The following is a 57,671-nucleotide window of genomic DNA, read 5'->3' as shown; positions in this document are numbered from 1 at the left end:
GTTTCAGGGCGGATTAAGTGCAAAGGGAGAGTAAGAGCTAATGACACTGTTTACGCTGTTGCTGGTGCTGGCATGGGAGCGCTTGTTTAAACTGGGCGAACATTGGCAGTTAGATCATCGCCTTGAAGTGGTATTTACACGTTTACGCCACTTTTCGTTGGTACAAACAATTTTACTCACTGCGGTGTGGATGCTGCTGGTATGGCTGATTTTGCGGTTAGTACAAAATATCTTGTTTGGCCTCCCCCTTTTATTGGTCTGGATACTTATTTGCCTGCTGTGCATTGGTGCGGGGGGAATACGCAAACATTATCGGGCCTACCTGAAAGCTGCGCGTCAGGGTGATGTCCATGCCACCGATAAAATGGCTGAGGAATTAGCGCTCATCCATGGTTTACCGATGGATAGTGGTGAAAAAACCAGGTTGGAGTCGCTGCAAAATGCATTGTTATGGATAAACTTCCGTTACTATTTAGCGCCGATCTTTTGGTTTATTGTCTGTGTTAATTATGGCCCTGTGGCATTGGCGGGGTATGCGATGTTACGTGGATACCAAACATGGCTAGCGCGACATCATACTCCGTTACAACGTTCTCAATCTGGTATTGACCGTATCTTGCATTGGTTGGACTGGATACCTGTGCGGTTAGTGGGTGTTGCCTACGCATTATTAGGACATGGTGAAAGAGCGTTGCCAGCTTGGTTTGCTTCATTGGGTGATTTCCGTTCTTCGCAATACCAAGTGTTGACGCAACTAGCACAATATTCACTGGCGCGAGAACCTCATTTAGACCCAGTACAGACGCCAAGATCCGCAGTATCTTTAGCGCGAAAAGTGACACTGACGGTAATTGTAGTAGTTGCTTTACTGACTATTTATGGTGCATTGGTATAACGCCTTGATTTATAGCTCAGACAGCGGGCCCACTTCTGGCCAGGGCTCCCCCAATAACTCAGCTTCAATAAAATAAAATAAACGGGCCAGCACTGATGGCTGGCCCGTAGCGACAATATCGTCAGATATCTCAAGATAACACGATACTTTCTGCTATCAGGATTTTGCTCTTTGGTTACGGTTTTTCAGGATATAACCAACAGCCAATAGCACTAACCAACCTGGAATCAACAGCACTGAAATTTGGATGCCTGGTGTCAGATACATGATGACCAGAATGCCGGCCAAGAATAGCAAACACAGGTAGTTACTGAACGGATACCAGAAAGCTTTGAATTGTGGGATGACGCCCTGACGATTTTTAGCTGCCCGGAATTTCAGGTGTGCCAGGCTAATCATCGCCCAGTTGATGACCAGTGCCGACACCACTAATGCCATTAACAATTCAAAAGCGCGGCCGGGTATCAGATAGTTAATCAGCACACAGAAAGCGGTAGCAAATGCAGAGACGGCGATTGCAAGAACCGGCACTCCGCGGCCATCGACTTTCAGCAGTATTTTGGGGCCATTACCTTGTTTGGCTAAACCGAATAACATACGACTGTTACAGTAAACACAGCTGTTGTAGACCGACAATGCCGCCGTCAGAACCACAATATTCAATACCGTGGCGACCACATTACTGTTCAAAGCATGGAAGATCAGTACAAATGGGCTGCCGCCTTCCACCACTTTGTCCCACGGATAAAGTGACAGCAAAATTGCCAGAGAACCGATATAGAACAGCAAGATACGATAGATAACCTGATTGGTTGCTTTCGGGATGCTTTTGGCCGGGTTTTCTGCTTCTGCTGCGGTGATACCGACTAATTCAAGCCCACCAAAAGAGAACATAATGACCGCCATGGCCATCACCAACCCCATGATACCATTGGGGAAGAATCCGCCCTGCGCCCATAAGTTAGTGACAGTGGCTTCCGGGCCACCTTGCCCGCTCAGTAATAACCAGCCGCCGAATAGAATCATGGCAATGATAGCGACGACTTTAATGATGGCAAACCAGAACTCCATCTCGCCGTACACTTTGACATTCGCCAGATTGATGGCATTGATGGCGAGGAAGAACACTGCAGCAGAGACCCAGGTCGGGATCTCCGGCCACCAATACTGTACATAAATACCCACGGCGGTGAGTTCTGCCATCGCGACCAACACGTAGAGTACCCAGTAATTCCAGCCGGAAGCAAAACCGGCAAAATTGCCCCAGTATTTATATGCAAAGTGACTGAAAGAACCCGCTACTGGCTCCTCGACCACCATTTCCCCTAACTGGCGCATAATCAGAAATGCGATAAAACCACCGATAGCATACCCCAGTAACACTGAAGGCCCCGCCATTTGAATGGTCTGCGCGATACCCAGAAACAGTCCGGTACCAATAGCGCCACCTAAGGCAATAAGCTGGATGTGGCGGTTTTTAAGCCCCCGCTTTAGCTCCGCACCTTCCTGTTGAACACTCATTATTGCATCCTCTGTCGTTGTCACTTCTAGCGGGCAAACCTGTTGTCTTTCAATAAATTTATTGGGTATAAACGGGTGCCACATGCTATGCGTAAGATTTTGATTACATTATTTGTATTATTTTGTTTACGGTTGCTTTCTATGGAATTTACCCCATTGGCTACCGTTTAAAAGAGAATAGTGCTAGGCGATAATTATTGCATCTGCTTTTTATTTTATCCGCTTAATTTTTAGGCAAAATGCCAATAAAAATGTTGATGCGTGATCAAGCTGTTGTTTTCAGAAAAAGTAGTAATAGGTGTTTACTGCACAAAAAGTCACCAGTTGACTGTTTTTATTGTGGTCAAACTCGTATTTGGGTGGGAGAAGAGGAATTGACAGACTTTTCTTGTTTTGCATTGAATTTAAATTCATAAAAATAGGATTTAAATTCACTAATAAAATAACTATAACGCTTCAGCTTGCCTAAATACGCGTTTCATAAAAGTTAAAACTCACTGGCATCAAGTAATGGTATTACCACCACTAGGTTATCACTTTGCATTGCTATATCAGTGAAGTTGTTAAAATGTGCTGGGTTTCATGATTTTGGTCAAGGTCCGTATGGACAGGTAGTGAATACTTTGTTACTTTATCGTCACGTTTTTGAAATTGGTATTACCAATTGACTTCGAGCTACTCGCAGAGACGATTCACTCAATACGGCACAGCGCAACTTACAACACGACTTATAATAAAAAATATGGCCTACAACAAAATACGTCAGCCCAAATTGTCAGATGTTATCGAGCAGCAGCTCGAGTACCTGATCTTGGAAGGGACGCTGCGTCCGGGAGAGAAATTACTGCCTGAGCGCGAGTTGGCGAAGCAATTTGATGTTTCCCGACCTTCTCTGCGAGAAGCAATCCAGCGGTTAGAGGCTAAGGGGCTGCTGTTGCGCCGTCAGGGCGGTGGTACTTTCGTGCAAACCAATCTGTGGCAAAGCTTTAGCGATCCGCTGGCTGAACTGCTGGCCGACCATCCAGAATCACAATTCGATCTATTAGAAACCCGTCATGCCCTCGAAGGTGTCGCAGCCTATTATGCAGCCCTGCGCGGTACTGATGAAGATCTACAACGCATTCGTGAATGCCATACTGTTATTCAGCAAGCACAAGATAGCGGCGATTTGGATGCCGAGGCCGATGCTGTCATGCAGTATCAAGTTGCTGTCACAGAGGCTGCGCATAATGTGGTTTTACTGCATTTACTGCGCTGCATGGGGCCAATGCTGGAACAAAATGTTAAACAAAACTTTGAATTGCTTTACTCGCGCCGCGAAATGCTGGCAACGGTGAGCAGTCACCGCGCCGGGATTTTTGAGGCGATTGTGGCACGTGAGCCAGAGAAAGCTCGCGAAGCCTCACACCGTCACTTGGCGTTTATCGAGGAAATTCTGTTGGACCTCAGTCGGGAGCACAGTCGCCGTGAGCGATCTTTGCGTCGGCTCCAGCAGCGCAAGGATTAGAAACGAATCATTCAGGTTGCGCCTTAGCAAAACCTCAATAATTTTTTCTGAATTCTCATTTGAGAATGATTAGCGGCAACTAAACTGATGGGCCTATCTTCCGGTGTTTTCACCAGGGCACGTGCTTTAGCCTGGGGTTAAAGCACAGGAAGATAGGCTCCAAATAAACCATTAGAAACAGATAAGGAATACCACCATGTCAGAACGTTTAAATAATGACGTGGATCCGATCGAAACCCGCGACTGGCTACAGGCGATCGAATCGGTCATCCGTGAAGAGGGTGTTGAGCGTGCTCAGTATCTGATTGATCAGGTCTTGGGCGAAGCCCGTAAAGGTGGTGTGAGTGTTGCAGCTGGTTCAGCCAGTCGTGATTACATCAACACTATCCCGGTAGAAGACGAACCCGCTTACCCTGGCAACCTGGAGCTGGAGCGTCGTATTCGTTCTGCTATCCGTTGGAATGCCGTGATGACCGTGTTGCGTGCGTCGAAGAAAGATCTGGATTTGGGCGGCCACATGGCATCCTTCCAATCTTCCGCTACTTTCTACGAGGTTTGCTTCAACCACTTCTTCCGTGCTCGTAACCAAAAAGACGGCGGCGATCTGGTTTACTTCCAGGGCCACATCTCTCCAGGCGTTTACGCGCGTGCTTTCCTTGAAGGTCGCCTGACGCAAGAACAGATGGATAACTTCCGTCAGGAAGTTGACGGTAAAGGTTTATCTTCTTACCCGCACCCGAAACTGATGCCTGAGTTCTGGCAGTTCCCGACTGTATCTATGGGCCTGGGCCCAATCAGCGCAATCTATCAGGCTAAGTTCCTGAAATACCTGTCTCACCGTGGTCTGAAAGATACTTCAGCACAGACCGTGTACGCCTTCTTAGGCGATGGCGAGATGGATGAGCCAGAATCCAAAGGTGCGATCACCATCGCGACCCGTGAAAAACTGGATAACCTGGTCTTCGTTATCAACTGTAACTTGCAGCGTCTTGATGGCCCGGTTACAGGTAACGGCAAAATCATTAACGAACTGGAAGGCATCTTCAGTGGTGCTGGCTGGCAGGTTCTGAAAGTTATTTGGGGGAGTCGTTGGGATGAGCTGCTGCGTAAAGATACCAGCGGTAAACTGATCCAACTGATGAACGAAACTCTGGATGGTGACTACCAGACCTTCAAATCCAAAGACGGCGCTTATGTACGCGAACACTTCTTTGGTCGTTTCCCAGAAACTGCTGCATTAGTGAAAGACATGAGCGACGACGAGATCTGGTCTCTGAATCGTGGCGGTCATGATCCGAAGAAAGTCTTTGCTGCACTGAAAAAAGCACAAGAAACCACTGGCAAACCAACTGTTATCCTGGCCCACACCATTAAAGGTTACGGCATGGGTGAGACAGCTGAAGGTAAAAACATCGCCCACCAGGTGAAGAAAATGAACATGGAAGGGGTTCACCACTTCCGCGATCGTTTCAATGTGCCGGTTGCTGATGCTGATATCGAAAAACTGCCATACATCACTTTTGATAAAGATTCTGAAGAGTCTAAGTATCTGCACGAACGCCGCCAGGCGCTGGAAGGCTACCTGCCAACCCGCTTGCCTAAGTTCACTGAAAAGCTGGAAATCCCAGCATTGTCAGATTTCAGCTCCTTGCTGGAAGAGCAGAACAAAGAAATCTCTACCACTATCGCCTTCGTGCGTGTGCTGAACGTGATGTTGAAGAACAAGTCCATCAAAGACAGAATTGTTCCAATCATCGCCGACGAAGCCCGTACTTTCGGTATGGAAGGTCTGTTCCGTCAGATTGGTATTTACAGCCCGAATGGTCAGCAGTACACCCCGCAAGACCGTGAACAGGTTGCTTATTACAAAGAAGACGAAAAAGGCCAGATCCTGCAAGAAGGGATCAACGAACTGGGTGCCGCTTCTTCTTGGCTGGCTGCTGCGACTTCCTACAGCACCAACGATCTGCCAATGATTCCGTTCTACATCTACTACTCCATGTTCGGTTTCCAGCGTATCGGCGATCTGTGCTGGGCAGCGGGTGACCAACAGGCGCGCGGCTTCTTGATCGGCGGGACTTCTGGGCGCACAACACTGAACGGCGAAGGTCTGCAACATGAAGATGGTCACAGCCATATTCAATCACTGACTATCCCGAACTGTATTTCTTACGATCCCGCTTATGCTTATGAAGTGGCTGTCATCATGCATGACGGTCTGGAGCGTATGTACGGCGACGCGCAGGAAAACGTTTATTACTACCTGACTACGCTGAACGAAAACTATCACATGCCAGCAATGCCACAGGGCGCAGAAGAAGGTATCCGTAAAGGTATCTATAAACTGGAAACTGTTGCAGGTAGCAAAGGCAAAGTGCAGTTGATGAGTTCAGGGGCAATTCTGCGTCACGTTCGTGAAGCGGCTCAGATTTTGGCTAACGACTACGGCGTAGGCTCTGATGTGTACAGCGTAACTTCATTCACTGAACTGGCGCGTGATGGCCAGGATTGTGAACGTTGGAACATGCTGCATCCAACAGAAACTCCACGTGTACCTTATGTTGCTCAGGTGATGAACGACGCGCCAGCGGTTGCTTCTACTGACTACATGAAGTTGTTCGCTGAACAGATTCGTAACTTTATTCCTGCCAGCGAGTTCCGCGTTCTGGGTACAGATGGTTTCGGCCGCTCTGACAGCCGTGAGAACCTGCGTCACCACTTCGAAGTTGATGCTTCTTACGTTGTGGTTGCAGCTCTGGGTGAATTGGCTAAACGCGGTGATATCGACACCAGCGTAGTTGCAGAAGCAATTACTAAGTTTGGTATCGACGCCGATAAAGTTAACCCGCGTCTGGCATAAGAGGTAAAGAACAAATGTCTATCGAAATCAATGTACCTGACATCGGTGCGGATGAAGTTGAAGTCACCGAAATTATGGTGAAAGTGGGCGATACTGTTGAAGTTGAACAATCGCTGATCACCGTTGAAGGTGATAAAGCTTCTATGGAAGTCCCTTCACCGCAGGCGGGTGTGGTTAAAGAAATTAAAATTGCGGTCGGCGATACTGTCGCGACTGGCAAGCTGATGATGATCTTCGAAGCGACCGGTGCCGCTGCGGCGCCGGCTAAAGCTGAAGAGAAACCAGCGGCTCCTGCTCAGGCAGCGGCTCCTGCGGCATCAGCGGCGAAAAATGTTGAAGTGCCAGACATCGGTGATGATGAAGTTGAAGTGACCGAAGTGATGGTGAAAGTGGGTGATAAAGTTGAAGCTGAACAGTCTCTTATCACTGTAGAGGGCGACAAAGCCTCTATGGAAGTGCCAGCACCATTCGCTGGTATCGTGAAAGAGATCAAAATTAGCACCGGCGACAAAGTGAAAACCGGTTCTTTGATCATGGTCTTTGAAGTTGAAGGCGCAGCACCTGCGGCAGCTTCAGCGCCAGCACCGCAAGCCGAAGCTCCAGCCCAGCAAGCGGCTCCGGCTGCTGCACCGGCCAAAGCCGCTGCGGCCCCAGTGGCAAGCAAAGGTGAGTTTGCTGAGAATGATGCCTATGTGCATGCCACGCCGGTGATCCGTCGTCTGGCCCGTGAGTTTGGCGTTAACCTGGCGAAAGTGAAAGGAACGGGTCGTAAGGGCCGTATCCTGCGCGAAGACGTTCAGAGCTACGTGAAAGACGCGGTTAAACGTGCTGAAACGGCTCCTGCTGCTGGCGGCGGTCTGCCAGGCATGCTGCCGTGGCCGAAAGTTGATTTCAGCAAGTTCGGTGAAATCGAAGAAGTGGAATTGGGCCGTATCCAGAAAATCTCTGGCGCTAACCTGAGCCGCAACTGGGTCATGATCCCGCATGTGACACACTTCGACAAAACCGATATCACCGATCTGGAAGCGTTCCGTAAGCTACAGAATGACGAAGCTGCCAAGCGTAAGCTGGATGTGAAGTTCACCCCGGTGGTGTTCATCATGAAAGCTGTTGCTGCTGCTCTCGAGCAGATGCCACGTTTCAACAGCTCACTGTCAGAAGATGGTCAGAAGCTGACGCTGAAAAAGTACATCAACATCGGTGTCGCGGTAGATACGCCAAATGGTCTGGTAGTTCCGGTATTCAAGGATGTGAATAAGAAAAGCATCACTGAACTGTCCCGTGAACTGATGGCTATCTCCAAGAAAGCTCGTGATGGCAAGCTGACCGCTGGCGAAATGCAGGGCGGTTGCTTCACCATCTCCAGCTTGGGTGGTATCGGGACAACTCACTTCGCACCTATTGTTAATGCGCCGGAAGTGGCTATCTTGGGTGTCTCCAAGTCTGCGATAGAACCAGTCTGGAACGGTAAAGAGTTCCAACCGCGTCTGATGATGCCGATGTCACTCTCCTTCGACCACCGTGTGATTGACGGTGCTGATGGTGCACGCTTTATCACCATCATCAATAACATGCTGGCTGATATTCGCCGTTTGGTGATGTAATTGCTAAGGCTGGCTTCGCGCCGGCCTTGTTTTTACATAAGTCGACAAGGTTGTTGAGACCCTCGTCACGCGATGCGGCTTTTCAGGTTATTAACAATTCTGTAAACTGCACGCGGTGCAAGCGTCACGGTGGATGTGGGCGTTATGAGATTAATTAGCCTAAAAAATGGTGTCTGATCCGCCGGACAAACAATTAAGAGGTCATGATGAGTACTGAAATTAAAACTCAGGTCGTGGTACTTGGGGCAGGCCCAGCAGGGTACTCTGCTGCTTTTCGTTGCGCGGATTTAGGTTTAGAAACCATTCTGGTTGAGCGTTATGCCACTCTGGGTGGTGTTTGCCTGAATGTCGGTTGTATCCCTTCCAAGGCGTTGTTGCACGTCGCTAAAGTTATCGAAGAAGCCAAAGCATTGGCTGAACACGGTATTGTGTTTGGCGAGCCTAAAACTGACATTGATAAAGTACGTGTTTGGAAAGAGAAAGTTATCAATCAGTTAACCGGTGGTTTGGCAGGTATGGCTAAAGGCCGTAAAGTCAAAGTGGTTAACGGTCTGGGTAAATTTACTGGCGCGAACACTCTGGTTGTTGAGGGTGAGAACGGCCCAACCACGATTACTTTCGATAACGCGATTATCGCCGCAGGTTCTCGTCCCATCCAACTGCCATTTATTCCTCATGAAGACCCACGTGTTTGGGACTCAACTGATGCGCTGGCACTGAAAACCGTTCCTGAGCGTTTGCTGGTGATGGGCGGCGGTATTATCGGTCTGGAAATGGGGACTGTTTACCATGCTCTGGGCTCGAAGATTGATGTGGTCGAAATGGCTGATCAAGTTATTCCGGCGGCCGACAAAGATGTGGTGAAAGTATTCACCAAGCGCATCAGCAAGCAATTCAACCTGATGCTTGAAACCAAAGTGACTGCGGTAGAAGCCAAAGAAGACGGCATCTATGTCACCATGGAAGGCAAAAAAGCCCCAGCAGAACCACAGCGCTATGATGCAGTTCTGGTCGCTATCGGTCGTGTGCCTAACGGTAAGTTGCTGGATGCAGGTCAGGCTGGCGTTGAAGTTGACGAGCGTGGTTTTATCCATGTAGATAAACAACTGCGTACCAACGTGCCGCACATTTTTGCTATCGGTGACATCGTGGGTCAGCCAATGCTGGCACACAAAGGTGTTCACGAAGGCCATGTTGCTGCTGAAGTTATCTCCGGCATGAAACATTACTTCGATCCAAAAGTCATTCCATCTATTGCATATACTGAACCAGAAGTTGCATGGGTGGGTCTGACGGAGAAAGAAGCGAAAGAAAAAGGCATCAGCTACGAAACCTCCACTTTCCCGTGGGCGGCATCTGGCCGTGCTATTGCTTCCGATTGTGCAGATGGTATGACCAAGCTTATCTTCGACAAAGAAACTCACCGTATTATTGGTGGTGCAATTGTCGGGACTAACGGTGGTGAACTGTTAGGTGAGATCGGTCTGGCAATTGAGATGGGTTGTGATGCTGAAGATATCGCCCTGACAATCCATGCTCACCCAACGCTGCATGAATCTGTTGGTCTGGCTGCGGAAATCTACGAAGGTAGCATTACTGACTTGCCTAACCCGAAAGCGAAAAAGAAATAATTTTCTGCTGACGCGGTATTTACAGATGCAACACTGAAGCGGCCCTTTTATCAGGGCCGTTTTTTATGGAAACAATAATTTTAATTAATTTGGATCGGTGGGGGAGTGAATTTTGATCCTAGCCCTCTGAGAGCCCGCATTTCTACTTCAATTGTTTCATTATCAATAACATTGATTTTAGTAATCAAAAAAATGCTATGAGGAAGAAATATTCTGGTACCTTCGGCATTATCTAATAGGGCTGAGACATCAGTGCTGTAGGTTAATCCCCTGGGATAATGAATGGTGTACCTTACATTGACTTCTCCGTCATCGAGATCTTCAGTATTAAAGTTTGTGATATATTCTTCGTCTGACGTTGTACTAAAAAAAGTGTCATTGCTATAGGTTTCCTCTTCTTCCATTTCAGTTTCAAATTCCACTCTGTTTCTGACTTCACCGCGATAAACGATATCTGTATTATCGGAACTTAAATATTTGAATGATTTATTTCTAAATGAAATACTCACATCTGAATGACGTTTTAGTGCATTGGTTAATTGTTCTATTTCAATTTTAAGTCTTGGGCTGATATTATTACTGCGTATGGCATTATTAATTCTGATATAACTGTCTTCGGTATACTCTCTTAAAGCAAAGTAATCCTGAAAGCTGATTTTTTCATTAGTGGTTAATTTATTATATTCTGCTATTTCATCATTTATATCGAGCTGAGTATCAAGCCAAAATTCATTTCCGTAGATACTTTCTATTTCCTCAATAGCTGTCGCTACTTCGCTTTCCTGTATAGGGCCTCTGCGGTGTATTATAGTGAACTTGTTGGTGTCAGATTTTTGATTATCACTCTCTTCCATATCAGATTCTTTGATACTGGATGAGTCGGATTCGTTGGCATTGGATGACGTTGATTCTGATTCTGATTCTGAGCTGTTTACTCTTACCCGTTTAATGGGGGGTTCCTCACCTAACGTAGGGGCACTGGGGTCACCCAAAAGATAACCGGTTCTGCCATTGACTCTTCTTAGTACACCTTTGGCTTTTGGTTTGGCCATCGCAGGTAATAATGGTGTCCGCTCTGTAGTGGTGCTGAGTTTGGGCGTTGTTGGCACTTTTGCTGTCGGCTTAATAGGTAGCTTTCCTACCGAAAATTTAAATCCTTTCGGCTGTGGGGTCGGGCCGCCGGTTAATATACCCAGACCAATATCCAGCGCAATTTCTTCACCTGTAGGTGGTGGTGCTATCCCCTGATTTTCAGGAACCTCTCTACAGGGCACGCCGTTTTCCCATTTGCAATGCCTGGCTTGATATTGACTAAAGCTCTCTTTATTTGATTGATATTTAGGTTCTACTGGGCGGGAGTGTGCTATTTTAATAGATATAATAATATAAATAAGTATTAATAGGCTGAGGTTTCCTTTCATAAGAACTCCATATTAACATTCGTTATTGTAGTTAATTACATTTTTTTAAATCGGGAGTGCGGCTAAATATTTAGCTAAAGTGGATGTTAAATCAAGATGAAAAGTCTTATTGACGGTTTTATTTATATTTATGTTGTGACGATTAATAAATACCACTATTTTTTATATTAGTCGGAGTGAAATCTTATTGGCTGGATTAGTTAAAAAAACTGTCCAGTGCGTAATTGACTGGGAGAAATATTAAATATCCGCCGCAATGCGGTAGCGAAATTTGCCGGGCTAGTATAACCCGCAATAGTGGCGGCTTGATCAATACTGATCCCTTCTTTCTGAATAGCCAACATCGCGCGTTTTAAACGGCAATGGCGCAGATATTCAAACACCGTAATGTTGTAGCTTTCACGAAAACGCCGCTGCAAAGTACTTTGGCTCATATTCACCCGTTGGGCCAATTCACTCATTGAAAGATGGTCGGCTTCACCACTTTCCAGCCAGTCACGGACCTGTTGCACTCGGTTCATACCGCGTAATGATATTTTATTTTGCTGTAGCGCCTGCTGTTCCAGTGAACTGAATGCTTCAATAATCAGACCAATACATTGCGTTTCGCAGTGCAGGCGCTCCAATGGCGTTGAAAAGGGCGGCGCACTTGCTATTTTCTGAGCGATTGCTTGGGCATGAATTGATGGTCGCCATAAATGAATCGCCAAATGCTGCTGAGTGAAGTTGTATAAAGTATCCCAGGTGCCAGTCTGCGGCAGTAAATCGCCATATAACCATTCCCGATCAAATGTGAGGGTCAGAGTACGCTCATGGCTATTATTTTTACCGTGGCGAGTAAATAGCGTGTTTTCAGTGAGTGAAATCAGTGATGCATCGCTTTTCTCCTGCAAATGCAGGTGCTTACCACCAAATGAAATATGTGCGCTGCCACTGACCACAATCGCTAGCTTCAACGCTGGGTTGAGCTGATTCTGTGTCTTGATATCGGAAAGGTTGGTGACATTCGCGGTATGCAGGATCAGATGTGGATTCAGCCGCAATACCTGAAAATCGCCATACAATACAGGGTCGGTGGGCGCTAACTTAGTGCCGCTCAACTGATAATCACTGGCCACCAGATTTGACTGTTGCACAATTTGGTCGCGATAAATTGGTTTAGACGAGGGGGAGACATTGCGCAACTTGTTTTTCTTCACCACCGACATAATGAACTCTCCACTGATATTGACTTTATAACAAAGAGTTTTGCTGTTTACACAAACCTTTTTTCTGATTGCAAATGTAACAATTAGCCGCATGAATTGATAATGAAAATAATTATCAATCTTGTTCGTTTTTGTTGCCCCATGAATAGATTGGTAGAGACTTTCCTCTGCTGACATTCGCTGTGGGCTTTTGCATCGGGGAAAGTGTAATGAAAGTAAAATGGCAGCGGCGCTCTCTGACGACCTTAGCGAGCTTGATTGGTCTCTGTATTTCGACTCCGCTTTGGGCGCAGACACAAGATACCACTCAGGCAGGGTCTGATACCGACACGACACAACAACAAAAAACAACCACCGCAGAAAGCACAGCGGCAACTGGCGATACCTTGGTGGTCACGGCTCAGCAGCAAGTCCGCCAGGCACTGGGCGCATCGACTATCACCGCAGAAGATATCCGCAAGCGCCCGCCAGCGAATGATCTATCCGAAATTATCCGTACCATGCCCGGTGTTAACCTTTCCGGTAACTCTGCCAGCGGCCAGCGCGGGAATAACCGCCAGATCGATATTCGCGGCATGGGGCCGGAAAATACCTTAATTATGATTGATGGTATTCCGGTATCGAGCCGCAATGCGGTGCGTTATGGTTGGCGTGGCGAGCGCGATACCCGTGGTGATACCAACTGGGTACCAGCGAATATGGTTGAGAAAATCGAAGTCTTGCGCGGCCCTGCGGCTGCGCGTTATGGTAATGGTGCCGCGGGTGGTGTGGTGAATATCATCACCAAGCAGCCGGATAAAGAGTTGCATGGTAGCTGGAATGCCTACATGAACCTGCCGCAGCACAGCGAAGAAGGCGCGACCCATCGCACCGACTTCAGCCTGTTGGGGCCATTAAGTGATACCGTCAGTTTCCGCTTATACGGTGGATACAATAAAACTGATGCTGATGATTGGAATATAAACCAAGGCCATGAATCAGCACGAACCGGTAATCAGGTGGGTACCTTGCCAGCCGGTCGTGAAGGGGTTCGTAATAAAGATATCAATGGCTTACTGCGTTGGGAGTTTGCTCAAGGCCAATCCCTGGAGTTTGAGGCGGGTTATAGCCGCCAGGGGAATATTTATGCTGGTGATACACAAAACACTAACAGCAATGCCATTGTTCGCAGTTTATATGGTGCGGAAACCAACATAATGTACCGCGATAATTTCTCGCTGACACATCGCGGTTTTTGGGATAACGGCGTCAGCACCACCTCCTATGTCCAATATGAAAATACCCGTAACTCACGTATTAATGAGGGGCTGGCGGGTGGCACCGAGGGTATCTTCTCCAGTAACAAATTCAGCACGATCAAGCTGGACAACTATCTAGCCCATTCCGAGGTTAACCTGCCCTTTGAGTTAGGGGTTAATCAAGTGCTGACTGTCGGTGCGGAATGGAATAACCAGAAAATGAATGACCCGACCTCTAATACTCAGACCACAACTGAGGGCGGCAATGTCGGTGGTTTGACGGGCGTAGGGCGAGATACGCGCACTTCAGCACAGATAGCCTCGGTGTTTGTGGAAGATAATATCGAGTTGACGGATACCACCATGCTCACTCCAGCGCTGCGTTTTGATCATCACAGCACCGCGGGAAGCAACTGGAGTCCGGGGCTAAACCTGTCACAAGAACTGGGCGATTATTTCACCATGAAAATGGGGATAGCCCGCGCCTATAAAGCGCCAAATCTCTATCAAACCAACCCTAACTATCTGTTATATAGCCGTGGTCAGGGGTGCTATGGCGCAGGGGGCAGTTGTTACCTCATGGGTAATGACAATCTGTCGGCTGAAACCAGCATCAACAAAGAGATCGGTTTTGAATTCCACAATGACGGCATCATTGCCGGTATCACTTACTTCCGTAATGATTACCGCGATAAAATTGAGCCGGGTATGGTATCCCAAGGCAAAGCCAATGGCGGCACCGGAAATTATACTAATTCCGATATCTTCAAGTGGGAAAACGTACCGAAAGCGCTGGTTGAAGGGCTAGAAGGTAACTTGACCGTGCCATTCACCGACGCGGTGCAATGGAGCAGCAATCTGACCTACATGCTGGAATCTAAGAACAAAACGACCGGTGACTACTTATCAATCACGCCGAAATATACCTTGAACAGCTCATTGAGTTGGCAGGCAACAGATGATTTGTCCTTACTGTCGACGGTGACTTGGTATGGCCGTCAGAAGCCGAAAAAATATGATTATCAAGGTCTGCCGGTCACGGGCACCGCGCGTAATGAAGTTAGCCCGTATGCTATCTTCGGCCTGAGCGGTAGCTATACAGTGACCAAAAATGTCAGTGTCACCACCGGGATTGAAAATCTGTTCGATAAACGCCAGTTCCGCGCGGGCAATGCCCAGAGTGTGGCGGGGATCGCCGGGGCAGGGGCTGCCACTTACAATGAGTCAGGGCGGACATATTTTGTTAGCTTGAATACCCAGTTTTAAATGTCCCTTCATACTTGGGGCCGCAGGGGTGTTAGCTACGCGCACTAACCCGAATCACTTACTCATGTAAGCTCATCGGGGTTAGTTTGCTTGCTGCCTACCTGCAACCCCAATTATTTTGGGCATTGGTTTTTTGTTAATGCAGAAACAGGCGTTATCGGCTGTTTCTGCTTCATTTATCGCCACAATATCGTCCATTTGTTATTCCTCGCCCTAAAAATCCTACCGGCAGCACGAGATTCTCATTGCAAGATGGTATCCATTCATTTAATAAGGTTATTATGTCGAGGTATTTTACAGATATTACCCTACCGCAAGGGGCTAATTGAGAGCCGCTATCAATACGTCAGATGATTACACTGCGCTCAACGATTCAGCAAAAATTTAATGTTGCTTTTATGTGAACGAATTAACACTGAGTTCAAATACTGATATGCTGGCTGAGCGAAGCTGGGCATCTTACCTTACACCTACTGCATCAATGATGATGGCTGGTGGCTTACTGATAGCCTAGAAAATAAATGACAATAAAAGCGAGGAGAGAGTCGTGCTAGAAGAATACCGTAAGCACGTAGCCGAGCGTGCTGCTGAGGGTATCGTCCCTAAGCCATTAGATGCGTCACAAATGGCCGCGCTGGTTGAATCATTAAAAAATCCGCCTGCGGGCGAAGAAGAATTCCTGTTAGATCTGCTGATTAACCGCGTCCCCCCCGGTGTTGATGAAGCAGCCTATGTTAAAGCCGGTTTCCTGGCGGCCATTGCCAAGGGCGAAGCCCACTCTCCCCTGATTAACGCCGAAAAAGCGATTGAACTGCTTGGTACCATGCAGGGTGGCTATAACATTCATCCACTGATTGATGCATTAGATAATGAAAAGCTGGCACCGATTGCGGGCAAAGCGTTATCTCATACCTTGCTGATGTTTGATAACTTCTACGATGTGGAAGAAAAAGCCAAAGCGGGCAACCCCCACGCCAAGAAAGTCATGCAATCTTGGGCAGATGCCGAATGGTATCTTTCCCGCCCGGCGTTGGCAGAAAAAATCACTGTCACCGTGTTTAAAGTGACCGGTGAAACCAACACCGATGACTTGTCTCCGGCTCAAGATGCTTGGTCTCGCCCTGATATCCCATTGCATGCTTTGGCGATGCTGAAAAATGCTCGCGAAGGTATTCATCCGGATCAACCGGGCAGTATTGGCCCGATCAAACAGATTGAAGAACTGAACAAAAAAGGTTTTCCACTGGCCTATGTTGGCGATGTAGTCGGTACCGGTTCGTCCCGTAAATCTGCCACTAACTCCGTACTGTGGTTTATGGGCGACGACATCCCTTACGTGCCAAACAAGCGCGGCGGCGGTGTGGTGCTGGGCAGTAAAATTGCGCCCATCTTCTTTAACACCATGGAAGATGCCGGTGCTTTGCCTATCGAAGTGGATGTCAGCAACCTGAATATGGGCGATGTCATTGATATTTATCCATATCTGGGTGAGGTTCGTCATCATGATAGCGGCGAAATACTCGCAACTTTCGAGCTGAAAACTGACGTACTGCTGGATGAAGTTCGTGCTGGTGGGCGTATCCCGTTGATCGTCGGTCGTGGCTTGACCACTAAAGCTCGCGAATCTCTGGGCCTGCCGGTCAGTGAAGTCTTCCGTATCGCGAAACCGGTTGCCAAAAGCAACAAAGGTTTCTCGCTGGCGCAGAAAATGGTGGGTCGTGCATGCGGTGTTGCCGGTGTACGCCCAGGTGAATACTGCGAACCTAAAATGACCTCGGTCGGTTCGCAAGATACCACCGGCCCGATGACCCGTGATGAGCTGAAAGACTTAGCCTGTCTGGGGTTCTCGGCTGACTTAGTGATGCAGTCATTCTGTCATACAGCGGCGTATCCGAAGCCAGTTGACGTGACCACTCACCACACGCTGCCGGACTTTATTATGAACCGTGGCGGTGTGTCGCTGCGGCCAGGTGATGGCATCATTCACTCATGGCTTAACCGTATGCTGCTGCCAGATACTGTCGGCACTGGCGGTGACTCCCACACCCGTTTCCCTATCGGGATTTCTTTCCCTGCGGGTTCTGGTCTGGTGGCTTTTGCGGCTGCAACAGGCGTAATGCCTTTGGACATGCCTGAATCGGTGTTGGTGCGTTTTAAAGGTAAAATGCAGCCGGGTATCACTCTACGTGATCTGGTGCATGCAATCCCTTACTACGCGATTCAGGAAGGCCTGCTGACGGTTGAGAAGCAAGGTAAGAAGAACATCTTCTCTGGCCGAATTCTGGAAATTGAAGGTCTGCCAGAGCTGAAAGTTGAACAGGCATTCGAGCTGGCGGATGCTTCCGCTGAGCGCTCTGCTGCTGGTTGCACCATCAAGCTGGATAAAGCGCCGATCATTGAATATCTGCAATCCAACATTGTGTTGTTGAAGTGGATGATAGCTGAAGGTTACGGCGACCGCCGTACGCTGGAGCGCCGTGTCAATGGCATGGAAAGCTGGTTGGCGAACCCGAATCTGCTGGAAGGTGATGCGGATGCGGAATATGCCGCAGTGATCGAAATCGATCTGGCGGAAATCACTCAGCCGATTCTGTGTGCGCCAAACGATCCTGATGATGCCCGCTTGTTATCTGATGTGGCTAACAGCAAAATCGATGAAGTCTTTATCGGTTCCTGTATGACCAACATTGGTCACTTCCGTGCTGCCGGTAAGTTACTGGATCAACATAAAGGTCAGTTGCCAACCCGCTTGTGGGTTGCACCACCGACTAAAATGGATGCTGCGCAGCTGACTGAAGAGGGCTACTACAGCGTCTTTGGTAAGAGTGGTGCTCGTATTGAGATCCCAGGCTGCTCTCTGTGCATGGGGAACCAGGCGCGCGTGGCAGATGGCGCTACAGTGGTTTCTACTTCCACCCGTAACTTCCCGAACCGCTTGGGCAATGGGGCGAATGTTTATCTGGCTTCGGCTGAACTGGCGGCGATTGCATCACTGCTGGGGCGTCTGCCAACTCCTGATGAATATCAAACTTACATGGCCCAGGTTGATAAGACCGCAGAAGATACTTACCGCTATCTGAATTTTGATCAGTTAAGCCAATATACGGATAAAGCTGATGGTGTGATCTTCCAAACCGCGGTGTAAGTCGCTATATTTCGCACCCGACGGGAGGCCAATGGCCTCCCGTATTTATTTTAAAAAACCGCGTCTAAGTGAATTTTTGCTGGCTTTGCGAGTTTGCGCCAAGTCAGGCAGATAAATACGGTTACACTCATTAAAAGAGCATCAGGAGGGCATGCTATGGACTATGAATTCTTGCGTGATTTAAGCGGGCAAGTGCTGGTCAGATTCTCCATGGGGCATGAAGTGATCGGCCACTGGCTCAATGAAGAAATTAAAGGTGATTTGGCAAAGCTGGATCAAATTGAAGCGGCTGCCGCCGAAGTCAAAGGCAGTGAGCGCCAGTGGCAACTGGACGGGCATGAATATACCTTGTGGCTGGACGGCGAAGAAGTGATGGTGCGCGCCAATCAATTAGACATTGAAGGCGACGAGATGGAAGAGGGCATGAATTATTATGATGAAGAAAGCCTCTGCCTGTGCGGTTTGGAAGACTTTCTTTTAGTATTGAAAGGCTATCGTAACTTCATCATTTCTAAATGATTTATACCCAAAGAACTTGGCGTTGTAGACCGACGGTAAGTCAGTGATTTGGGTAAGAGAACGTCGCTAACAACCCTACAGCTTCAAGGGCGAAGGGGAGTGCGGCTGGCAGACCAGCAGAGTAATGAACCGGCAACCACCATCGCCACACCCGGCCAGAAAGCGGCTGACGGCAAGGTATTGAGCCACAAACTGGCAATCAGTATCGAGAGCAAAGGTGTGAAGTAAGAGAGGGCAGCGACCAGTGTGGCGTTGCCTTTTTTCATGGCGATATCCCAGCACAAATAGGCCAGCGCAGTATTGGCTCCCATCAGTAGCAGCTCAAAAGTGGCGCGCTGAGTGAAATGCAACTTACCGGGTGTCAGCATAAAAAACATCACCCACAGACACAGGGCGCAGGCGAGCAAAAAGAGCGGCAAGGCCCCCGGCCCGTGGCTATATACACGCACCAGATTGGAATAAGCCGCCCAAGTAAAGGCCGCAATCAGCGCCAGACTGTAAGCCAGTGGGTTACTGCTGATATTGGTTTTCAGAATACTAACATCCAACCCCTCTCCGCCACTCACCACCCAAATAACGCCAAACAGCGCCAAAGCGGCTCCCGGCCACAGCCACCAACGCGCCCGCAGTTTGAGTAAGGGCACCGCTAATAGCAGAGTTAAGCTGGGCCAGAGATAGTTAATCAGGCCAATTTCGAGTGTTTGTTGGCGGTCATTTGCCATCCCGATGGCTAAGGCAAAAGCCACCATATACACCACAAACAGTGCTCCACAACCATACAGATAAGCCGGATGCTGCCCGCGCAAAGTCGGTTTCCCGGCGACCAGCCACACCAATATTCCACTGACGGTATAAATAGCTGCTCCGGCCCCAAATGGCCCCAATGTTTCAGAAAGCCCGCGTGTCAGGGCGACACTCATGCTCCAAAGCAGGATCGCAATAATGCCATACAGGGTAGGGAGGCGGTTCATGGGGCGGCATCATCCTTATGCAACGTCAGACAAAAAAACGGATCTCCTTATACATCGTCAATCAGGATGATGGGAATAGCTGCAACCAATTATTTGCTCAATGGGTAAGGGGTTAAAATAGCAAATCAGCCAAACTGCCATAATATTTGCACCGAAAATTACATAGGCTAACCCGTGAGTTGTTCTCTCAGGCTGGCTTGCCGATTTCCTCTTATCAATGCAAATCAGCCGCGTATCCCCCACAGCACCAGGAAGGTGATTTATGGCCGGATTTGCTTATCGACGCGTGCGTATACTGAGCTGGATACTGATTTATTTGACGGCGGTGTACCCTTTGCACCCGGCCATGGCTGCCGGTATTCAAGCCGTGGATCGCCAAACAACAGTGAAACTTTACGGCGAGACTCCGGTGGTTAATATCGCCACACCCAATGCCGCCGGTGTCTCTCATAACCGCTATCGTGATTTTAATGTTCCCCCCAAGGGGGCGGTGTTAAATAACAGTCAAGTGGATCTCAATTCGAAATTAACCGGTCATTTGGCCGCCAATCCACATTTAACTGGCGATAATGCTGCCCGATTGATTATCAACGAAGTGACGAGCCGTCAGCCGTCATCACTAGAAGGAATGCTGGCAGTTTTTGGCCCCAAGGCCAGTGTGATTATCGCCAATCTCAATGGGCTGATTGCCAATGACAGCTGGTTTAGCAATATAGACACAATGACGTTAACCACCGGGACGCCGATATTGAACCCGCAAGGGGCGCTGGAGCGGCTAAATGTTGTGGGCGGTGCTATCACTATAGGTGATAAAGGACTAAATACTCGTCATCAGGATGATACCGCCATCATCAGCCGCACGCTCAAGCTTGACGGTAAAATCTATGCAAATCAGCTTGATATTATTCTGGGTGTTAATCAGGTTGATTATCAGAATGGGAGTATTCAACCTTTACCCGCAGCGGGAGCCACCCCCGCACTGGCGATAGATACCCACGTTCTCGGTGGGATGTATGCTGATCGTATCCGCCTGGTATCAACGGAAAAAGGTGTGGCTGCTAACCTTAAAAATATTTTCATTATCGAGGGCGATGCAAATATTGATGTCGCGGGCAATGTGACATTAGGTAATCTTTTCGCGAAAAAAGATCTGAATATTGTCAGTAAAAAAGCCACTATTTCTGCGGGCAGTAAATTACTTAGCGGCCGTGATATTTCGCTAGTCAATAGCGAGTTTAATAATTTCGGCCGGGTAGCGGCAGAGGGCGATCTGCGTATTTTTAGTGATCAAGTAAAAAATGCCGGCCAACAAGCGCTGCTTATTGCTAATAACAATATATGGATACAAAAAGATGCCGCAGGGAATAAAAATACGCGGGTTGAAAATAAATCCGGCACCATTAAAACCAATAGTGGTGATTTAATTATCCGTACTGAAAAACTGGAAAATAGTCGCCCGATAGTGACTGCCGGGTGGCAGAAATTAATTCCGGATTCGCGCCAACTTAATGATTATGATGACGATAGCGATTCACCGGGCAAAGTTATCATCACATTAGAATACGACTGGCCCACCCGAGAATTGCCCGAAAAATGGTTTGGTGCCATCGAAACCGGTGAATGGCAAAGTGGTGTCTGGCGGATCAACACTGAAAAAAGTGTTTGGCAACTAAATGCATTATCACCGGCTGCCACCCTGTATTCAGGGAATGATTTGTATATTAATGCCAGCCAGTTAGAGAATAAAAACAGCCACATCAGTGCCACGAAAGATATTTTCCTGACCGGTAATGATTTTTTAAACGGCAGCTCCAGTCATTGGGTAAAAGATGAATTTCGTTATTATAAAGTGGATTATCACTGGCCGGATTATTATGTTTTCCATGACAGTCGATTGTTTTACCAGTTAACTGAGGCTGAAAAACACAGTGCGACAATCACGGCGGGTGGAAATATCGTGCTGGACTTTAACAACAATATTCAGTTACAGCGCCCGGTGCCGGAGTTAGATAAAGCTGCTCCCTTATCATTATCCGAGTTCACACCGCCGGTATTAAAAGGCCATAATATTTTACTGCATGGTAAGACTATTTCCAGCAGTGATTTAATACAGGCCAGTGGCGACATTACCTTTATTGCAGAAGACAGCATTGCATTAGCCAATAGCAGTTTGCGTGGTCAGGATATTTCACTGACGGCACTGAATGATATTTACTCATCATCAAGTGAATTTTTGGGGAGCAACATTTTATTTCTGAGCCGTGAGGGGAATATTAAAACAAATTCACCTGACATGTCTTCGCGTCAGCCAGATGATGCGCGGGTATTTAATCTCATTAAAGCCAGACACGATTTTACTGCCATTGCAGGTAAAGATATTAACTTAACCGACACCATTATCCATCCGGCAGCTAATATTAGCTTATCGGCCGGCCATGATATTAATATTTCACATATACTCAAGCCAGAAGAAATCCTAATTACCGATGGATTTTTGGATCCAGACAAGTATATGGAAAATATTAACCAACTATTATCGCTATCCAATCGATTAACCAGTAATGGCGATAATATACTGAATGCCGGTAATAACCTGACGTTACAGGGGATCCAGCTAAACGCCGGACAGGATATTAACTTGCACGCTGCTCGTGATATTGAACTGGAACCCTATAATATAACTGTTTGGTCAGATCTTATGGAGCGTTATAATAACAACCATTCAGGCTCTACATATTATAATATATTCCCTCGCGCCCAAACCCCTGATTATACAGTTCAGATAAATGCCAAAGGCAATACCTTAATTAATGCCGGTCGCGATATTCTGACCCGGGGCAGCAATATTAATGCGGACAATAATCTCACCTTATTAGCGGGACAACATATTCAACTGGCGGTGCTGCCATACACTGGTATTGATTGGGCTGATGACTCACGCTACACCCGCCACGCCGCTACTCGCTTGAAAGCCGGCAACACTCTGAATGTGGTGGCCAATCATGATTTTATCACCCAGGGCGCAGAACTGACCTCCGGTGGTGACATGACACTGACTTCCGGCGGCAATATGCGCTTTGAATCGGTGTTGAACGAAGATCATTACGGCGGTGGCGATAATTCCAGCTACAGAAAACTCCAGCAATCCACCCAGCTCAACAGCGGCGGTGCACTGACGTTAATTTCAAACGGCAGCATCTTGTTTCAGGCTACTCAGTTGGTAGCTAAAAAAGTGATGGATATTGCTGCCGAGGGTGGCTATTTATTCGCCCAGGCAATGGAAGAAACCAGCCATGCCGAAGAACGCTGGAGTACCCGCAAATGGTGGGGGCGAAAAAAATCGCACCATAATGTCCATCATGTGGCGACCAATAAAGTGACGGAATTCACGGCTGATGGTGATATCAGCTTGCTAAGCCGCGATGACAGTACCTATCAGGCGAGCAAAATTGCTGCTGGCCAGAATGCCAAACTGACCAGCACCCACGGCAAAGTGATTTTCGAAGCGGTCAAAAACACCACATTTGAGCAAAAAACCAGCTTATCGAAAGGTTTCTACATCAAAAACACCGATAAAGGATACCAGAAAGATAAATGGGTGCTGCCCAGCGTACAAACGGGGGGCGAGTTTAGGGTAAATGCTGCTGATGGGATTAGCGCAGATGTTAAAGCGCAAAATAACCAATCGGTACAGGCGGCGGTTAATGAACTGGCCACCATCCCCGGCAATGAATGGTTAAAAGATCTGCATTTGCGCGATGACGTGCAGTGGCAAAAAGTGATGGATGCCTATCATAGCTGGGATCACAAAAGTGAACACCTGAACCCGGTGGTGGCGGCATTGATTGCCATTGGTGTGGCTGTTGCCACCTCGGGTTCAAGCCTGGTTGCCCATGCCAACATTGCTGTCGGTAGCGGGGTAGCTGGTGGGGCGGTCACGGCGGGTATGTCATCGTTGGCCGCACAGGCGGCGGTGGCGTTAGTTGAACATAAAGGCGATTTATCTAAAACATTCAGTACCTTGGGCAGTAACGAGTCGGTGAAATCCCTGGCCACCTCAATGGCGGTGGGGGGCGCATTGAGCGGGTTTGATTCGCTGATGGGCTTTAATACTGCCGCCGATGGTGCCAGTGCGGCTAAATTACCGCGCCTGAGTAACGGCGATTGGAGCAAGGTCGCGCAGCGAGTTGCTGGCCAATCACTTATCAGTTCCAGCCTAAATACCGGCATTAATGGTGGCAGTTTTAAAGATAATCTGACCACGGCACTACTCACCAATATTGGCGGCCAGTTACATGCCGAGGGGGCGCATTTAATTGGCAATAACGGCAGTGTATTGGGCGTGCAGGGCAAAGCGCTGAGTCATGCACTGGTGGCGGGTGTTGCCGCTGAAATTGGTGGCGGCGATGGTAAAGGCGCGGCAGCAGGGGCACTGGCCGCCGAGCTTGCCGGTGTGGTGATGGGTGAGAATTTTATCGGCTCACAAAACTGGCAGGAAAAATCTGAACGTCAGGCTCAGTTCGTTCGGTTCTTGGGCGGTGTGACCGGTGCGGTGTTTACCGGAAAAGCGGAGGGGGCATACAGCGGTGCTAATGCCGCTGAAATGACATTCCGTTATAACTATCTTAGCCACCATCAGCAAAAACTGATGGAGGCTGAGATGAATGCGGCTAACACACTGGCCGATAAAGGTAATGTTTTCATTCGTTGGGGAATAACCAGCGCGACACAAGACGGCGCTTTTGCAGCAGGTATTGTTGCTGGTGTGCCGGAGGGTTTGCATGACAGTGCAATAGGGCTGCTTGGGGTGCTGAAAGAGCCTAAACAAACCTTTATGGCACTGAAAGAGCTGATTAACAGCGATGATGTGTTGGGCAAGGTGGCGCAAAGTGTCAAGCAAGACTGGCTATCACGAATTGACAGAATGGAAGCACATTACCAGCAAGCCGGAGCCAGAGGCGCATATGATTCCGGTGTTGAAGCGGGTAAACTGCTGGTTGAATATGGCGGTTATGCCGTAGGCGCTGGCGGTGTAGCAACGGGTAGCGCGCGCTTTGCCGCCGGGCAGGTGAAAAAGTTTAGGGGGGAAGGGCCAACGGTACATCCTGCTTTGCTTGATGAGTTAGCTACCAATGGTGTGAAATTTACGCCTGAAAATGTTCTAGCGATAGCTCGTACCCCAAGTGGACAGATTGTTTTCCTTGAAAAAGGCAGTGCTACAGCAGGATTGAGACATATTGTAGAGGAGCATGGTAGTCAATTTGCTAAAATTGGCGTTTCTGAAGTACAAATACCTAGAGTAGTAATGAAAGCTGTTGCTGATGGAAAAATTGTTGGCTACCAAGGCTCTGGTATTGGCCGCCCAATTTACGAAACTGTTATAAATGGACAAAAATATAACATTGCAATTACTGTCGGAAATAATGGTTACATTGTTGGCGCTAATTTGAGAGGGACAGTGAAGTGAAAACGATAAAATTAATGGCTGATTATGGATGCCATCCATTATGGGGAACAACGCCTAATGATTTTGGTGATATTTCACCTAATGAGTTGCCTATATCTACTGAACTTCAAGATAGCCTCAAACGTTGGGCAGATCGGTTCGAAGCGATACTTAATATGGATGATCCAGCATCGTCGGGATTTAAGAGTACCAGTGAAGAGGAAATGTTTATAGCTGATGGATATGAATTAGCTCAGCGTTTACGTGATGAACTGGGCAGTGAGTACGAAATTATCTATCGTTAATAATATTGGACCCCAGTCATAGTTAGTTGGAGTCTTATTTTATAATCAGAAATTAATTTCAATCTCAATTATTAACCATTATTACTCAGTGATTACCGTCTAGGGTGCCAAGTATTGCGACGGTAAACCAGTCAGTAACCGGCATTAAATGGGGGCAAGGTATTAGCCAGCAAGGAATGCCGTGGGAGAATTATGTCGGGACTCAGCTTCCGCAAAATTCACGGTTACCCGCAAACTTTAAGACATTTGATTACTATAATCGCATCTCACGAACTGCCATCAGTGTAAAAACCCTGGATACTACCACGGCAGTCAGGGTGGCAAACCCAAGGCAAATCTACAGTTCGCTGAAAGGGAATATTGATGAGGTAGTGAAGTTTCATACACATACTCTTTCAGGCGAACAGTTAAAATCTTCAATGATCTCGAACAGAGAAATACAATTGGCTGTTCCAGCCCTGACAAATAAAACTCAGTGGACAGAGAGAAATCGGGTAATTGAGTATGGTAGAAGCCAGGGTGTAAAAGTTACTGTGACACAGGTGAAATAGTTATGTTTAATAAAGATCAAGACTACTGGGTATCGGTTTATTCTACTAAAGACTTTTTGAGTGTTGAAACTGATTCTGGGCTGGGTAGGGTGCGTAGGGATCCACTTTTTCCTTCCCATCTATTACCACCAGATGCAGATAATCAAACTATCGGTGACGCTGTCCTTATTGCGTTATCAAATAGCCGGACATTATCACTTGAGGAGTCTGCGGACTTTTTTGATCTTGAAACAGGCAAAGAGCAATATGCGGCCTGGATAGCGATGCTGATGGAGAAATACGGTTATAAAACCAAGCGGGCATTATTTAAGGACATGAAAAACTGTTCTATTCATTGTATTAATGATTTGATCACCATCTCACCCACGCGCCATGAAAAACTAGAGGCATGGAGCGGCAGAGGGATAAAGGAATCGGATGATGTTGTTATCCCCGCAGACAGTATTCCAGAAGAAATCGGTGCCGCATTGCGATTAGCCCTTAGCCGCTGTAAAGGCTGATATTTTCCCCTTACTTGCCCTGCTTCCTTAATCAAAAAATCCCGGTCAAAAGCCGGGATTTTAAACCTGATTTTACCCAAACGACATCACACTTCTGGCACGTTACGGCCATAGTAGATTTCCTGCATTTCTTTGTATAACAGGCGGGTAATTCGTTCTCGTTCTGCGGCGCTCAGCTCTTCTGGCTTGGCGTTAAACAGATAGTGCTTCAAATCGAAATCTTTCAGCATCATTTTGGTATGGAAAATGTTTTCCTGATAAACATTCACATCCATCATGTGATACAGCGACTTCATATCGTCAGACATAAAGTTCTGAATCGAGTTGATTTTATGGTCAATGAAATGTTTTACCCCGTTGATATCACGGGTAAAACCACGCACCCGGTAATCCATAGTAACAATATCGGATTCCAATTGGTGGATAAGGTAATTCAGCGCTTTCAGCGGTGAAATAACGCCACAGGTCGAGACTTCAATATCTGCACGGAAAGTGCATAACCCTGCTTCAGGGTGGCTTTCCGGATAGGTATGGACGCAAATATGGCTCTTATCCAAGTGGGCGACCACCGCACTCGGTAGTGGGCCGGGGTGCTCGGAGTTATCAACATCGCGCGGATCGACCGGCTCTTCGCTGACCAAAATAGTGACACTCGCCCCTTGAGGATCGTAATCCTGACGGGCGATATTCAAAATGTTTGCGCCAATGATCGAGCAGGTTTCAGTCAAAATCTCAGTCAGGCGGTTGGCATTATACTGTTCGTCAATGTAGGCGATATAGCCATCGCGGTCGTCTGCGGTCTCGGCATAACAAATATCGTAAATACAAAAACTCAGGCTTTTCGTCAGGTTGTTGAAGCCGTGTAGTTTAAGCTTGGACAATTTAGTTCACCTCCTTACTAATGATCAACATTTGGCCGTTAAGGCATCCAGCAAATACTGCGGCAAGGCAAAGCTGCCGACATGAATAGCTGGGTTATAGTAGCGGCAGGTCAGGCCCGCTTCGGCAAAGCGCTGTTGTAGCGTGGCAATATCTAATTGGCGCAACTGTGGGTTTTGCGTCGCCCAAGCGAAGGTCATGATACCGCCGTAATAGGTCGGAATGGCGGCCTGATAAAAACTGACATCCTTGAAATAGTGGCTAAGTTTGTTATGGCTGTCGACCGCTTCATCTTGTTGCAGGAAGCACACGCCATTTTGCGCCACAAAAATGCCGCCCTCGTTCAAACTACGGGCGCATCCTTCATAAAAAGCCGAGGTAAACAAGCTTTCTCCGGGGCCGATGGGGTCAGTACAATCCGAGATAATGACATCGAATTTTTCGGTCGTTTGATTAACGAAATTGACGCCATCATCAATCACTAACTTGAAGCGGGGGTCATCATAAGCGCCCGCATTATGCTTTGGGAGATACTGGCGGCAGAACTCGACGACACCGGCGTCAATTTCCACCATGGTAATCTGCTCAATATCTTTGTGGCGGCTGACTTCACGCAGCATCGCGCCATCGCCACCGCCGATGATCAGCACTTTCTTTACCTGACCATGGGCCAACAAAGGGACGTGCGTCATCATTTCGTGATAGATAAATTCATCGCGCTCGGTGGTTTGCACCACACCATCCAACGCCATTACGCGGCCCAGCACAGGGTTCTCAAAAATCACCAAATCCTGGTGCTCAGTTTTTTCGCGGTACAGTACATTCTCTACAGAAAAATACTGGCCGAAGTTGGCATGTAATGTTTCATACCATAGTTCTTTCTGTGACATGTTCGGGGCTTCTCCTTCGCAGTAACAGCCATGAAAAATGGGGGCAACATCATAGCCAACTCTGGCTGAGGTTGCACGATTGAATTTCAGACTGATAGGGTAAATGCGGGGTAGCTAGTTAGCGTAGGCCAATAAACTTAAAGAGTCACGAGCCAGAGATTTACATTTGGTCGGAACGGGGAGCGCGATACCACGCAGGTCGCGATAGCTCTCTTCACCCAACGCATTCATATTGAAGCTATTGTAGTTACGCAGGTCCCAGCGATTCTGTTGAGCAAAATAGACAATTGCCCGTTTGATTTCATTGTTAGGTAATTCGTTATAGCCGCAATCATTTTTCAGATAAACGAATACCGCAGTCAGATCGGCAAGATCTTCTGCTTCAGATTCACTTAATGCAGAACTGGCAGATGAGAATCCGCACAGGGCAAGCAGCAGCATAACTAATGTTGTTCTTTTCATCGCGGAAATAGGCTTATTCATTGTTAACAGACGTTATCACACTGTGATGGTTCAGAGTAAATTTTATTATGCCCTTAGTATGGGTATATACGGAGATTGATTCACAAAGTGATTGATTACAGCTTGACCTTCCCTTTAGGGGAAGGTTTATGCTGGCGGATAATGCTGTTTTTGTGCCAAGTAGGCACTTACTCACGATAAGTCTTATCATTATCGACAATCAGAATGGAGACGACCATGCATCGCCGTGATTTTATCAAGTTAACGGCAGCTCTTGGAGCCGCCACTTCACTGCCTTTATGGAGCCGCGCGGCTTTGGCCGCAGATTTTTCACCTTTACCTATCCCGCCACTATTGCTACCGGATGCCAGTGGCAATATTAATTTGAATATCCAAACTGGCACGGTGGCCTGGTTGCCCTCCGCCGCGACGCAAACTTGGGGCTATAACGGCAACTTATTAGGACCAGCTATTCGTTTACAGCGAGGTAAGCCGGTTACTATTCACATAACAAATTCCTTACCGGAAGCCACCACTGTGCACTGGCACGGCCTGGAAATCCCCGGCGATGTCGATGGAGGGCCGCAGGCATTGATTCAGCCGGGAGCAAAACGCCAGGTGGCATTGACGGCAGAACAGCCCGCCGCCACCTGTTGGTTCCATCCCCATACCCACGGTAAAACAGGCCGCCAGGTTGCGATGGGGCTGGGCGGTTTGGTGCTAATAGAAGATAGTGACAGTGAAAAACTGCCGCTGCCCAAACAGTGGGGCGTGGATGATATCCCGGTCATTTTGCAAGACAAATTGCTGGGTAAAGATGGCCAGATTAACTATCAACTGGATGTCATGACGGCGGCGGTAGGCTGGTTTGGTGACCGGATGCTCACCAATGGTGCCAGCTACCCACAGCAAATTACGCCACGCGGTTGGGTGCGCTTGCGGCTGCTGAATGGGTGCAATGCGCGCTCCCTGAATCTGGCCCTCAGCGATGGCCGCCCAATGTATGTAATTGGCAGTGACGGTGGGTTACTGGCAGAGCCGGTCGCGGTGCGCGAGTTGCCGATACTGATGGGCGAACGTTTCGAGGTGCTGGTGGATACCTCCGATGGCAAAGCTCTTGATTTGGTCACTTTGCCGGTCACACAAATGGGCATGACATTGGCCCCATTTGATAAGCCCTTGCCGGTATTACGCATTCAACCTTCTTTGGCAGCGGGCAGTAAAACATTGCCGGACTCTCTGGTGATAGTGCCGCCGCTGGTGGATGTTACCGGTTTGCCAGAGCGCTGGTTCCAACTGATGATGGACCCGAAATTGGATATGCTGGGTATGCAGGCGTTGATGAGCCGCTATGGTATGCAAGCCATGGCGGGCATGAGCATGGATCACGGCAATATGGGGGGAATGGAGCAGGGGGCTATGGGCGGCATGGATCACAGCAATATGAAAGGCATGAATCATGGCGCGATGAAAGCGGCTCCGGCTTTCGATTTCAGCCATGCCAATATGATTAATGGTAAAGCATTTTCAATGACCGACGCGGCATTTGATGCCAAACAGGGCAAATACGAGAAATGGACGGTTTCCGGTGAAGGCGACATGATGTTGCATCCATTCCATGTCCACGGGACGCAGTTCCGTATTTTGAGCGAAAACGGCAAACCGCCCGCAGAGCATCGCCGTGGTTGGAAAGATACAGTGCGAGTGGAAGGCGCGCGCAGTGAAATATTAGTGCGCTTTAATCATCTGGCTCCTGCCAGTACGCCTTATATGGCCCATTGCCACCTGCTAGAGCATGAAGATACCGGCATGATGCTGGGCTTTACTGTTAGTGCTTGAATCCCACCCCGGCGAGTCGGCCGGGGATGTTTTCTCTTTTATACTTTTAGCAGTTCAGTCAAGGCGGGCTGGAGTATCTGATTGCCGCTTTTATCTTCCTTAATGATATATCCCTGATAATAACTAAAGCCATCTCTCGGTATTTCTTCGATCAGCCATTCTGAATGTTGGAGTGCGAGTAGGTTTTTGACTGTCAGCCACATTTTACTGATAAGAAAACAGATAATCACTAGCGCCAATCCCATTATTACCCATAGCATATACGGGGTATCGGAAGGGGGAAGTTCAACAGTTTGGCGTAGAGCTAAATACAGGGTTACAGCTTGCAGCAACAGTTTGATGATCAGAAAACGTCGAAAGAAAGATGTCAAACGTGCACCACTGATAAAACAGGGGTTTTTTAAGGATGTACGCGTTTCTTGTACCGGGATCCCCCTGACATAAACCATCCATTGTGTTTTTTCAGTGATCAGATAAACCATCCCTTTCTCCGCCATTCGGTGCAAATGTAATGAAACCCAGACACTGAAGACCAGACCGACAATAAGGTAGTAAAAGATTGGGGCACTCAAACCAAAAAAGGCGACAAACAAACTGACGGCGGCGATAACCGTAAAAGTGACGGAATAAAGCCAGATACTGGTTGACTGATAATTCATTAAAACATTCCTTGTAGGGCGGCTCTCCACAGGCGATATCTGAGCCAAATTTAGGCCCTAGTATATCTCGCAATACTCCCGCTGTTTATCTTTGTTATACTTTCGCCCCGCCACTAAGCGGGGAGAGTGGCAGGATGTCCTTTGAATTGTGTTAAACTAGGGGCATCAATCTGTATCATTGAGGCTATCTGCACCGGCTGCTCATTGATATAAAATCAATAAATTTAAATAGGTATGTTGGCTGTGAAGCACACTGTAGAAGTCATGATTTCCGAACAGGAAGTAAAAACCCGAATTGCCGAATTAGGCCGCCAAATCTCTGAACATTACCGTGACAGTGGCAGTGAAATGGTGCTGGTGGGGTTGCTCCGTGGTTCATTTATGTTTATGGCTGATTTATGTCGCGCGATAGACGTTTCCCATGAAGTCGATTTTATGACCGCCTCGAGCTATGGCAACGGCATGAGCACCACCCGTGATGTGAAAATCCTGAAAGATTTGGATGAAGATATCCGTGGTAAAGATGTGTTGATTGTCGAAGATATTATCGACTCTGGTAACACGCTAAGTAAGGTTCGTGAAATTCTGCAACTGCGTGGGCCAAAATCATTGGCGATCTGTACGCTGCTGGATAAACCCGAGCGCCGTGAAGTACAAGTTCCCGTAGAGTGGGTCGGCTTTACCATTCCTGATGAATTCGTCGTGGGTTATGGTATTGATTATGCTCAACGTTATCGGCACTTGCCGTATGTCGGCAAAGTTGTGATGTTTGACGAATGATTGGGCGCGGCTACTGCGCGTTGGTATTTTAGGCTGATTGAGCGCGTGGTTAATGGGAGAGGGTGCGATTTAACACCCTCCCATAGCAACTCATTAGTTTTGTCTGTTTGGTTGCAGTATTTTAGCCATTGCTTCGCGGTACTTGATTTCCAGTTCGCTGAGGCTGGTACTTGAGATATTTAAATCTGTCAGTTTGCCGTCTTCGATACCATAGACCCAGCCGTGAATCATGGCTTTCTGCCCGCGCTTCCAGGCAGAGCGAACAATAGTCGAGTGACCCAAGTTATATACTTGTTCTACCACGTTGATTTTACATAACATATTGCTGCGTTCTTCGGCAGGAAGCTCACCCAGTAACGAGCTGTGCTTAAACCAAAGATCCCGAATGTGCAGTAGCCAGTTGTCGATAAGCCCCAATTCGAGATCTTTTTTCATTGCGGCTTCAACACCACCACAGCCAAGGTGACCGCAAATAATGATATGCTCGACCTGTAAAACGTCGATGGCATATTGCACCACGGACAAACAGTTCAGATCCGTATGGATAACCAGATTGGCCACATTGCGGTGAACAAACAATTCCCCCGCTTTCAGGCCGGTTAACTGTTCTGCGGGGACGCGGCTGTCTGAACAACCAATCCACAAAAACCGAGGTTTCTGGGCTTCCGCCAAGTGTTCAAAAAAACCTGGATCGTCTTTACTGATGGCTTTAGACCAGACGTCATTGTTCGCGAGGAGCTTCTCTATTTCTTTCATTAATGTAAATAGCCTGTAATGAACGGATTGCGTTAGGATAATATACGACAAGGATCACGATTTTAAAATCGGAACAGTGACTTTGTTGATCGCACATTTTTTGTCCGCACAACATCTTCTCTGTCTCTCACTGCTTCCCTTAGCCCCCGCAACTGGCCCTGACAGTGAGGGGGAAACAAGCCACGGACATACTGTGGCCGCTGGGAACTCATAGAATAAGGTTCTTTTTTACTTATGACATATGCACTGGAAATAACGCAACTGACCAAAACCTATGCAGGTGGCGTTCAGGCATTGCGTGGCATTGATCTGCACGTAGAGGCAGGCGATTTTTATGCGCTACTTGGGCCTAATGGTGCGGGTAAATCCACCACTATTGGTATTATTAGTTCATTGGTGAATAAAACCTCTGGCAAGGTGAAAGTCTTTGGCTACGACATCGATCAAGATATCGTAAATGCCAAACGCCAGCTTGGGCTAGTACCGCAAGAATTTAACTTTAATCCGTTTGAGACGGTATTGCAGATTGTGGTTACTCAAGCGGGATATTACGGCGTCACACGGCGAGAGGCTCTACAGCGAGCAGAAAAATATCTCAGCCAGCTCGATTTATGGAGCAAACGTAATGAGCGTGCTATCCGCCTATCTGGTGGGATGAAGCGCCGTTTGATGATTGCCCGTGCTCTGATGCATGAACCTAAACTACTGATTCTAGATGAGCCGACCGCTGGGGTGGACATCGAACTACGCCGCTCTATGTGGGGCTTCCTCAAAGAGCTGAATGCGCAGGGAACAACCATCATTCTGACGACTCATTATCTGGAAGAAGCGGAAATGCTGTGCCGCAACATAGGCATTATCCAGAATGGCGAATTGGTGGAAAATACCACCATGAAGCAGTTACTTGGCAAACTTGAATCAGAAACATTTATTTTTGATTTGGGTATTAAGAGCCCATTGCCGAAACTGGAAGGTTATAGCTATCGTCTGACGGACACCTCAACGTTGGAAGTTGATGTTAAACGTGATCAGGGCCTTAATGGCCTATTCAGTCAACTGAATGTTCAGGGAATTCAGGTACAAAGTATGCGCAACAAGGCTAATCGTCTGGAAGAGCTATTTGTCACCTTGGTTAATGGCAACGGGGGAGAAAAAGCATGACCCGTCTGTATTGGGTAGCATTACAGAGTATCTGGATCAAAGAAATCACCCGTTTTGCTCGCATCTGGATTCAAACTCTGGTGCCGCCGGTGATTACTATGTCGCTCTATTTCGTTATTTTCGGCAACCTGATTGGCTCCCGAATTGGTGATATGGGGGGCTTTGATTATATGCAGTTTATTGTTCCTGGCCTAATCATGATGGCGGTGATAACAAACTCATATGCTAATGTCGCGGCTTCATTTTTTGGCGCAAAATTCCAGCGCAGCATCGAAGAATTGTTGGTTGCCCCAGTTCCTACCCATATCGTAATTGTGGGTTATGTGGGCGGCGGGGTAGCGCGCGGGATTTGTGTCGGTATTCTGGTGACAATTGTTTCATTGTTCTTTGTACCGCTGCATGTCCACTCTTGGTCAATGATTGCACTGACATTAATGTTGACGGCGATTCTATTTTCTCTCGGCGGGCTATTGAATGCTGTTTTTGCCAAGACTTTCGATGATATCAGCCTGGTACCAACTTTTGTGCTAACACCACTAACCTATCTGGGCGGGGTCTTTTATTCGCTAGCCTTGCTCCCCCCTTTCTGGCAAGCGGTGTCAAAACTTAACCCTATCGTGTATATGATCAGTGGTTTCCGTTACGGATTCCTCGGAATTACTGATGTGCCGTTGGTCTTTACCATCGGTGTGTTAGTGGTATTTATCGCGGTATTTTATGCTTGGGCTTGGTATTTGATTGAGCGTGGCCGCGGCCTGCGCACCTAATACCCTACGGCCTTGACTTTGGGTATACTCTGCGGCCTTGCTGTTGCAGCGGTGAGCAACTACTTCACTGCTGTAACATCAAGGATTTTGGCCTGAGTGTTAAACATTGCTCGTAAATTATTAGTAAGTTAATTGTTGTTAATAATGGAATTTAATCGTAATAAATAATGTCCCCGCCTAATATCATCTTTCTCAACCTCGGGTGTCTCGTGTTATGCTGGCGCACCAGACTTTTCCCTTTTCAATTCAGCGCCGAATGCGCATAAGTAGAACAATAATGTGGCATAAAAACAGAATAGCTATTGGGATGCTACTCGGTATTGTCATGTCGGTAATGATGCCGGCAACCCATGCAGATCTCCTGCCAGACGAAGCGGTTCTTACCCCTAAATATATGGTTACAGACCGCGATAGCGAAATGTATTCATTGGTTGGCGATCAGGTCATTCCTGTCGGTGAGATTAAAGAAGATCAACTTATCCAGGTTTTGCCCGCGGCGGCAGAATATTATGAATTCAAGTTTGGTAACGGTATCGGCTTTATTGATAAAGACGATTTACGCGATATCAATAAAGCGCGAAAAAACAATGATATATTGGGTGACTTGAACAAGCCTCTACCAAATCAAAACATTATTATCAAACGCGAGACCCCTGTTTATCTGGTCGCAGATGTAGACGGCGAGCAATTTGCAACCTTAGCAGAAAACTTACGCTATCCGATTGTAGGTAAGTTGAAAGACCGGCTAGGTAACACGTGGTATCAGGTTAATATTGGCGATCGTCTGGGGTATGTCAGCAGCACTGATGCTGAAATAGATAATGGCATTCCTATTCTCACTTATCACCATATGTTGAAAAATGAGGAAAATAAACGTTTCCTGAATACTTCAACGACGACCTCTGATGCCGCATTTAGCAACCAGATGACCTATCTCAAGCAGACGGGTTATGACACTATTTCTCTTTATCAGCTTGAAGGTTATCTCAATAACAAAATTAACCTGCCGGCGAAAGTTGTGGTGCTGACATTCGATGACGGCCTTAAATCAGTCTATCGCTATGCTTATCCGATTCTGAAAGAAAATGGTTTCCGGGCAACGGCATTTATTATTTCATCGCGCATTAAACGTCATCCTCAGAAATGGAATCCTGACACATTACAGTTTATGAGTATTTCTGAATTGAAAGCAATTCAGGATGTATTTGATATTCAGTCTCATACGCACTTTTTACACCGGACAGACAATAAACGTAACCCAATCTTATTGAGTCGTTCTTATCATAATATTGTTTTTGATTTTGAACATTCTCGCCGGGCGTTGTCGCAGTTTAATCCACACGTGATTTTTCTGTCATATCCGTTCGGTGGTTTTAACCAAACCGCCATTGATGCGGCGAAAAATGCCGGTTTCCATTTGGCGGTGACGACCATGCAGGGCAAGGTCAAACCTGGCGATAATCCGTATACCCTCAAGCGGCTTTATATTCTGCGTACCGATTCCATTCCGACGATGGCAGAGCGTATTGCCAATGAACCTGGCCAGCCGGTTGCCGCTGCACCTGCGGTGATGGAGTCAGATTAGTTATTTTATAGTGTGACGTTAAGATATAAAAAAGGTGGGTTTAATGACAAAGTGCTCGCAGCGGTGAAAACAGGTAGATCGTAAAGACGCCGTAAACCCTTCCCTGGGGGCTCGAGCCGCGCCATCCCTGGCGCGGACGCTTTACTCTTCTACCTGTCCTCACCTTACAAGATCGAGATATCAAGGTTTACCAGCAGTTTTAGGCGCTGTGGTTAAGCTAAGCGCCTTTTCTATATGTGTAACTTCGCGTCCGACGGTTATTAAGCCACCTGAACGGGGACGGCTTTAGCCTTGCGTTGCAGCTGATTTTCACCCTCAAAATACGCCACTTTTGGGTGGTGCAGACGGGCATCAGCATCGGACATCTGGACATAGGAACAGATAATCAATTTGTCGCCAACACAGGCACAACGTGCTGCTGCGCCGTTCACTGAGATAATTCGTGAACCTCGTTCGGCAGCGATAGCATAAGTTGAAAAACGCTGACCATTATCAACGTTATAAATATCAATGGCTTCATATTCCAGAATACCTGCGGCTTCCAGAAAATCCTGATCAATAGCGCAGGAACCTTCATAGTGCAAATCAGCTTGAGTGACTTTCACCCGGTGCAGTTTGCCTTGCAACATAGTGCGTATCATAACTCTTACCTTTGACCCCGGTTATTGCCCAGAATAAGTCTGGCACCCGCCCCATCATCGATCGATTTAGGGAGAAGCATCCAGTTTTGCTGATTTTATATCAGTTGTCTATGACTGACTTTGTATCCCCAGCGCCAACTTGCAGTGCAGGTTTCTTTTGAGAGAGTCAATACACGCTGTATTGTTAAAATTAGCCTTGTAAATCAACCTGTTGATTATCAATTAGGCGAGCTTTACCTAGCCAGGCGGCCATCAATATCACGGCTTGCTTACTGTCAACTGTCAACGGTTGCAAGGTTTGGGCGTCACGGATAAACAGCTCATCCGGTGTAAAACCGGCATTGCGTAATTGTTCTGCAGTGTCAGCCAGTAACTCATCAATCTGCCGTTCACCCATGGCGAGCTTCTCAGCTAACGCCTGCATTATCTTATAAAGCTGCGGCGCAATTTTGCGCTCTTCAGCGGTCAGATAACCATTACGGGAACTCAGTGCCAAGCCATCTTTCGCGCGTACAATGGGCACGCCGATAATATTGATGTCATAGCCCATATCCGCCACCATTTTGCGGATCAGCGCGAGTTGCTGATAATCTTTCTCACCAAAGCAGGCCACATCCGGTTGAACCAGATTGAACAGCTTGCTGACGATAGTCGATACACCACGGAAATGGCCAGGGCGGCTGGCACCCTCCAAAATAGTTGATAGGGCAGGGACGTCAACATAGGTCTGGCTGTCCAGGCCCGCGGGGTAAACATCCGCTGCTGCTGGGGCAAACACTAAATCTACACCGTGGCGGGTCAGCTTCTCGCAATCTTCCTGCAAGGTGCGCGGGTAGCGGGCTAAATCATCCGGGCGCTCGAATTGCAGTGGATTGACAAAAATACTGACAACCACAACATCGGCACGAGTTTTGGCATCTTCCACCAATGTCATATGCCCTTCGTGCAGGTTACCCATCGTAGGTACCAGTGCGATTCGCTTACCCTCTTGACGCCAACGGCGGATTTGCTGGCGTAACAGTGGCAAAGTCTCAATAATCAGCATCCCAATTCCCCTGAATTTTTATCAATAAAAACTTACTGGAAAGTATGTTCTTCAGCGGGATAGTCGCCGCTCTCAACTTCTTGAATATACAGCTTAATGGCGGAGCGAATGTCCCCCCCACTTTGCGCCAGGAAGTTTTTGCTGAATTTCGGCGTATGTCCACCAGTAATGCCCAAGGCATCATGCATAACTAGAATTTGCCCGTCGGTAACATTCCCCGCGCCAATACCAATCACCGGAATAGCCAGTGCTTCCGTTACGCGTTGTGCCAGTTCCACCGGGACGCATTCCAGTACCAGCAATTGTGCACCAGCATTTTCAAGCGCCTGAGCATCTTTCAACAGTTGGTTCGCCGCGACTTCTTCACGGCCTTGTACTTTGTAACCGCCGAAAATATTGACTGATTGTGGAGTTAACCCCAAGTGCCCACATACCGGAACCGCCCGTTCTGCCAGCATACGAACGGTATCGCACAACCAGCTACCGCCTTCCAATTTGACCATATTGGCCCCGGCCCGCATCAGTTCGGCAGCATTGACAAATGTTTGCTCTGGTGTGGCGTAACTCATAAATGGCATGTCTGCTAATAATAGGCAATGAGGTGCACCACGGCGCACAGCACGAGTGTGATAAGCCACATCCGCAGTTGTGACTGGCAATGTCGAGTCGAAGCCCTGTAACGTCATACCGAGCGAATCACCGACCAGCAGAACCTCAATTCCCTGTTCGGCGAATAATTGCGCAAAGCTGGCATCATAGGCAGTCAGTGTGGCGAATTTACGCTTCTCGAGTTTCCATTGGCGCAAATGGCTCATGGTGGTGGCTTTCATCACTCTTTCTCCTGAGACGGTAGGTTAAAATGGAGGGATATCAGATGGGCATATTATGTGTTGGATTTAGCAAGCACCCTTACCAAGGTATCAGGCCATTTTTATCCACGAGTTTAAGGCGATCTGACAGCAATTCGCCATCGGGGAAAATAAGATCAGGGGCAATATCGGCCAGAGGGTAGAGCATGAACTCTCGCTCTTTCAAACCATAATGCGGCACAATAAGGCGATCAGTTTTTATTACTTGATCGCCATACAGCATAATATCGAGATCCAGTGTCCGTGGCCCCCAGCGCTGTTCTTTCCTCACCCGCCCTTGATTGCGTTCAATGGCTTGAGTGCTATCCAGTAGCTGTTCTGGCGGCAGGGCGGTATCTAAGGCCACCACCGCATTAAGAAAATCCGGCTGATCCTGTGGGCCTAACGGTTTAGTGCGGTAAAAAGGCGAGCATGCCACCAACTGGGTGCGCGGCAGATGCGCCAGCGCTTCCAGTGCAGTTTTAACCTGTTGTAGTGGCATGGACTGATTACTGCCTAGCGCGATATAGACTCGGATCATGGTGCGTATTATGCCCCTTCGTTACGTGGTGCTGGCTTCCGTGGGCGGCGAGGACGCGAGCGACGCGGCGCTGGATCGGCCCCTAAGGTATTCAGCATGTTTTTTTGTTGTAGCGGCGTGGCTTCTTGGAATTCGCCCCACCATTGCGCAAGACGCTGTAACTCATGGTTATTTTCTACTTCCGCGCGCAATGCTAACAAGTCATAAGCTGCCCGGAACTTTGGATGCTCCATCAGCTTATGCGCACGTTTACCCTGACGGCGCGACAGGCGCAGTTGCAGCAACCAGATATCTCGGACCAATGAGGTTATACGCTTTGGAATCGCAAGTGAACGGCACTCTTCATCCAGTACATCATTCATTGCCAGTGCGAAAGCATCATAATAGGCCAGACCACTTTCTTGCGTCAGCTTCTGCGCATGTTCAATCAGCGGATACCAAAGCATAGCGGCAAATAAGAATGCCGGATTGACGCGCTTATCATTATGCAAACGATAGTCTGTATTTTTCAAAACCTGAACCAAAATACGTTCCATCGGTGAGTCATGATGTTCGGTAAAATGGCGGGCAATCAGCGGGAATAACGGCTGGAAAAGCTGATATTCACACAGTTTTAAATAGGTTTTATAGCCGTAGCCGGATTGCAGTAGCTTGAGTGACTCTTCAAACAGGCGCGCGGGCGGGATCTCGTGCAGCAGTGAAGCCAGACGCGGGATCGGCTCTGCAGTTTCCGGGCTGATGGTCATATCCAGTTTTGCGGCAAAACGAACTGCTCGCAGCATCCGCACCGGATCTTCACGATAACGGGTTTCAGGGGAGCCAATCAGGCGGATGATACCTTCTTTCAGATCACGCAAACCGCCGGTGTAATCGCGCAGCGCAAAATCAGAAATACCGTAATAGAGGCTATTAATAGTGAAGTCGCGGCGCTGAGCATCATCTTCAATGGTGCCGAAAATGTTGTCACGCAACAGCATGCCATTTTGTGCTTGCTGAGAAGAATTTTTGTCACTGTCTTCCGCTTGTTGCTGCTCGTGGTGACCACGGAAAGTGGCGACTTCAATGATTTCCGGGCCGAACATCACATGGGCCAGACGGAAACGGCGACCGACCAGGCGGCAGTTGCGGAATAATTTTCGCACTTGTTCTGGCGTGGCGCTGGTGGTGATATCAAAATCTTTCGGTTTTTTGCCCAGCAGCAGGTCACGGACACCGCCGCCAACCAGATAAGCTTCAAAACCTGATTTATTCAGGCGATAGAGAACCTTCAGCGCATTATCACTGATATCTCTACGGGAAATATTGTGCTGATCGCGTGGAATGATCGTCATTGCACTTTGTTGTGAAGCCATTTGTTGTAAAGAGGGCTGTTGTGACGCAGGCACCGCATGATTCTTGCGGCCAGTATTCGTTCTGGCAGGCCTTTTCTCTTTGCGGGCCACGTTATCTTCACCGGGCACTATATCTTTACGGGCACTGCTATCACGGGCCGTGTCATCACGGACAGCTTTGCTATCGCGAGCTGATTTATCATCGCGAATCAGTACCTTACGGCAGAAATTGGCTACTCGGGTAAAAATGGTACACCTCGATAGTGGCTAATAAATTACAGAACAACAGAAAAACAGCGGCTAATCATAGCTCACCGTGCTGTCTTTGAGAATGCCGTTGTGTTTTCACTGGCGATCATCGCCCCATGATGCGGAACTGCTGCCAATGTCCAATTTTCGACGGCAAAACGTAATAATAACGGCAAATCAAGATCTTGCCAGCATTCTGGCAGAGGTTGCCGCAAAAACTTCAGTGCCTCGATTAAAATCGGGCGTGGATCGCCATGGGACAACGGCGGCGCATGATTTTGCTTAGATAGCTTATTACCATCATGATTCAATGCCAGTGGCAAGTGCAAATAGCCAGGTACGGGTTGTTTTAACTGCTGGTAGAGGGCTATCTGACGCACCGTTGGCTCAATTAAATCGGCCCGCGTACAATCTCGGTCACACCTTGAAAAGCATCATCAATCACCACTGCCAAGTTATAGGCAAATAGGCCATCTCGACGGCGAATAATGAAATCCTCTTCGGCTAGCGCGGGCGTAGCATGTAACTCACCCAGTAATTTATCACAAAAGGTATAAACCGGATGAGTCTGTCGCAAACGAATAGCCGCGCCTTTGGCGGGTAAATGGCGGTCACGGCAATAGCCGTCATATAAACCACCGATCTGCTGAATGCGGCTGCGGGTGCAGGTGCAGTAATAACTCAGCCCTTGTTGTTCCAGCCAGTCTAAGGTGGCGCGATAGGCTTCGTGGCGCTGAGATTGATAAATAACTGGGCCATCCCAATGGAGGCCATAGTGGTCCAATGTCGCTAAAATGCGGTCTGCAGCGCCAGGGATTTCACGAGGGGGATCAATATCTTCGATGCGAACTAACCAACGCCCACCTGCAGCGCGGGCTTGCAAGTAACTTCCCAATGCAGCAATCAGCGAACCAAAATGCAAATCGCCAGATGGAGAAGGTGCAAAACGCCCAATATACGGGGTCTGCGTAAGCGCAGCTTGCTCGGTATTGATATTTTCGGGCATAAAAGGAAAGGGAAATCCAGTGTGGTAAATACGGTGCCGGAGGGTGACTCTGGCACCGTGTCACAGGTTATTACTGTGTTAGCCTGCCATCTGCTTTTCGCGGATTTCGGCTAGGGTTTTGCAGTCAATACACAAATCTGCAGTGGGTCGTGCTTCCAGACGACGAATACCAATTTCTACGCCACAAGACTCGCAGAAACCGAAATCCTCATCCTCGACTTTTTTTAGCGTTTTCTCGATCTTTTTAATCAGTTTACGCTCGCGGTCGCGGTTACGAAGTTCAAGACTAAACTCTTCTTCCTGCGCAGCACGGTCTACCGGATCGGGGAAATTAGCAGCTTCGTCTTGCATGTGCGATACAGTACGGTCTACTTCGTCCCTGAGCTGGTTGCGCCATGCTTCAAGAATCCGCTTGAAATGCAACAGCTGGGCGGCATTCATATACTCTTCGCCAGGCTTCTCTTGGTATGGCTCTACCCCAGCGATGGCGAGAATGCTCAAGGACGAGGTTTTACGTTTTTGCCCTTCTTGCATGATGCTTCTCCTACATTCATACGCACTATCAAAATCCCCAATAGGGGAAAAAATCAGGCCGCTATAAATAACAGAAGGGAGGAAGGTTAGCAATTATTCCTGTCGCCTGCTTGACAATGGTGTGAGGGCAGGCGTATTTGGCGAGCAACTTCATCCAATAATCGCTTTTTTTATTCAGCGTTCTGAATGGGGTGTTTCGTCCAGTAATAACGGTAGGCGAGCATCCAGCGCAATACCGTCAGGCGATAGTTGAAAACCGTAGCAAATAACCTCCACTCCTGCTTGCTGAGCCTGAGCCAGCAATTCTGCATAGCGTTTGTCAATGTGTCGGGCAGCGGCGACCTGCCTGATGCCCGTATGCAATACGGCAAAAAAAAGTACCGCCCGGTGACCATTGGCAACCCTGTTTTGTAACTCCCTGAGATGCTTCTGACCCCGCAGAGTGACGGCATCCGGGAAATATCCACACTGTTGCTGTAATAAAGTAACCGATTTGACTTCAATATAGCAGTTAGGCCTATTTTCTGCCTGCAATAACAAGTCTATACGGCTATTTTCATCCCCATATTTAACCTCTCTTTTGACAGAAGTGTAACCAGATAATTCAACAATATAATTATTATCTATTGCTGCACTGACCAACTCATTGGCACGTAAGGTATTTACGCATATCCAATCATCGGTTTGGGTCTGAGTTAACTCCCAACTATGGGGATACTTACGTTTTGGGTTATCCGAGGTCGAATACCAGACCCGATCCCCTGGTGTGGCACAACCAGTCATTGCTCCAGTATTAGCGCAATGAATAGTTAATGTTTCTCCCGCGGGCGTCACAATATCAGCTAAAAAGCGTTTATACCGCAGGATAAGTGTGGCGGACTGTAATTTGGGGTTAAAAGATAATAACCGAGGGGCCAAAGTCAGCGGCCGGGGGTTAGATGGCATCAGGTTTCCTTTCAGCGCTAGCCAATGGCCAGCTTTGCACAATGTTATAACGGGTGCGGCCTCGTGTGAATACCGATTCATATAACGAAAAAAGGTCTGCCCGAAAGCTTTCGTTGGGGGCTTTAGCCGGTATGGCAACCGGGCGAGTCGCTCCACGGAATAATGTCACATGAGGATGAAATGGCAGCGGCGTTTGGTAACAACCACTGCGCGCTGCTTGGGATCGCAACAACTGAGCCAACTGCAACAGCCCGCGAGGGGGATTTTTACACCCGAGCCAGATCACTCCGGAATTGGGCCAGTGGCCAATATCATCCAGCGTGATGTTAAAACCTGACTGACTAATGCGCCCGGCCTGCTGCTGCAAGACCTGAGCTTTGGCGTTACTGACCTCGCCGAGGAACGCCAGTGTCAGGTGGAGATTCGCGGCAGCAATAGGGCGGCCAGCCTCGGGCGGGAAGTTATCCGCTCGCCAGGGCACAATGGTCTGCTGCAGGGGCTCCGGCAAGGCCAGAGCAAAGAACAGGCGACGAACGCTGCTTTTATTCGCACTTTCTTTATTAATCATTAGATTGGCATAATCACTCGGCTAAATACGCTATACGGTCATGATGTTACAATGGCTGACGATGAAAGTAGAGAGTGTGGGGAATAATGGGGTGGTAAGTCAGAGAGAAAGTGATACGCAGAGAGCCGCTTTACCGGTAGGTGAAGTGCTCAGTGAGCTATTGTCTGCGTTGCAAACCTCATCGCAAGTCTTACTCCATGCCCCTACCGGTGCCGGTAAATCGACCTGGCTACCGCTGCAAATCTTGCAATTGGGGGGCTTGTCTGGCCGGATTATCATGCTGGAACCCCGGCGGCTGGCGGCGAAAAATGTCGCTTACCGCTTGGCCCAACAATTGGGCGAACAACCGGGGCAGACGGTAGGCTATCGGATGCGCGCCGAGAGTAAAAGCGGGCCGGAGACACGGCTGGAAGTGGTGACTGAGGGCATTCTGACCCGCATGTTACAGCAGGACGCCGAGCTGACGGGAGTGTCTTTGGTCATTCTCGATGAATTCCATGAGCGCAGTTTACAGGCCGATTTGGCGCTGGCGCTATTGTTGGATGTGCAGCAAGGGCTGCGGGATGACCTCAAACTGCTGATCATGTCAGCGACGCTAGATAACCAGCGGCTTTCCGCACTGTTGCCATCAGCGCCAGCCATTGTTTCTGCTGGGCGCAGCTTTCCAGTCGAGCGCAGCTATCAACCTTTGTCGAGCCATGAGCGGCTGGAGGATGGGGTTGCCAATCGCGTTAAGCGCTTATTGAATGAGCAAACGGGCTCTTTACTGCTATTTTTACCCGGCGTAGGAGAGATTCATCGAGTGATGGAGCGGCTGCAAGGCGAGGTTGCCAATGATACTGACCTCTGCCCGCTGTATGGCGCTTTACCGCTCAGTGAACAGCAGAAAGCTATTCAACCGGCGTCTGTTGGGCGACGAAAAGTGGTGCTGGCGACCAATATTGCTGAAACCAGTCTGACCATTGAGGGGATCCGGCTGGTGGTCGACAGCGGGTTGGAACGAGTCGCACGCTTTGATGTCAAAAACGGCTTGACCCGGCTGGTGACTCAGCGCATCAGTCAAGCTTCCATGGTGCAACGTGCCGGGCGTGCCGGTCGACTGGAGCCGGGGATCTGCTGGCATCTGTTTGCCAAAGAGCAGGCCGAGCGGGCCGCGGAATACAGTGAACCAGAAATTCTTAACAGTGATTTATGCAGCTTGTGGCTGGAATTACTGAACTGGGGATGCCAGGATGCGGCGCAACTCAGTTGGCTTGATAGGCCGCCGCAAGCTGCACTGGCGGTGGCGCATGATTTATTGAAAAGTTTAGGGGCTATCGATGCAGCGGGGCACCTCACCCGCATGGGGCGCAGCATGGCCAGTTTGGGTTGCGAACCGCGTCTGGCCGCTATGCTGTGTTTTGCCGCCGAGCAAAGCCCGGATGCGTTAGCCACGGCGGCATTATTAGCGGCGATTCTGGAAGAGCCGCCGCGATCCGGTCAAATTGATTTACACGATTGGCTCAGCCGCCCACAACCGCACTGGCAGCGGCGTGCGAGGCAATTAACACAAAGAATTAATGCCCGTGTGGGCGCGGTTGACAGTGATATCGCCGGTCAATTGCTGGCCTTGGCTTATTCTGATCGCATCGCGCAGCAACGTGGGCAGGATGGGCGCTATCTGTTGGCTAACGGTATGGGGGCCGCTATGGCGCAAGACGAGGCGTTGTCACGAGCGCCTTGGTTGGTGGTCGCCAGCTTATTACAAAGCAGTAGCGGGCCGGACGCGCGTATTTTACTGGCATTACCGATTGAGATTGAAGCGCTAGCGAAACAACTCCCCCGTTTGGTCGAAGAGCGGACAGAGGTCGAGTGGGATGATGACAAGGGCACTTTGCGCGCCTGGCGGCGCTGGAAGATTGGGCGGCTGACTTTACGGGCGCAGCCTTTAGCGAAACCGAGTGCTGAAGCATTGCAATTCGCGCTGCTAAACTGGGTGCGCGAGCAAGGTTTACAAGTGCTCAATTGGGATGAGAATGCTGAACAGCTGCGCACCCGCTTACACTGTGCTAGCCGTTGGCTTCCCGAAGAACAATGGCCTGCGGTAGATGACGAGCATTTGCTGGGTAAACTTGAGTTGTGGTTGCAGCCGTCACTGTCTGGCGTGCGGGATTTACGTGGGCTGCGCCAAGTGAATATAGCGGAAGCACTGACTCGCCTGTTGAGCTGGCAGTTACGTCAACGGCTGGATACTGAGCTGCCAACTCACTACACTGTGCCGACCGGTAGCCGCCTATCCATTCGTTATTATGCCGATCGACCACCGGTATTAGCGGTGCGTTTGCAGGAGGTTTTTGGCGAGCAGCAAAGCCCGATGCTCGCCAGTGGGCGGGTGGCGGTGGTGCTTGAGTTACTTTCACCGGCACACCGGCCGCTACAGATTACCGGTGATTTGGCCGCTTTCTGGCAGGGAGCGTATCGCGAGGTACAAAAAGAGATGAAAGGGCGCTATCCCAAACATGTTTGGCCAGATGACCCTGCCAATACCCGGCCAACTCGCCGGACTAAAAAGTACCAAGATAAGTAAGATCACATGGCTAACAGCCAATAATTTCAGATGTTTCCCCTTTCTATCCGCTGAATTGGGGAACACATTAAGCCGCAATGCGCGTGGAGAGAAAGACATGTCTGGGGATGACCGCGAGCCAATAGGGCGCAAGGGCAAAAAAGCCCAACCCAAAGCTACACCAAAACGGCCATTGCGCCGGCGGCGTGATGAAGATGAATATGAAGAAGACTATTTAGATGACGAAGACCACGACGATGATGATTATGATGATGACGAGGAAGAACCGATGCCAAGAAAGGTAGCATCACGTCCCCCGCGCAAAAAACGCCGTTGGCTTGGGTTATTCATCAAACTGTTCCTGGTGGGCGCAGTGGTGTTGGCAATTTATGGGGTCTATCTCGATTCGCAAATCCGCAGCCGGATTGATGGCAAGGTTTGGCAACTGCCCGCCGCCGTCTATGGCCGCATGGTGAGCCTTGAGCCGGGAATGTCCTACAGCAAGAAAGAAATGATCGATTTGCTGGAAGGAATGCAATACCGCCAGGTCACTCGGATGACTCGCCCTGGCGAGTTTACCGTGCAGGGCGACAGCATTGATATTTTGCGCCGCCCGTTTGATTTCCCTGATGCGAAAGAAGGTCAAATCCGCGCGCGTTTGGTGTTTAAAAATGACAGTTTGGCGCAAATCCAAAACCTGGATAATCAGCGTGACTTCGGTTTCCTGCGTCTTGATCCCAAGCTGATCACCATGTTGCAATCTCCTAATGGTGAGCAGCGCTTGTTTGTGCCGCGTGCTGGCTTCCCTGATTTGCTGGTCGATACCTTGCTGGCAACAGAAGATCGCCATTTCTATGAGCATGATGGTATCAGCCCGTATTCTATTGGCCGCGCGATGCTGGCTAACCTCACTGCCGGTAAGGCGGTGCAGGGCGGCAGTACCTTGACGCAGCAATTGGTTAAAAACCTGTTCCTGACTAACGAGCGTTCACTGTGGCGTAAAGCCAACGAGGCCTATATGGCTCTGCTGGTGGACTACCGTTACAGCAAAGACCGGATCCTGGAACTGTATTTGAACGAAGTATATCTCGGCCAAAGTGGCAGTGATCAGATTCGCGGTTTCCCTTTGGCGAGCCTGTATTACTTTGGCCGTCCGGTGAATGAGCTGAGCCTCGATCAGCAAGCTATGCTGGTGGGAATGGTAAAAGGGGCGTCGCTGTATAACCCGTGGCGTAACCCGACTCTGGCACTTGAGCGCCGTAATCTGGTGCTGCGCTTGTTGCAGAATCAGGGGGTAATTGATGCCGAGCTGTACACTATGCTCAGCGCCCGGCCATTGGGTGTGCAGCCGAAAGGCGGGGTAATCACCCCACAGCCGGCATTTATGCAGATGGTGCGCCAAGAGTTACAGCAGAAGCTGGGCGACAAAATTAACGATTTGTCCGGCGTGAAAATCTTCACCACCCTCGATCCGGTTTCACAGGATGCGGCAGAAAAAGCCATCGAAGATGGGATTCCAGCGCTAAAAGCGGCGCGCCATCTGGATGATTTGGAAGCGGCGATGGTGATTGTCGACCGTTTCAGTGGAGAAGTTCGTGCTATGGTCGGGGGCGCGCAGCCGCAATTTGCTGGCTTTAACCGCGCGATGCAGGCTCGCCGTTTAGTGGGGTCACTCGCCAAACCACCGACCTATCTGACTGCCCTGAGTGAGCCGGATAAATACCGCCTGAATACCTGGCTGGCGGACCAACCGCTGTCGATTAAATTACCCAACGGCTCATCATGGCAGCCGAAAAACTATGATCGTCAGTTCCGTGGTCAGGTGATGCTAATTGATGGTTTGGCAAACTCGCTGAACGTGCCGACGGTAAATCTGGGGATGTCTGTCGGGCTGGATCAAATAAGTGCCATGCTGCAACGTTTGGGCATTCCGAAAAATGTGATTAACCCGGTTCCGGCGATGTTACTGGGGGCGATTGACTTGACTCCGGTGGAAGTGGCGCAGGAATATCAGACTATCGCCAGTGGTGGGAATCGCGCGCCATTGTCCGCCGTGCGCTCGGTAATTGCTGAAGATGGCACTGTACTGTATCAGAGCTTCCCGCAGGCGGAGCGCATGGTACCGGCACAGGCAGCTTATTTGACCCTTTACGCCATGCAGCAAGGGGTCGCCCGCGGGACATCTCGTTCATTATCAGTGAAATTCTCAAAATACAATCTGGCCGCCAAAACCGGTACCACCAATGACTTGCGTGATAGCTGGTTTGCCGGTATTGATGGCAAAGAAGTGGCGATTGCTTGGGTGGGGCGCGACAATAATGGCCCAGCCAAGTTGACCGGTGCTAACGGTGCGCTGACCTTGTATCGCCGCTATCTTGAGAATCAAACCCCATTGCCGCTGGTATTGCAGCCACCGGAAGGGATTAGCCAGATGAATATTGATTCGGCTGGTAATTTTGTCTGTGGTGATGGCGGCGGTATGCGCTCAATCCCTGTTTGGACAGAAAATCCACAAGGATTGTGCCAAGCCGCTCAACCTGCGGAACAAGCTAAACCTGATGGCGATGGTGTTGCGGGTTGGATCAAAGACATGTTCGGCCAGTAATGTTCAAAGGGCGTCGCTAAAATAATTGGCACGGTGATTGTCACCGTGCCAATTGTTCATTTCTCTTCACTTCCGCTATTTGCACTCATCTTCTGTACTTCATCCAGCTAAATCGACAGGCTTTGCGCTTGCAGTTCGCCGTGAGTTACGCATAAACTAGCTGCTTTGATAATTATTATCGTTTCGATTCACTTTCTCGTTATTTGTCGATAACGTTCGGGTCACAGTAACGGTTAAAACCGCTAACATTCAATCGCAGGGCACTATCTTGGACCAACAGGCAAGCCAATCCAGCGTGTTTTCACTCCGTGAGTTGAGTTTTTCGGTTCCTGGCCGAATTTTATTGCAACCCTTGTCACTGACCTTTCCACAGGGGAAAGTCTGTGGACTTATCGGCCATAATGGTTCCGGTAAATCGACACTTTTAAAAATGCTGGGCCGCCACCAACCGCCTGCCAGTGGCGAGGTGTTGCTCAATGGTGTGCCATTACCCCAGTGGGACAACAAAGCGTTTGCCCGTGAAGTGGCTTATTTGCCACAGCAATTACCGGCAGCGGAAGGAATGGCTGTGCGTGAGCTGGTGGCGATGGGTCGTTACCCATGGCATGGTGCGCTAGGGCGTTTTCGTCAAGAAGACCGCGAGCAGGTGGAAGAGGCTATTGCGCAGGTGGATTTAAAACCACTGGCGAACCGGTTGGTCGACAGTTTATCCGGCGGCGAGCGCCAACGTGCCTGGTTGGCGATGATGGTGGCACAAAATAGCCGCTGCCTGTTACTCGACGAACCGACCTCAGCGCTGGATATTGCTCATCAGGTTGAAGTCTTGGGGCTGATTCAGCGTCTTAGCCGTGAGCGCGGTTTGACCGTCATTGCGGTATTGCACGATATTAATATGGCAGCCCGCTATTGTGATCATTTAGTGGCATTACGCGGGGGCGAGATGATAGCGCAAGGCCCGGCGGACAGCCTGATGCAGGGCGCGGTATTGGAGCAAATTTACGGTATTCCTATGGGAATATTGCCGCATCCAGCCGGTGGTGCGCCGGTAAGTTTCGTGTATTGATGAAAATGCATTTCCCCATAGCTGCGGTGCGGCCGAACCTGACTCGGCGTAGATTGCTCACCGCGTTAGCCTTATCGCCATTATTATATTCATTGCCCGGATGGGCGGTGAATCCCCCTAAAATTGCTGTTCGCGGGGGCGTTGCTGTGGATAGGATCGTTGCTCTGGAATGGTTGCCCGCTGAATTATTGCTGGCGCTGGGGGTCACGCCGTACGGTGTGGCTGATACTCATAATTACCGGTTATGGGTCGAAGAACCGGCATTACCTGCCAGTGTTATTGATGTCGGCCAGCGCACAGAACCTAATTTGGAATTGCTGCAACAAATGGCGCCGTCATTGATTCTGATGTCCGAGGGTTTTGGCCCCTCACCAGAGAAACTCGCGCCTATCGCCCCATCGATGAGTTTTGCTTTTAGCCAACAGGGGAGTTCACCGCTCGCCGTCGGTAAAAGTTCATTGCGTGCATTAGGCCAGCGGCTGGGGTTAGAAGCCGCTGCTGAACAGCATATCGCCGATTTTAACCATTTTATGCAAGTTGCTCGCCAGCGGATATTTAATGCCCAAAATACATCATTATTGATGTTTTCTCTGTTGGATGCTCGCCACGCGTTGGTCATCGGCCAAGGTAGTCTGTTCCAGGATGTATTAAACGAATTGAATATTAAAAATGCCTGGCAGGGTGAAACTAATTTTTGGGGCAGTGCGGTGGTGGGTATCGAACGTTTAGCAACGGTAAAACCGGGGCGGGCTATGTGCTTCGTCCAGGGTAATAGTGAAATACTACAACAGGTTACCCGTACACCACTATGGCAATCCATGTCATTCGTGCGTCAAAATCAATTACAGATACTGCCCGCAGTATGGTTCTATGGCGCAACATTGTCCGCCATGCGATTCGTGCGCTTATTAGAATCGGCGTGGGATAAATCCTGATGATGACAAATACCCCGCGTAAAAGTTGGCTTCTGCCTATCAGCCTACTTGGCTTATTGCTGATTTTGGCGGTGGTGCTGACACTGCACAATTTTAGCCAGACATTACCGGCTCCGCTCTGGGGCACTGCGTTATGGCAACCCGACGGCGATGACGTGCGCCAAATGTTATTCCATTACAGCCAACTTCCCCGCTTGGCAGTGGCACTGCTAACCGGTGCCGGATTAGGGTTGGTGGGGGTTTTGTTCCAGCAAGTATTGCGAAATCCATTGGCTGAACCCGCCACCTTGGGTGTCGCCGCAGGGGCGCAGCTTGGTCTAACCATTGCGACGTTGTGGATGCTGCCCGGCGGTGAACTGACCCGCCAACTGGCAGCAATGGCCGGTGGTATTACTATTGGCGTGCTGGTATTTGGCGTGGCTTGGGGCAAGCGAATGTCGCCGGTGACACTGATACTGGCGGGGTTGGTTCTCGGCCTTTACTGTAGTGCAGTCAGCAATCTGCTGGCGTTATTTAATTATGACCAACTGCAAGGGTTGTTCCTGTGGAGTAGCGGCGCTCTGAATCAACAAGATTGGAGCACGGTACAGTTTTTGCTACCTCGTTTGCTGATAACCGGCGTATTGGCGGCTTTATTGATTCGCCCATTAACCTTGCTCGGGCTGGATGATGGTGTCGCCCGTAATTTAGGGTTAGGGCTATCATTGGCTCGGCTTAGTGCGCTGGGGATAGCAATCTTGTTTAGTGCAATGTTGGTTAATGCGGTCGGTGTCATTGGTTTTATTGGTCTTTTTTCTCCGCTGTTGGCAAAGGTTTTGGGCGCTCGTCGGTTATCGCAGCGCCTAATATTGGCACCGGTATTAGGCGCATTGTTGTTGTGGGTAACGGACCAAGGGCTCATCTGGTTGGCACAAGTCTGGCAAGAAATTCCGACCGGTGCCGCCACCGCGCTGATTGGCGCACCGCTACTATTATGGTTGTTGCCCCGCTTACACAGCGCAACGGCACCGAGTATAGATTTTGGCGATCATGTTCCCGCTGAGCGGCAACATTTGGGTCTCTGGGTCAGTGCTGGCTTACTGATACTGCTTGCCGGTTTGATGGTAGCGCTGATGTTTGGTCGTGATAGCCATGGCTGGAATTGGATTCGCGGTGATGATATCCAGGCATTATTACATTGGCGCTGGCCGCGAGTATTCGCTGCATTGGCGGCGGGTATGATGTTGGCGGTTGCGGGCACATTAATTCAAAAGCTGACGGGCAATCCGATGGCCAGCCCCGAGGTATTGGGGATCAGCTCCGGTGCATCTTTCGGTGTCGTGATTATGATGTTTATTGTGCCAGGCAATGCACTGGCCTGGTTGTTACCCGCGGGGAGTTTGGGCGCGGCCGCGACATTATTGCTGATTCTGGTGGTTGCAGGGCGAGGAGGGTTCTCTCCCGGTAGAATGTTATTGGCGGGAATTGCATTGAGCACTGCCTTTACCACGGTCATTACTATGTTACTAGCAAGCGGCGATCCCCGTATGCGCGGTTTGCTGACATGGATTTCTGGCTCCACCTATGCCGTTGATGCTCCACAAGCATTGAGCACCGGTGCCATCGCCCTGATTTTGATGGCATTAGCACCACTGTGCCGCCGTTGGTTAATGATTTTACCATTGGGAAGTGTGACAGCCAGAGCATTAGGTGTGGCGCTAGCGCCTAGTCGGCTAGCCATCTTGTTACTGGCAGCCACCATGACAGCGGCTGCTACATTGACGGTCGGGCCATTAAGTTTTGTTGGTCTGATGGCACCTCATATGGCTCGTATGCTGGGCTTCCGCCGAGCTATTCCGCAGTTATTTATCGCGGCTATTTTAGGTGGCTTATTGATGGTATTTGCTGATTGGTGCGGCCGGATGCTGCTATTCCCAAATCAGATCCCTGCCGGATTGTTAGCGACGTTTATTGGCGCGCCATATTTTGTTTATTTATTGCGTAAGCAAGGGCGATAATTAGATTTTATCGTTTATCTCATTGAGCTCCATGATAGATTTGTTCTTCATGGGCTGATGAGATGGCGATATTAGATATTTTCATTACCTTTTGATTATAATAATCATCTAAAAGTACTTTCTAAAAAATAAATAAAATAATTAAATATAAAAAGATAATTATATTTTGACTTTTATTTATATAAAAACATTCTATATGAATTTATATGGTAATGTAAAAATAGCAAAGGAGGTCAAAGTTGGTTGCCATCAAGGTAACTATTTGTTTAATAACTATTTAATTATCTATATTTGTATTGGACTTAATTTTATCATGTACTCTATGGTACTGATTTTCCTTATCTGTTAGTTAGTAATAATTATATTAGAGGGAAATAATATGACTAAACTAGACTATGAAAAAAACAAATCTGATGTATATCAATTTGATAATAAAGGTGTTTCTAAAGTTGTGCTCATTTATAGTCTATTGGTTATAGGCTTTGGTTTGTTACTCAACTCTGACTTATTGACAGGTTCTCTGCTGATATTATCAGATACTGTTCAACCAATAATAAATAGCATAGTAAATTATTGCCCACATGAAGTTAAAATACCGGAAATACCTCTGGGACCAGGTTGGAATAATAGTGACAGTAACATTCCACAACAGCTAGAGATATCCGAATTATTTTATAATATTAAGTCGCTTACATGAGATTGAGTATGAGTTTTTAACCATCTCCCAGTGTAGGAGATGGTTAATGGACTAAGATTAAAGCTTGGCGAAGCACCGACGAGCGGCATCCACCGTTTTCTGAATATCTTCTTTGCTGTGCGCCACAGACATAAAACCGGCTTCAAAAGCAGATGGAGCCAAATAAACACCTTCTTCCAACATCAAATGGAAGAAGCGTTTGAAGCGCTCAACATCGCAATTCATCACATCCTGATAGCAAGTGACGGTTTCAGCGCCAGTAAAGAAAATACCGAACATACCGCCGACATGGTTAACGACCAACGGGATATTCTCTGCTTTAGCGGCATGCAGTAGGCCGCTTGCCAGCGAATCGGTTAATTCGGTCAGGGTTTCATGGACCCCCACCTGTGCAACTTCGGTCAGACAAGCAAAACCGGCAGCCATGGCGATGGGGTTACCGGACAGCGTACCCGCCTGATAAACCGGGCCAGTGGGTGCCAGTGCATCCATCACATCACGACGACCGCCGAAAGCACCCACCGGCATACCGCCACCGATGATTTTACCCAGGCAAGTTAAGTCAGGTATGACATTGTAGTAATCTTGCGCGCCAGCTAATGCCACCCGGAAACCGGTCATAACCTCATCAATAATCAGCAGTGCTCCAAATTTGTCACACAGTGCTCGCAGGCCGGGCAGGAACTCGGGTAATGGCGGGACGCAGTTCATGTTACCGGCGACTGGCTCGACAATAATACAGGCGATATCTTGTGGGTATTGTTCGAAGGCCTCTCGTACTGAATCCAGATCGTTATAAGTACAGGTCAAAGTGTGTTTAGCAAAATCAGCTGGTACACCCGGAGAGTTTGGTTGCCCAAGAGTCAGAGCACCGGAACCGGCTTTGACCAGCAAGCAGTCGGCGTGACCATGGTAGCAGCCTTCAAACTTGATAATTTTATCGCGGCCAGTGAAGCCACGAGCCAGACGAATAGCACTCATGGTTGCTTCAGTACCGGAGTTGACCATTCGCACCATATCCATTGTTGGGACTAAATTGGTGACCAATTCAGCCATTTTGACTTCCATTTCAGTGGGGGCGCCAAAGCTCAGACCGCGCTCGACGGCTTCAATGACAGCCTGACGAATTGCCGGGTGATTATGCCCCAAAACCATTGGCCCCCAGGAGCCAACATAATCAATATAAGCTTTGCCATCGACATCAAACAAATATGCGCCATCAGCACGTTCAATAAACAATGGGCTGCCACCGACGCCGGTGAATGCCCGCACCGGAGAGTTAACCCCGCCTGGGATCAACTCTTTTGCTTGGGCATACAGACTTTCGGATTTACTCATAAACAGCTCCTGAATTAGGTGACATTAACATTGGCAACATCAGCTTTGGCAATCAACAATGCTGCTTATTCTAAAGGACTGGCTGCGGTTATCAAATGATTGGGCATATTTAACAGCCAGCTTGCGCGACATGCCGCAAAACTTAAGAAAAAATCTTTTCTGAGCAAGATCATTTCATGGGCGTTTAATCAGGCACATTATTAATGTGTAAGCTAGACTCATATTGTTCATTTGTATTACTTATTATTTAACTGACAAGCATACAAACTATGACTGATTCAACGCAAAATATACCCAATGAAGGCATTTCTGAAGTCAAACGTGGCCGCTTTATCCATGCATTGGTTAATCGCGACACAACACCCTTAGTTATTCTTATCATGGCCGCTATCGTAGGGGCGGTCACTGGTTTATTGGGGGTCGCATTTGATCGCGGTGTCGATTGGATCCAGCAAGAAAGGTTGGCGACCCTCGCTAAGGTTGCTGATAATGCAATTTTAGTCTGGCCGCTGGCTTTTATTATGTCGGCGCTATTGGCTATGTTGGGGTATTTTCTGGTACGCCGTTTTGCGCCCGAGGCGGGGGGCTCTGGGATACCCGAAATAGAAGGGGCAATGGAGGAGATGCGCCCAGTTCGCTGGTGGCGGGTCATTCCGGTTAAGTTCATTGGTGGGCTTGGTACTCTCGGGGCTGGTATGGTGTTAGGCCGAGAGGGGCCAATGGTGCAAATGGGGGGTAATAGTGGGCGGATGATTGTCGACATCTTCCGTTTGCGCAGCTCAGAAGCACGCCATTCATTATTAGCGACCGGTGCAGCAGCGGGGCTCTCAGCCGCTTTTAATGCTCCATTGGCCGGGATTTTATTTGTTATTGAAGAGATGCGTTCGCAGTTCCGCTATAGCTTGGTCTCCATCAAAGCGGTATTTGTGGGAGTCATTACTTCAACCATTGTTTACCGCTATTTTAATGGTGAGCGTGCGATTATTGATGTAGGAAAACTCAGTGATGTTCCGCTGAATACCTTGTGGCTCTATCTGTTGCTGGGCATTATTTTCGGTGCTGTGGGAGTGATGTTTAATGCGTTGATATTTCGTACACAAGATCTATTTGTGCGTTTCCACGGCGGCGACTGGCGCAAATTGGTATTAATCGGTGGTTTGTTGGGGGGAATGTGTGGCTTACTGGCATTGATTCATGGCGAAGCGGTAGGCGGTGGTTTTGCCTTAATCCCCATCGCAGTCGCCGGTAATTTCAGTATTGGTATGTTGCTCTTTATCTTTATTGCGAGAGTCATTACCACTTTACTGTGTTTTGGCTCTGGTGCTCCTGGTGGGATATTTGCTCCAATGTTGGCTCTGGGAACCATTTTGGGAACCGCGTTTGGCCTATCCTGCGCGCATTTTTTTCCGCAATACAGTATTGATGCCGGCACTTTTGCTATTGCCGGAATGGGGGCGTTATTTGCCGCGTCGGTACGTGCCCCGTTAACCGGAATCGTGTTGGTGTTGGAAATGACCGATAATTATCAACTTATTTTGCCGATGATTGTGACTTGCTTGGGGGCGACCTTAATAGCGCAGTTTATGGGGGGTAAACCCTTGTATTCAGCTATTTTGGCCCGCACATTACAAAGACAAGAGCAGGCAGCAAAGGCAAAGGCAGCAAAGGCAAAGGCAGCGGAACAACAGGCCGCAGTTGAAAGTAGCACCCAAACAGGTAGATAATATATAACATTAGGCCACAATACTTGAATGAATTACTCGGGTATTGGATAATCAATAGACAGATCAGGCTGCCATTGTAGTAACCTGCACCTCGAACACCGGTTGGGAGTGATGAGTATGAGTGATGAAACAGTACTGCCCCTGCAGTTTACCGAGGCAGCGGCAAAAAAAGTGAAACTGTTGATTTCTGATGAGGAAAATCCAAATCTGAAACTACGGGTTTACATTACCGGTGGCGGATGCAGTGGGTTCCAGTATGGCTTTACTTTTGATGATCAGATCAACGACGGCGATATGACCATTGAGAAGCAAGGTGTTGAGCTGGTCGTGGACCCAATGAGCTTGCAATATCTGGTTGGTGGCGCAGTGGATTACACCGAAGGGCTGGAAGGTTCTCGCTTTATCGTGACTAATCCGAACGCGAAGAGTACTTGTGGGTGCGGTTCTTCTTTCAGCATCTAACCTACCCTTTATCCTTGGTGCTACAGCTATGTTAGCGGCATTCATGCACCCGAATCACTTACTTGAGTAAGCGCATTGGGATTTACTGGTTTGCTGCCTTGCTGTGGCACCAATGTTTTTGGGTATAAAATCACCGAAGGTTTTGATAAAAAAAACCGCAACCTCCATAGTCGCGGTTTTTTTATATCTGAATATTACCATTCAACAGTAATCAATCGCACCATTTGGTCG

Annotated in this window: 44 protein-coding genes and 1 pseudogene (1 of these 45 only partly in view); 25 read left to right on the top strand and 20 right to left on the bottom strand. The window is 48.6% G+C overall.

Translation table 11 applies throughout. The features are described from left to right. The first annotated feature begins 40 nt into the window (after positions 1–40). Positions 41–895 carry a beta-lactamase regulator AmpE gene (gene ampE / locus DX162_RS02430; protein ID WP_004389023.1) on the top strand — a complete coding sequence of 285 codons (855 nt, stop codon included), beginning with the start codon at positions 41–43 and terminating at the stop codon, positions 893–895. 156 nt (positions 896–1,051) lie between these two features. Here the strand turns inward: ampE and DX162_RS02425 are convergent, their stop codons facing one another. Beyond that, a complete protein-coding gene (locus DX162_RS02425) occupies positions 1,052–2,416 on the bottom strand; it encodes an amino acid permease (RefSeq protein WP_032819162.1) in 1,365 nt (454 codons plus the stop codon). A 742-nt stretch (positions 2,417–3,158) separates the two neighbouring features. Here DX162_RS02425 and pdhR point away from each other — a divergent pair. The 4 genes from pdhR (at position 3,159) to lpdA (ending at position 10,018) form a co-directional block, all read left to right on the top strand. Next, entirely contained in the window at positions 3,159–3,923 is a 765-nt protein-coding gene (gene pdhR / locus DX162_RS02420) for a pyruvate dehydrogenase complex transcriptional repressor PdhR (protein ID WP_004389026.1), read from the top strand. A 196-nt stretch (positions 3,924–4,119) separates the two neighbouring features. Then, complete coding sequence (gene aceE, locus DX162_RS02410) at positions 4,120–6,783, top strand: pyruvate dehydrogenase (acetyl-transferring), homodimeric type (RefSeq protein ID WP_004389027.1); 2,664 nt, start codon at positions 4,120–4,122, stop codon at positions 6,781–6,783. Between the two features lie 14 nt (positions 6,784–6,797). Further along, a complete protein-coding gene (gene aceF / locus DX162_RS02405) occupies positions 6,798–8,387 on the top strand; it encodes a pyruvate dehydrogenase complex dihydrolipoyllysine-residue acetyltransferase (RefSeq protein WP_004389028.1) in 1,590 nt (529 codons plus the stop codon). Between the two features lie 206 nt (positions 8,388–8,593). Continuing rightward, positions 8,594–10,018, top strand: coding sequence for a dihydrolipoyl dehydrogenase (lpdA, locus tag DX162_RS02400; protein ID WP_005156808.1), 1,425 nt, complete (start codon positions 8,594–8,596; stop codon positions 10,016–10,018). A gap of 80 nt (positions 10,019–10,098) precedes the next feature. Here lpdA and DX162_RS02395 read toward each other — a convergent pair whose 3' ends face one another. After that, positions 10,099–11,439 carry an ADP-ribosyltransferase gene (locus DX162_RS02395; protein WP_004389031.1) on the bottom strand — a complete coding sequence of 447 codons (1,341 nt, stop codon included), beginning with the start codon at positions 11,437–11,439 and terminating at the stop codon, positions 10,099–10,101. 200 nt (positions 11,440–11,639) lie between these two features. After that, positions 11,640–12,647 (bottom strand): helix-turn-helix domain-containing protein, encoded by a 1,008-nt coding sequence (locus DX162_RS02390; RefSeq protein ID WP_032819163.1) that lies wholly within the window; start codon positions 12,645–12,647, stop codon positions 11,640–11,642. A gap of 209 nt (positions 12,648–12,856) precedes the next feature. On the opposite strand from DX162_RS02390, the gene DX162_RS02385 reads away from it, so the two are divergent. From DX162_RS02385 to yacL, 3 genes are all read left to right on the top strand, one after another. Next, positions 12,857–15,151 (top strand): TonB-dependent siderophore receptor, encoded by a 2,295-nt coding sequence (locus DX162_RS02385; protein ID WP_004389033.1) that lies wholly within the window; start codon positions 12,857–12,859, stop codon positions 15,149–15,151. Positions 15,152–15,698: 547 nt separating this feature from the next. Next, positions 15,699–18,296, top strand: coding sequence for a bifunctional aconitate hydratase 2/2-methylisocitrate dehydratase (gene acnB / locus DX162_RS02380; RefSeq protein WP_098080983.1), 2,598 nt, complete (start codon positions 15,699–15,701; stop codon positions 18,294–18,296). 156 nt (positions 18,297–18,452) lie between these two features. Beyond that, positions 18,453–18,815, top strand: coding sequence for a protein YacL (yacL, locus tag DX162_RS02375; protein ID WP_004389038.1), 363 nt, complete (start codon positions 18,453–18,455; stop codon positions 18,813–18,815). 83 nt (positions 18,816–18,898) lie between these two features. Here yacL and yddG read toward each other — a convergent pair whose 3' ends face one another. Continuing rightward, a complete protein-coding gene (yddG, locus tag DX162_RS02370; protein WP_004389040.1) occupies positions 18,899–19,786 on the bottom strand; it encodes an aromatic amino acid DMT transporter YddG in 888 nt (295 codons plus the stop codon). A 262-nt stretch (positions 19,787–20,048) separates the two neighbouring features. Here yddG and DX162_RS02365 point away from each other — a divergent pair, with 262 nt between their 5' ends. The 4 genes from DX162_RS02365 to DX162_RS02350 all read left to right on the top strand — a co-directional run bounded on the left by DX162_RS02365 (position 20,049) and on the right by DX162_RS02350 (position 26,588). Beyond that, on the top strand, positions 20,049–25,253 hold the full coding sequence (locus DX162_RS02365) for a DUF637 domain-containing protein (protein WP_115155832.1): 5,205 nt from the start codon (positions 20,049–20,051) through the stop codon (positions 25,251–25,253). Continuing rightward, positions 25,250–25,537: a hypothetical protein gene (locus DX162_RS02360; protein ID WP_050111575.1), complete on the top strand. Its 288-nt coding sequence runs from the start codon at positions 25,250–25,252 to the stop codon at positions 25,535–25,537. Before DX162_RS02365 ends, DX162_RS02360 begins: the two co-directional genes overlap by 4 nt. A 176-nt stretch (positions 25,538–25,713) precedes the next feature. Then, positions 25,714–26,088, top strand: a complete 375-nt coding sequence (locus DX162_RS22835; RefSeq protein WP_049558837.1) for an endonuclease toxin domain-containing protein — start codon at positions 25,714–25,716, stop codon at positions 26,086–26,088. A gap of 2 nt (positions 26,089–26,090) precedes the next feature. Further along, the gene (locus DX162_RS02350; RefSeq protein WP_004389045.1) at positions 26,091–26,588 is read left to right on the top strand and encodes a contact-dependent growth inhibition system immunity protein; all 498 of its coding nucleotides are present in this window, start codon (positions 26,091–26,093) and stop codon (positions 26,586–26,588) included. Positions 26,589–26,674: 86 nt separating this feature from the next. On the opposite strand, the gene speD is transcribed toward DX162_RS02350, so the two are convergent. From speD to DX162_RS02335, 3 genes are all read right to left on the bottom strand, one after another. Next, entirely contained in the window at positions 26,675–27,469 is a 795-nt protein-coding gene (speD, locus tag DX162_RS02345) for an adenosylmethionine decarboxylase (protein ID WP_004389046.1), read from the bottom strand. A 24-nt stretch (positions 27,470–27,493) separates the two neighbouring features. Next, positions 27,494–28,357 carry a polyamine aminopropyltransferase gene (gene speE / locus DX162_RS02340; RefSeq protein WP_004389047.1) on the bottom strand — a complete coding sequence of 288 codons (864 nt, stop codon included), beginning with the start codon at positions 28,355–28,357 and terminating at the stop codon, positions 27,494–27,496. A gap of 114 nt (positions 28,358–28,471) precedes the next feature. Continuing rightward, positions 28,472–28,819 carry a YacC family pilotin-like protein gene (locus DX162_RS02335; protein ID WP_032819165.1) on the bottom strand — a complete coding sequence of 116 codons (348 nt, stop codon included), beginning with the start codon at positions 28,817–28,819 and terminating at the stop codon, positions 28,472–28,474. Between the two features lie 237 nt (positions 28,820–29,056). Here DX162_RS02335 and cueO point away from each other — a divergent pair, with 237 nt between their 5' ends. Beyond that, positions 29,057–30,658, top strand: coding sequence for a multicopper oxidase CueO (cueO, locus tag DX162_RS02330; protein ID WP_004389049.1), 1,602 nt, complete (start codon positions 29,057–29,059; stop codon positions 30,656–30,658). A gap of 38 nt (positions 30,659–30,696) precedes the next feature. Here the strand turns inward: cueO and DX162_RS02325 are convergent, their stop codons facing one another. Continuing rightward, positions 30,697–31,317, bottom strand: a complete 621-nt coding sequence (locus DX162_RS02325) for a hypothetical protein (RefSeq protein WP_004389051.1) — start codon at positions 31,315–31,317, stop codon at positions 30,697–30,699. Positions 31,318–31,551: 234 nt separating this feature from the next. On the opposite strand from DX162_RS02325, the gene hpt reads away from it, so the two are divergent. Next, positions 31,552–32,097: a hypoxanthine phosphoribosyltransferase gene (gene hpt / locus DX162_RS02320; RefSeq protein ID WP_004389053.1), complete on the top strand. Its 546-nt coding sequence runs from the start codon at positions 31,552–31,554 to the stop codon at positions 32,095–32,097. A 93-nt stretch (positions 32,098–32,190) separates the two neighbouring features. Here hpt and can read toward each other — a convergent pair whose 3' ends face one another. Then, positions 32,191–32,853: a carbonate dehydratase gene (can, locus tag DX162_RS02315; RefSeq protein ID WP_004389054.1), complete on the bottom strand. Its 663-nt coding sequence runs from the start codon at positions 32,851–32,853 to the stop codon at positions 32,191–32,193. A gap of 234 nt (positions 32,854–33,087) precedes the next feature. Between can and DX162_RS02310 the strand changes: the two genes are divergently transcribed. The 3 genes from DX162_RS02310 to DX162_RS02300 all read left to right on the top strand — a co-directional run bounded on the left by DX162_RS02310 (position 33,088) and on the right by DX162_RS02300 (position 36,366). Then, positions 33,088–34,014, top strand: a complete 927-nt coding sequence (locus tag DX162_RS02310) for an ABC transporter ATP-binding protein (protein ID WP_004389055.1) — start codon at positions 33,088–33,090, stop codon at positions 34,012–34,014. Then, positions 34,011–34,781 (top strand): ABC transporter permease, encoded by a 771-nt coding sequence (locus DX162_RS02305; RefSeq protein WP_005156782.1) that lies wholly within the window; start codon positions 34,011–34,013, stop codon positions 34,779–34,781. The genes DX162_RS02310 and DX162_RS02305 overlap by 4 nt, the downstream gene beginning before the upstream one ends. Positions 34,782–35,058: 277 nt before the next feature. After that, on the top strand, positions 35,059–36,366 hold the full coding sequence (locus DX162_RS02300; RefSeq protein WP_004389057.1) for a polysaccharide deacetylase family protein: 1,308 nt from the start codon (positions 35,059–35,061) through the stop codon (positions 36,364–36,366). Between the two features lie 260 nt (positions 36,367–36,626). Here DX162_RS02300 and panD read toward each other — a convergent pair whose 3' ends face one another. The 9 genes and pseudogenes from panD to thpR form a co-directional block, all read right to left on the bottom strand. Next, complete coding sequence (gene panD / locus DX162_RS02295) at positions 36,627–37,007, bottom strand: aspartate 1-decarboxylase (protein ID WP_005156780.1); 381 nt, start codon at positions 37,005–37,007, stop codon at positions 36,627–36,629. A 190-nt stretch (positions 37,008–37,197) separates the two neighbouring features. Continuing rightward, complete coding sequence (gene panC, locus DX162_RS02290; protein ID WP_004389059.1) at positions 37,198–38,052, bottom strand: pantoate--beta-alanine ligase; 855 nt, start codon at positions 38,050–38,052, stop codon at positions 37,198–37,200. 32 nt (positions 38,053–38,084) lie between these two features. Beyond that, complete coding sequence (gene panB, locus DX162_RS02285; protein WP_004389060.1) at positions 38,085–38,882, bottom strand: 3-methyl-2-oxobutanoate hydroxymethyltransferase; 798 nt, start codon at positions 38,880–38,882, stop codon at positions 38,085–38,087. A 79-nt stretch (positions 38,883–38,961) separates the two neighbouring features. Then, on the bottom strand, positions 38,962–39,441 hold the full coding sequence (folK, locus tag DX162_RS02280; RefSeq protein WP_032819167.1) for a 2-amino-4-hydroxy-6-hydroxymethyldihydropteridine diphosphokinase: 480 nt from the start codon (positions 39,439–39,441) through the stop codon (positions 38,962–38,964). 8 nt (positions 39,442–39,449) lie between these two features. Continuing rightward, complete coding sequence (pcnB, locus tag DX162_RS02275; protein WP_071777575.1) at positions 39,450–41,021, bottom strand: polynucleotide adenylyltransferase PcnB; 1,572 nt, start codon at positions 41,019–41,021, stop codon at positions 39,450–39,452. Positions 41,022–41,083: 62 nt separating this feature from the next. Continuing rightward, positions 41,084–42,027, bottom strand: a pseudogene (gene gluQRS / locus DX162_RS02270) (tRNA glutamyl-Q(34) synthetase GluQRS). Between the two features lie 78 nt (positions 42,028–42,105). Then, on the bottom strand, positions 42,106–42,561 hold the full coding sequence (dksA, locus tag DX162_RS02265) for an RNA polymerase-binding protein DksA (RefSeq protein WP_004389064.1): 456 nt from the start codon (positions 42,559–42,561) through the stop codon (positions 42,106–42,108). 174 nt (positions 42,562–42,735) lie between these two features. Next, positions 42,736–43,506 carry a DNA/RNA nuclease SfsA gene (sfsA, locus tag DX162_RS02260; RefSeq protein WP_080548223.1) on the bottom strand — a complete coding sequence of 257 codons (771 nt, stop codon included), beginning with the start codon at positions 43,504–43,506 and terminating at the stop codon, positions 42,736–42,738. Next, positions 43,496–44,074 (bottom strand): RNA 2',3'-cyclic phosphodiesterase, encoded by a 579-nt coding sequence (gene thpR / locus DX162_RS02255; protein WP_004389066.1) that lies wholly within the window; start codon positions 44,072–44,074, stop codon positions 43,496–43,498. Before thpR ends, sfsA begins: the two co-directional genes overlap by 11 nt. Positions 44,075–44,117: 43 nt before the next feature. Between thpR and hrpB the strand changes: the two genes are divergently transcribed. The 6 genes from hrpB (at position 44,118) to DX162_RS02225 (ending at position 53,916) form a co-directional block, all read left to right on the top strand. Further along, a complete protein-coding gene (gene hrpB / locus DX162_RS02250) occupies positions 44,118–46,640 on the top strand; it encodes an ATP-dependent helicase HrpB (protein WP_004389067.1) in 2,523 nt (840 codons plus the stop codon). A 97-nt stretch (positions 46,641–46,737) separates the two neighbouring features. Beyond that, positions 46,738–49,224 carry a bifunctional glycosyl transferase/transpeptidase gene (mrcB, locus tag DX162_RS02245; RefSeq protein WP_004389068.1) on the top strand — a complete coding sequence of 829 codons (2,487 nt, stop codon included), beginning with the start codon at positions 46,738–46,740 and terminating at the stop codon, positions 49,222–49,224. Positions 49,225–49,492: 268 nt separating this feature from the next. After that, on the top strand, positions 49,493–50,287 hold the full coding sequence (gene fhuC, locus DX162_RS02240) for a Fe3+-hydroxamate ABC transporter ATP-binding protein FhuC (protein WP_004389069.1): 795 nt from the start codon (positions 49,493–49,495) through the stop codon (positions 50,285–50,287). Continuing rightward, entirely contained in the window at positions 50,287–51,222 is a 936-nt protein-coding gene (gene fhuD, locus DX162_RS02235) for a Fe(3+)-hydroxamate ABC transporter substrate-binding protein FhuD (protein ID WP_032819171.1), read from the top strand. The genes fhuC and fhuD overlap by 1 nt, the downstream gene beginning before the upstream one ends. Continuing rightward, a complete protein-coding gene (gene fhuB, locus DX162_RS02230; protein ID WP_098080979.1) occupies positions 51,222–53,219 on the top strand; it encodes a Fe(3+)-hydroxamate ABC transporter permease FhuB in 1,998 nt (665 codons plus the stop codon). The genes fhuD and fhuB overlap by 1 nt, the downstream gene beginning before the upstream one ends. A 379-nt stretch (positions 53,220–53,598) precedes the next feature. Beyond that, positions 53,599–53,916 carry an E492 group microcin gene (locus DX162_RS02225; RefSeq protein ID WP_050413784.1) on the top strand — a complete coding sequence of 106 codons (318 nt, stop codon included), beginning with the start codon at positions 53,599–53,601 and terminating at the stop codon, positions 53,914–53,916. Positions 53,917–53,973: 57 nt separating this feature from the next. On the opposite strand, the gene hemL is transcribed toward DX162_RS02225, so the two are convergent. Further along, complete coding sequence (gene hemL, locus DX162_RS02220; protein WP_004389072.1) at positions 53,974–55,254, bottom strand: glutamate-1-semialdehyde 2,1-aminomutase; 1,281 nt, start codon at positions 55,252–55,254, stop codon at positions 53,974–53,976. A gap of 269 nt (positions 55,255–55,523) precedes the next feature. Between hemL and clcA the strand changes: the two genes are divergently transcribed. Both clcA and erpA read left to right on the top strand, forming a co-directional pair. After that, entirely contained in the window at positions 55,524–56,978 is a 1,455-nt protein-coding gene (clcA, locus tag DX162_RS02215; RefSeq protein ID WP_004389073.1) for a H(+)/Cl(-) exchange transporter ClcA, read from the top strand. A gap of 117 nt (positions 56,979–57,095) precedes the next feature. Further along, positions 57,096–57,440, top strand: coding sequence for an iron-sulfur cluster insertion protein ErpA (gene erpA / locus DX162_RS02210; RefSeq protein WP_004706254.1), 345 nt, complete (start codon positions 57,096–57,098; stop codon positions 57,438–57,440). A 194-nt stretch (positions 57,441–57,634) separates the two neighbouring features. Here erpA and DX162_RS22185 read toward each other — a convergent pair whose 3' ends face one another. Next, positions 57,635–57,671 carry the final stretch of a hypothetical protein gene (locus DX162_RS22185; protein ID WP_127446273.1) on the bottom strand. The gene runs 266 nt beyond the window's last position, so only the last 37 of its 303 coding nucleotides appear in the window; its start codon lies beyond the right edge, outside the window; it ends in the stop codon at positions 57,635–57,637.

Origin of the sequence: Yersinia kristensenii, assembly GCF_900460525.1 — a bacterium.
GTDB classification, from domain to species: Bacteria; Pseudomonadota; Gammaproteobacteria; order Enterobacterales; family Enterobacteriaceae; genus Yersinia; species Yersinia kristensenii.
This window is presented reverse-complemented; position numbering and strand designations above follow the sequence as displayed.

Bases quoted from the DNA above. Each gene is read 5' to 3' on its own strand.
- hrpB (WP_004389067.1), top strand. From the start codon at position 44,118: ATGTTACAATGGCTGACGATGAAAGTAGAGAGTGTGGGGAATAATGGG.
- sfsA (WP_080548223.1), bottom strand. From the start codon at position 43,506: ATGCCATCTAACCCCCGGCCGCTGACTTTGGCCCCTCGGTTATTATCT.
- yddG (WP_004389040.1), bottom strand. From the start codon at position 19,786: ATGAACCGCCTCCCTACCCTGTATGGCATTATTGCGATCCTGCTTTGG.
- fhuB (WP_098080979.1), top strand. From the start codon at position 51,222: ATGATGACAAATACCCCGCGTAAAAGTTGGCTTCTGCCTATCAGCCTA.
- DX162_RS02365 (WP_115155832.1), top strand. From the start codon at position 20,049: ATGGCCGGATTTGCTTATCGACGCGTGCGTATACTGAGCTGGATACTG.
- erpA (WP_004706254.1), top strand. From the start codon at position 57,096: ATGAGTGATGAAACAGTACTGCCCCTGCAGTTTACCGAGGCAGCGGCA.
- DX162_RS02385 (WP_004389033.1), top strand. From the start codon at position 12,857: ATGAAAGTAAAATGGCAGCGGCGCTCTCTGACGACCTTAGCGAGCTTG.
- DX162_RS02390 (WP_032819163.1), bottom strand. From the start codon at position 12,647: ATGTCGGTGGTGAAGAAAAACAAGTTGCGCAATGTCTCCCCCTCGTCT.
- DX162_RS02225 (WP_050413784.1), top strand. From the start codon at position 53,599: ATGACTAAACTAGACTATGAAAAAAACAAATCTGATGTATATCAATTT.
- folK (WP_032819167.1), bottom strand. From the start codon at position 39,441: ATGATCCGAGTCTATATCGCGCTAGGCAGTAATCAGTCCATGCCACTA.
- aceF (WP_004389028.1), top strand. From the start codon at position 6,798: ATGTCTATCGAAATCAATGTACCTGACATCGGTGCGGATGAAGTTGAA.
- hpt (WP_004389053.1), top strand. From the start codon at position 31,552: ATGTTGGCTGTGAAGCACACTGTAGAAGTCATGATTTCCGAACAGGAA.
- fhuD (WP_032819171.1), top strand. From the start codon at position 50,287: ATGAAAATGCATTTCCCCATAGCTGCGGTGCGGCCGAACCTGACTCGG.
- panB (WP_004389060.1), bottom strand. From the start codon at position 38,882: ATGAAAGCCACCACCATGAGCCATTTGCGCCAATGGAAACTCGAGAAG.
- mrcB (WP_004389068.1), top strand. From the start codon at position 46,738: ATGTCTGGGGATGACCGCGAGCCAATAGGGCGCAAGGGCAAAAAAGCC.
- DX162_RS02350 (WP_004389045.1), top strand. From the start codon at position 26,091: ATGTTTAATAAAGATCAAGACTACTGGGTATCGGTTTATTCTACTAAA.
- DX162_RS02325 (WP_004389051.1), bottom strand. From the start codon at position 31,317: ATGAATTATCAGTCAACCAGTATCTGGCTTTATTCCGTCACTTTTACG.
- can (WP_004389054.1), bottom strand. From the start codon at position 32,853: ATGAAAGAAATAGAGAAGCTCCTCGCGAACAATGACGTCTGGTCTAAA.
- DX162_RS02395 (WP_004389031.1), bottom strand. From the start codon at position 11,439: ATGAAAGGAAACCTCAGCCTATTAATACTTATTTATATTATTATATCT.
- DX162_RS22835 (WP_049558837.1), top strand. From the start codon at position 25,714: ATGCCGTGGGAGAATTATGTCGGGACTCAGCTTCCGCAAAATTCACGG.
- dksA (WP_004389064.1), bottom strand. From the start codon at position 42,561: ATGCAAGAAGGGCAAAAACGTAAAACCTCGTCCTTGAGCATTCTCGCC.
- DX162_RS02425 (WP_032819162.1), bottom strand. From the start codon at position 2,416: ATGAGTGTTCAACAGGAAGGTGCGGAGCTAAAGCGGGGGCTTAAAAAC.
- panD (WP_005156780.1), bottom strand. From the start codon at position 37,007: ATGATACGCACTATGTTGCAAGGCAAACTGCACCGGGTGAAAGTCACT.
- DX162_RS02300 (WP_004389057.1), top strand. From the start codon at position 35,059: ATGTGGCATAAAAACAGAATAGCTATTGGGATGCTACTCGGTATTGTC.
- panC (WP_004389059.1), bottom strand. From the start codon at position 38,052: ATGCTGATTATTGAGACTTTGCCACTGTTACGCCAGCAAATCCGCCGT.
- yacL (WP_004389038.1), top strand. From the start codon at position 18,453: ATGGACTATGAATTCTTGCGTGATTTAAGCGGGCAAGTGCTGGTCAGA.
- DX162_RS02305 (WP_005156782.1), top strand. From the start codon at position 34,011: ATGACCCGTCTGTATTGGGTAGCATTACAGAGTATCTGGATCAAAGAA.
- speE (WP_004389047.1), bottom strand. From the start codon at position 28,357: ATGTCACAGAAAGAACTATGGTATGAAACATTACATGCCAACTTCGGC.
- DX162_RS02310 (WP_004389055.1), top strand. From the start codon at position 33,088: ATGACATATGCACTGGAAATAACGCAACTGACCAAAACCTATGCAGGT.
- lpdA (WP_005156808.1), top strand. From the start codon at position 8,594: ATGAGTACTGAAATTAAAACTCAGGTCGTGGTACTTGGGGCAGGCCCA.
- hemL (WP_004389072.1), bottom strand. From the start codon at position 55,254: ATGAGTAAATCCGAAAGTCTGTATGCCCAAGCAAAAGAGTTGATCCCA.
- thpR (WP_004389066.1), bottom strand. From the start codon at position 44,074: ATGATTAATAAAGAAAGTGCGAATAAAAGCAGCGTTCGTCGCCTGTTC.
- pdhR (WP_004389026.1), top strand. From the start codon at position 3,159: ATGGCCTACAACAAAATACGTCAGCCCAAATTGTCAGATGTTATCGAG.
- DX162_RS02335 (WP_032819165.1), bottom strand. From the start codon at position 28,819: ATGAAAAGAACAACATTAGTTATGCTGCTGCTTGCCCTGTGCGGATTC.
- ampE (WP_004389023.1), top strand. From the start codon at position 41: ATGACACTGTTTACGCTGTTGCTGGTGCTGGCATGGGAGCGCTTGTTT.
- clcA (WP_004389073.1), top strand. From the start codon at position 55,524: ATGACTGATTCAACGCAAAATATACCCAATGAAGGCATTTCTGAAGTC.
- aceE (WP_004389027.1), top strand. From the start codon at position 4,120: ATGTCAGAACGTTTAAATAATGACGTGGATCCGATCGAAACCCGCGAC.
- cueO (WP_004389049.1), top strand. From the start codon at position 29,057: ATGCATCGCCGTGATTTTATCAAGTTAACGGCAGCTCTTGGAGCCGCC.